Genomic DNA, 56499 nt, shown 5'->3' with positions numbered 1-56499 from the left:
CCTCGGCCATCTCATCCATCGAGACCTGCGCCTGCGACTGGTCTTGCTGCTCTTCCTGCGTCTGTTCAGGAGTGGCGTCGGCGTCCTGCTCGTCCTGTTCGTCCTGGCCGGTGCTGTCGGGGTCGGGCTGCTCCTCGGCCTCTTCCTCGGCCTGGTCCTCCTGGTCTTCGTCCAGTGCGTCCGGGTCTTCGCCCAACTGATCGCCATAACCCAGATCGTCGATCACTTGGCGGGCGAATTTGGCAAAAGCGGTCTGGTCCGACAGGATTTCGTTCAGGTTCTCTAACGTGCCGCCGGCCTGTTCCTCGATAAACCCGCGCCACAGTTCCATGACATTCGCGGCCGCCGGCGGGAGATCGCGCCCCGTGGCCAGGTGCCGGATCAGATAGCCCGCGGCGACGGCCAGCGGAGCCTCGGACGGCTGCTTGCACTGGTCATAGCCCCGCCGCAGCGCCTCGTGGTTGATCTTGACGTCGATATTGCTGGCGGTGCCCGGCATGTCGCGGGCGCCCATGGCTTCGCATCGGGCAGTTTCCATCGCCTCGTACAGATCGCGGGCCATGTCGCCCGGCGGGGCGTAACGGGCATGGGTGGCCTCGTCATGGTACCGGCGCTGCAACGCCAGCGCATCCGCCGTGCCGCGCGCCAGCAAAACCTCTTCGCGCGTCATCCGGCGCGACACTTGAGGCAAGCGCATCGTCTCGCCCGACAAACCCGACGGATCGACGGTGTAGCTGACCGACAGGTCCGGGTCGTCAGCCATCACCTTGGTGGCCTCGGCCAAGGCCTTCTTGAAGGGATCAGCGGGGTTGTCGTTCTTCTGCACCATCTCTCTCAGCCCTCATTCAAGCGCCGCCCGACCGCGACGACCGGCCCCGCCTTCATCTGGCCCAAAATATCCCCGCCGGAGGCATTGCGCCCGGCACGGGCGCAAATCCAGCATTACCCCAAGCTGACGCTTGCGGCGCTTTCCGGCAGTTCCTCATCAAAACACCGCTGATAGAACTCGGCAACCGTCTCGCGCTCCAACTCGTCGCACTTGTTCAGGAACGACAGGCGGAAAGCATAGCCCACGTCGCGGAAGATCTCGGCATTCTGGGCCCAGTTGATCACGGTGCGCGGGCTCATGACTGTGGACAGATCGCCATTCATGAAAGCGGTCCGGGTCAGGTCGGCCACGGTGACCATCTGGCTGACGGTCTTGCGGCCCTTCTCGGTGTTGTAATGCGGCGCCTTGGACAGAACGATCATCACCTCGGCATCGTGACTTAGATAGTTCAGCGTCGCTACCAGCGACCATCGGTCCATCTGCGCCTGGTTGATCTGCTGCACGCCGTGATACAGGCCGGTGGTATCGCCCAAACCCACGGTGTTGGCGGTGGCGAACAGGCGGAAATAGGGGTTCGGTGTGATGATTTCGTTCTGGTCCAGCAAGGTCAGCTTGCCGTCATGCTCCAGAACCCGCTGGATCACGAACATCACGTCGGCGCGGCCGGCGTCGTATTCATCGAACACGATGGCCACCGGGTTGCGCAGCGCCCAGGGTAGGATGCCCTCGTGAAACTCGGTCACCTGTTTGCCGTCGCGCAGCTTGATCGCATCCTTTCCGATTAGGTCGATCCGGCTGATGTGGCTGTCCAGGTTGACGCGAACTGCAGGCCAGTTCAGACGCGCGGCGACCTGTTCGATATGGGTCGATTTGCCGGTCCCATGATAACCCTGGATCATTACCCGCCGGTTGTGCGAGAAACCGGCCAGAATGGCCAGCGTCGTCTCGGGGTCGAACTTGTAGGTCGGATCGATCGCCGGCACACGGTCGCTTTGCTCGGCAAAGCCCTTGACGACCATGTTCGTGTCAATGCCGAACACGTCCCGGACCGAGATCTCTTCGGTCGGTTTTGCGTTTATGTCGATTGATCCGTCAGCCATGCGCTTTGTCCTCATTCCTTGGCCCGTTCACCGGGGTCGAACCCGTGTGTGGTGCAATATATTGCGGGCAAGGGCAAGGGAAAGCCGAGTTTGCCGAAAGAGAACCGGGCGATTGCCTTCGGCGGCCTTCGCGGCTGCATCGCGAACCCGGAAATCTGCACCGTGCAGCGGCGGCGTGGCGCTATTTGTTGACTCGTCAAAAGGAATATCGTGCAGTATGTGCGTTTGTTAGCGAGGTTTCGCCGTGTCATTGGTCATTACTGGCCCGTCGGTCATTAATTTCCCGTCGGGAGCCGATACGTTTGCCGTCGATTACAATGCCTCACGATCTGTTTCCTGGAGCGTCACAGTGCTTGGTGACGGGCCATTGGATCCGTCCGATTATTCCGTTTCCATCGACGCCAACGGTTTGTTGACCATCGACTTGACACCGGGGGTCGACATTCCTCCGGGTACATCGCTGTCGCTTCGGATCGACGCGACCACCGGCCGCCCCGGAAACGGGAACAATGCAAGCCTTGGCGTGACCGTGAACCTCCCTGCTGGGGTCGTGCCCTGTTTCGTTGCCGGAACCCTGATCGAGACCGCGCACGGACCACGCCCAGTCGAAGATCTTGCCGTTGGCGATCTCGTGCGCACCTCACGTGGAGAATTGCTGCCGATCCTCTGGATTGGGCAACGAACATTGTCAGCAAACCAGCTGGAACTGAGCCCGAATTTCAGACCGATCTGCATAGGCAAGGACGCTTTGGGGCCTGGCCGGCCTTCGCGCGACCTCTACGTCTCACCGCAGCATCGCATCGTGCTCGAAGGGTGGATGGCCGAGCTTCTGTTCGGCGAAGCTCGGGTTTTTGCGGCGGCGGTCCATCTGGTCAACGATGGGACCATTCGCCGGACCCTGCCCAAATCGCCGGTCACCTATTACCACATCGCCTGTCCGCGCCACGCCGTTCTGATCTCGAACGGGTTGCCGACCGAAAGCCTTTATCCCGGCGATATGGTGCTTCAGGCGTTTGGGACAGGGGTGGCGGCCGAGCTGCTGGCCTTGTTCCCTGAACTGGCCCACCCAACCCCTACAGCCGCGTTGCGGACCCGGTTGCCCTGCCTCAAAAGGCGCGAAGCGTCGGTGGCGGGAAAAGCGCTGATCCAGTAGGTCGGCCAGACCTGTCCCGACAAAAAAACCAAAATTAATGCCAACGTGCGCGCTTCGCGGTATGCTTGCAGAGGTTTCAGTGCCGCCCGGACAACGAACGGCCGTGGAATCCACTTTGCTTGAACATTTGAATTAAGGGAGTGAGAACTTGAGAACCTTGAATTGGAAGCGGCGCTTTGCCGGCGCAGTTTTGGGGGTCAGTCTGGCGCTGCCGGCTGCGGCCCAGGACAAGCCTATGAATTTTCTCATTATCTGGGGCGATGACATCGGGTATTGGAATGTCAGCGCTTATAACCAAGGCATGATGGGCTATGAAACGCCCAACATCGACCGGATTGCAAACGAAGGCATGTTGTTCACCCATGCCTACGGGGAACAGTCCTGCACGGCAGGGCGGGCCAGCTTCGTGACCGGCCAGTCCGGTTTCCGGACCGGGCTTCTCAAGGTCGGGTTGCCGGGCGCCAAAGAGGGGATCAGCGAAAAGGACCCCACCATTGCCGAATACATGAAGTCCAAGGGCTACATGACGGGTCAATATGGCAAAAACCATCTGGGCGACCTGGATGAACACCTGCCCACCAACCACGGTTTCGATGAATTCTTCGGCAATCTCTACCACCTGAACGCGGAAGAAGAGCCCGAGAATGTCGATTATCCCAAGGATCCCGCCTTCCGCGAGCAATTCGGCCCACGCGGCGTCATCAAGTCCAGCGCCGACGGCAATATCGAGGATACCGGCCCGCTGACACGCAAGCGGATGGAAACCATCGACGAAGAGGTGACCGCCGGTGCGCTCGACTTCATCGACCGGGCGGTTGAACAGGATAAGCCGTTCTTTTTGTGGTACAATACGACGCGCATGCACATTTTCACGCACCTAAAAGAGGAAAGCCAGGGCGTGACCGGGCTGGGGGTCTACCCTGATGGCATGGTTGAGCATGACAAGATGGTCGGCCAGATGCTGGACAGGCTCGACGAGCTAGGCATCGCTGACAACACGGTGGTGATGTATTCCACCGACAACGGCGCCGAGGTCTTCAGCTGGCCCGATGGCGGTACCACTCCGTTCCGGGGTGAAAAGAACGACAACTGGGAAGGCGGCTATCGCGTTCCGCTGCTGTTGAAATGGCCGGGTGTGATCGAACCGGGGCGCAAGTCGAACCAGATCATCAGTCACCTGGACTGGTTCCCGACGTTCATGGCCGCGCTGGGGGATGCCGACATGAAAGAGGTCATGCTGACCGAAGCACCCTTTGGGGAAGGCAACGAGCCGGTGCACCTGGACGGCTACAACTTCCTGCCGTACTTCAAGGGCGAGACCGAAGAAGGCCCGCGCAAGGAGTTTCTCTATTTTTCGGATGGCGGTGACTTGGTGAACCTGCGGTACGGGCCGTGGAAGGTCGTGTTCGCCGAACAGCGGGCACATGGGTTCGATGTTTGGCAGGAACCGCTGACCTTCCTGCGGTTGCCCAAGCTCATAAACCTGTACTCGGACCCGTTCGAACGGGCCGAGCACGAGTCCATCGGCTACTCGCAATGGCGGCTCGAGCGCGCCTTTGCTCTGGTGCCGGCTCAGGCTTTCGTGGCTCAGTTCCTCGAAACCTTCAAGGACTACCCGCCGCGCCAGAAACCTGCCAGCTTCTCGATCGATCAGGTTCTGCAGACGTTGCAAACCAATCAGGGCGGCTGACCCAATTCACAGAAAACATGAAGGGCGCCCAATCGGGCGCCCTTTTTTCATTGAAAGGCTGAGGCTTTACTTGAAATTGCGGCTGTCCTTGATCTGGTCCCAGGCCCAGACCACTTCCTGCAATTGTTCTTCCTGACTGCGGTCGCCGCCGTTCATGTCGGGATGCAGAACCTTGATCAGCTTCTTGTAGGCCTTGCGCACTTCGGCCTTGGTCCAGTTGTCCTTGGCTTCGAGGATCTCGATCGCCCGGCGTTCGGTGGGCGGCAGGCGTCGGCCCGTGGCTTCGCGGCCCCGGTTCTTCGTGGCCTTCTCGCCCAGCACCTGATGCGGGTCCTCGATCCCAAGGCGGGCCCAGGCGCGCGCCTCAGGGTCGCCTATCGGTTTGGTCTCGCGCTCCCACACCTTGTCTTTGGACCGCTGCGCGTTCAGCTCGGCCTCGGTCGTGCCGTCGAAGAAATTCCACTTCTGGTTATACTCGCGCACATGCTGCTGGCAGAACCAGAAATAGTCATCCAGCACGTCGGGCGCCTTGGGCGCGCGGTATTTCCCGGGTTCGTTACAGCCTTCGTGATCGCAGACGCGGGTCGATGTTTCGGATGCGCCCGACATGCCCCGGCGGCCGCGCGGGTTTTTCTTCTTGGCACTGGACACCGAGATGTCGAAACCGAAGGGATCAGGTTTTACCATGTGCTCATCCTCACGAACGCGTCTTTTCGACTCGGAGGCAGCAGTTTAATCTAAGTGACCGAAAGTAGAAGAGGGGCGCGGCAAATTATTTGTCCACGAGCACGAAAATGACCATGACCGAGGAAATTCGCACCCGCCTGCAGGCGGCTTTCGACCCCTATGAGCTTGAGGTCGTGGACGACAGCGAAAGCCATCGCGGCCATGCCGGGTTTCGCGAAGGCGGCGAAAGCCATTTCAACGTCCGCATCCGCGCCGCGGCCTTTGCCGGTCAGTCCCGTGTGGCCCGCCATCGTGCCGTGCACAAAGCGCTAGGAGACGTCGTGCCGCGCATCCACGCGCTGGCGCTGGACATTGGCGACTGATTGCGCCACGGCCGGCGGAAGGTGATCAGAGCGCTGGCAAGCAACTGGCGCATGCCCGAAATCCGTGCATCCAGCCAGGCGGTGTGGCGGTAATGGTTCAGTTGCCCCGGGTATCTTTTTCGGCCTCGTCCGGCTTGGCCTCGGGGGTGTCTTTGTCCGGCTTCGACGTCAGCGGCGGGTCGTCATTATCCTGCGCGATCGGGGCCGGTGCGTCGGGGCCGGGAACCGGACGCGCCAAGGGAGTATCGTCCTGTTCGGGCGGGGTCAGAAAGGCCTCGGCTTCATCGGCCGGCAATTCGGTCTCGACCGCCCGCCGGAACACCAGAACATTGCGCCAGTTCGTGGTGCTGCCGGTCAGTCCGACCCGCTCTTCGCTGGGCAGCAGTTCGGCGCTCTGATATTCCCAACCTTCCGCGCCCATCTCATTCAATAGCTGCTCGATGGTGACGGCAAACCGGCCCTCGGGCGTTTTGACCCCTTTGGCCTTGGTGCCTTTCTTGGGGGCCGGGACGACCTTGTATTCGTAACGCTGCATACTCGACCTCAAAATTGTTGAAGGGGTTATAGCAGCGTGTTCCCCAAACGCCATAGCACCACTTGTATGACAACCGTACCAAATAGGCAGATTTTTCCATTCGGATACACGGTAAAGGTGCATCGATTGACATATTCAGCTGACACGCGTCTATTAATTGACGTTGGGTTAATTAGTTTGGGGGGGTGTTATGGCTCGAGCGATTGCGTATCGCGGCGTTGACATACCGAACACATCTGTATGGTTTGGTTTTGTGCAGGTCGCAAACTCGGGGAGGATCGTTATTTCGGATGGGTTTCGGAAAACGATCTACGAAGGCAGTTTCAGGTATGATGCGGCAGGGCGCGTGTCCGGAACCATGAACAAGATCACCGAGTTTGCGGGTGGTCAGAAACTATACACTGTGACTGGAATTGGCGCGAGTGCCGCAGCGCTGTACAATGCAATCCAGATACAAGCGAACTTTCAAAAAGCGGCAGCAATTGTTCTTGCAAAAAGCGATAGCCTAACCGGTTCGTTGTTTGCTGATAGTATTAAGTCATTTGCAGGAAATGACATCGTCAACGCTCGGGATGGAGACGACACGGTGTGGGCCGGAAGTGGTAACGATGTCGTCCGAGGTGGACTAGGAAACGACACCGTTTTTGGCAACCAAGGCAATGACAGACTAATTGGTCAGGCTGGAGTGGACAAACTCGTCGGACAGTCCGGGAACGATGTCCTTTCCGGCGGCAGTGGCGACGACGTACTGATCGGCGGCGGCGGCAGCGACCGAGTTTATGGCGGTGCCGGCAACGACATTCTGAACGGCGGGAACGCCGCAGATATTTTGAGAGGCGGCGGCGACAATGATACTCTCATTGGTGGATCTGGTAACGACAACCTAGCTGGGGGTTCGGGAGACGACATCCTGCAGGGCGGTGCCGGTCGTGACATCCTTGCCGGAGGTGCCGGTGCGGACCAGTTCGTATTCAAAGCTGTTTCCGAGTCGCGTGTTGGAGGAACGAAACGGGACGTCGTTACAGATTTCGTTCAAGGGGAAGATGTTATTGATGTTTCCGCTATCGATGCAACGTCGCAACCTTTGGATCAGGCTTTTACGTTTATTGGAGAAGCCGCGTTCTCTGGCACTGTGGGTGAATTGCGTTTCGTCAAAAACACGACAAGCGGAATTACAGTCGTGAGCGCGGATATCGATGGGGATGGCTCTGCCGATTTCCAAGTTCAATTGACTGGTATCTTCGATCTGAACCAGACGGATTTTATTCTGTAGGGAAGTTTCCGCAGCAGCCAGCGTCATTCTTGTTGCAGCGAGAATCATAGACCGCCAACAATGACCGCCCTGACCGACGGTTTTCGTCGCCTATCAGCGCCGAAGGCGATGCCACGATCAAGAACCGTGCGGCAACGGGTAGCTTTCGTTCAATCGAGCCGGGCCCGTGTTTGCAAGACTGTTGACTACAAACCGGACAAACCCAGTTGCCCGGCCTGTACAAACCGAAAGACCTTATTGGCCCAGCTTCTGCGCAACCAACTGGTTGACTGCCTTGGGGTTGGCCTTGCCGCCGGTGGCCTTCATCACCTGTCCGACGAACCAACCGGCCAGTTTCGGGTTCACCTTGGCCTTCTCGACCTGGGCCGGGTTGGCGGCGATGATCTCGTCCAGCGCAGCCTCGATGGCACCGGTGTCCGTCACCTGCTTCATGCCGCGCTCTTCGACGATCTGCGCCGGGTCGCCGCCTTCTGTATAAACGATCTCGAACAGCTCCTTGGCGATCTTGCCCGAGATGGCGTCCGAGGCGATCAGGTCGATGATTCCACCCAGCTGTGCGGGCGAAACCGGCGAGTCGGTGATGTCGCGGTCGTCTTTCTTCAGGCGGCCAAACAGCTCGTTGATGACCCAGTTCGCGGCCAGCTTGCCGTTGCGGCCCTTGGCGACCTCTTCGAAGTACACCGCCGCTTCAACCTCGGCGGTCAGCACTGATGCGTCATAGTCGGTCAGGCCAAAATCGTTGATGAAACGGGCCTTTTTCTCGTCCGGCAGCTCGGGCAGCTTGGCGGCGATGTCATCGACCCAGGCCTGCTCGATTTCCAGCGGCAGCAGGTCGGGATCGGGGAAGTAGCGATAGTCATGCGCCTCTTCCTTGGACCGCATCGAGCGCGTCTCGCCCTTGTCGGGATCATACAGGCGGGTTTCCTGCTCGACCTTGCCGCCGGCCTCGACGATGGCGATCTGGCGACGCGCCTCGACCTCGATGGCTTGCTGGATGAAGCGCATCGAGTTCATGTTCTTGATCTCGCAACGCGTGCCCAGGTACGAAAAGTCCTGCGTTTCCATGTATTTCTCATAGTCGCCGGGGCGGCAGATCGACACGTTCACGTCGGCCCGCAGGTTGCCGTTCTGCATGTTGCCGTCGCAGGTGCCCAGATAGCGCATGATCTGGCGAAGCTTGGCGACATAGGCGGCGGCCTCTTCCGGCCCGCGGATGTCGGGGCGGCTGACGATCTCCATCAGGCAGACGCCGGTGCGGTTGAGGTCGACGAAGGACATGTTCGGATCCATGTCGTGGATCGACTTGCCCGCGTCCTGCTCCATGTGGATACGCTCGATCCGCACCTTGCGCGCGGTGCCGTCGCCCATCTCGACCAGCACTTCGCCTTCGCCCACGATCGGGTGATACAGCTGGCTGATCTGGTAGCCCTGCGGCAGGTCGGGGTAGAAATAGTTCTTGCGGTCAAAGGCCGATTTCAGGTTGATCTGCGCCTTCAGGCCCAAGCCGGTGCGCACGGCCTGGGCCACGCAAAATTCGTTGATCACCGGCAGCATGCCCGGCATGGCCGCATCCACGAAGGACACGTTCGAGTTCGGCTCGGCCCCGAATTTGGTCGATGCCCCCGAGAACAGCTTGGCATTGGACGAGACCTGCGCGTGCACCTCCATCCCGATCACCAGTTCCCAGTCGTGCTTGGCACCGGCGATGGTCTTGGGTTTGGGCAGTTCATAGGTCAAGTCGAGCATGGCGCGCCTCATTTCCGCAGAAGTCTAGGCCTGCGTATTAGGCCCGGACCGTCCAAGGGGCAAGGGGCAAAGGCGCGGGGAGCGCGAATCTCAGGGGGTGTTCAACTGCAGGCCCGAGGGTGTGAAGGTCACGACAGTCCCGTCGCGCAGCTCGTCGCTGAACAGGTCGCTGATGGCGTGCAGGGCGGCGCGGTGTCCTCGCGCGGCGTACCGTTCGGGCGATTGCACTCGGACCGAGTTGTTGAACCCGTTCGCCGCGTGCGCCCAGATCAGCGGGTGCAACTCGGTCAGGTGGTCGCGGATCAACCATTGGGCGGCGTCGGCGATGCGGCTGCGCACCAGATCGGCCTGTTCGTTCAGACATTTGCCACTTTGCATGATCAGGGCGCAATAGGACGCCAGCAGGTTGACCGTCTGCTGGTCGGGCCTGCGAGCGACGATGTCGGACAGGCCCTGCAGGAAATAGTCGGTGTCCAGGCGGGCACAGGCGATCTCGTCCACCGCGATGGCGTCGAACTGGACCCAGGCGTATCCGCCTGCGCCCCAGATTGATTGCGTGTTGGCTGCGGCGCGCAGGGCCCGCAACTCCAGTTCCTCGTAGCTGCCGAACCAGCGGGGCAGCAGATGGCAGCCCATCGCGCGCATGTGCCGGGGGTTGTACGGATCCAGCGCGATCAACCGTTCATACCGGTCCGCGACGCGTCGGGTGCCGGCCGGTTGCCCGCCCAGCAGGGCACAGTCGGCCGCAGCCATGATCGGGCTGTCGGCTGTTGCTGGCCGCCATCGCGACAGGATGGCACCGGCGCGATCGAAATGTGCCGCGCAGCGGGCCCGGTTCAACGGCGGAAGCGTCGAAACCTGTGCGGTTCCCCGCCAGGCCCATGCAAGGTCGATATGGGCCAGGGCGACGATCAGCGCGATGATCGGGTCGCCGGGGTGGTCCTGCATCACGCCTTCCAGTTCCGAAATTCCGGCCAGCACATCATACTCGGCAAATGCCTTGCCGTCGGATAACGCATGTTCAACCGCCAGAACCACATCCGAACGTGCGCCGAAGGCCAACAGGTCTGCCACGGGAGCCCCGTCGGGTGCCGTGGCGCGGGTTTGGTCGGCCGTTCGGATTTCGGCGGACAGCTCGGCCCAGCGATCTTGGCGGGCCAGATGGCGGCCCCGATCGATCCGATCCTGTCCGGTTGGCACGTCAGTCTGCGCGACGGGAATGTTCAGCCGGCCGACATGGTGTAGGCAGTCCGCAGCGGGATCGACCTGCGCGACGCGCTGATGCGGCGTAGATTGGAGAAATCCTTTGAGGGGCGCAAGCCCCGCCCTGAAAGACCGGAACATGAGGAACACTCGGACTATTTGAAACTCGTAAAAAACCAAGTCCCAGTCTGCTGGGGAATTGTGCAAAATTCAAGATGTCGGGCGCAGGTGCGCAAAAACGGCGATGGATCAGGTTCAATGGGCCTGGAAACAGCGGTATCGTTTCAGAAAACCGTGAAATGATGCCGGTCGACCCGGAAACCGGCCTGTTGCAGCGCCTGTTCCAGCTGTTTGTGCGGCGGAAGGGCCTCGTCCGGCAGGCGCAACCGCTTGCCGTTGGTCAGCACCATCGAAACGCGCACCGAAAAGTCCCAGCGTGTGTCGAAGCGGAAGAAGTCGATCTCGGTCAGGTCGATCTCGCCCTGCCGTGCGCCCGAATGCCAGCGCAGTTTTGCAGGCTCCAGGTTCAGCCCGGCATCGGTGTCGCGCAGCACGTCCCACAGCGCGGGCAGGGTGCCCAGCGCCAGCAACCCAATCAGCCACCAAGCCGCGTCGAAAACCAGCACAAGTGCCAGCAGCCCCGCATAGACAGCGGCCAGAATGGCGATGCTGCGGGGCGACCGGTTGTGGCGGGCAAAGCGGAACCCGGAGCCTTCGGGCGCCGTCATGCCCCGAGGATGCGCGAGATCATCTCGGTCGTGTCGCGCGACAGGTTCGGGGTTTCGGCGATGCGAGTCAGGTGGGCGCGGATCAGGTCCTGACGGTCGGCGTCATAGCGTTTCCAGGTCTGGAAGGCGGTGCACATGCGCGCAGTGGTCTGCGGGTTGACCGGGTCCAGCCGGATCAGCCAGTCGGCCAGCAAGGCGTAGGACGCGCCGCTGGCATGGTGGAACCCGGCGTGGTTCATTGCCAGTCCACCCATCAGCGCACGGAACCGATTGGGGTTCTTCCAGTTGAAATCGGGATGCTCGGACAGGGCGCGGGCGATCCGCGGCGCATCGTCCGGTGCGGCCAGCGAGGCTTGAAGCCCGAACCATTTGTCCAGAACCAGCCGGTCGTGGTGCCACTGGTCGTAGAATGCCGCCAGTTCCGCCTGACCTTTGCCGGCCCGCAGCAGGCAAGACAGGGCGCTGAGCTGCAGGGTCATGTTGTCGGCCTTGGCATAGACCTCGGCCGCCATGGCGCCGCCGTCCAGCCGGGTGGTCAGCGCCAGCGCGGCGCTGCCCAATGCGCGCTTGCCCGCCTGTTCGGCATCGGGCGAATAGGGGCCGTCCACCAGCGCCTCGGAGTGCAGGCGGGGCAACAGGTCCTGCATATGTTGGGCGGTGGCTTGTCGTAGGGTCTCGACCCCGCGCCAGATCGCCATCGGGTCGGGCGTTTTGCCCTGTTCGTGCAGCGCGGCGGCCAGTTCGGATTGGGTCGGCAGACCCAGCATCAGTGCACGATAGGCCGGGTCCAGATCGGCGTCGCGCAGAACGGCCAGCAAGCCATCCAGATATTCGGCATCGGGGGCCGCGTCCTGTGTGATCATGCGCAGCAAGGTGTCCTGCGCCAGCGTCCGTCCGGCCTCCCACCGGTTGAACGGATCGGTGTCATGGGCCAGCAAAAACGCGCGTTCGGCGTTGGGTCGGTCATGCTCCAGGATCACCGGCGCCGAGAACCCCCGCAGGATCGAGGCGACGGGCCGCGTGGCCAGCCCATCGAAGGTGAAGCTCTGGCGCACTTCGGTCAGTTCCAGCACCTCGGTGCCGCGCACCTCGTTGCCATTGGGACCCAGCAGGCCCACGGCCACGGGGATCACCTGCGGCAGCTTCTCGGGTTGGCCGGGCGTGGGTGGGGTGCTCTGGGACAGGGTCAGGGTATAGGTGCCGTCGGCCCAATCCTCCTCGACCTTCACCCGGGGCGTGCCGGACTGGCTGTACCACCGCTTGAAATGGGTCAGGTCGCGGCCGGTCGTGTCCTCGAACACTTTCAGCCAGTCCTCGATCGTACAGGCCTGCCCGTCGTGGCGTTCAAAATACAGGTCCAGCGCCTTGGAATAGGCCTCGTCCCCCACCAGCGTTTTCAGCATGCCGATCACCTCGGCACCTTTCTCATAGACGGTCGCGGTGTAGAAGTTGTTGATCTCCTGAAAGCTTTCGGGGCGCACGGGGTGCGATAGCGGCCCGTTGTCCTCGGGGAACTGGCGCGCGCGCAGGTCGATCACGTCATGGATGCGCTTGACCGGGGCCGAGCGCATGTCAGAGGTGAACTGCGCGTCGCGGAACACGGTCAGCCCCTCTTTCAGGCACAGCTGGAACCAGTCGCGGCAGGTGATGCGGTTGCCGGTCCAGTTGTGGAAATACTCATGCGCGATGATCGCCTCGATCCGTTCGAAATTGGCATCGGTCGAGGTTTCAGGGCTGGCCAGCACCGCAGACGAGTTGAAGATGTTCAGCCCCTTGTTCTCCATCGCGCCCATGTTGAAGTCATCCACGGCGACGATGTTGAACACGTCCAGATCGTATTCGCGGCCATAGACGTCCTCGTCCCATTTCATTGACCGCTTCAGCGCGTCCATGCCAAAGGCGCATTTGCCCTCATCCCCGGGGCGGACCCAGAGGTTCAGATCCACATGCCGGCCCGAATTGGTGGTGAAGCTGTCGGAATGGGCAACCAGGTCTCCGGCGACCAGAGCGAACAGATAGGCGGGCTTGGGCCAGGGGTCGGTCCATTCGGCCCAGCCTTCGCCCTTGCCCGTCGGGTTGCCGTTGGACAGCAGCACCGGCAGGTCACCGTTGATGCTAACGGTGAAGGTGGACATCACGTCGGGCCGGTCGGGGTAGAAGGTGATCTTGCGGAATCCCTCGGCCTCGCACTGGGTGCAATACATGCCGTTGGACATGTACAGCCCTTCGAGCGCGGTGTTGTTGCCGGGGTCGATCTCGACTTCAGCCTCCCAGACGAAGGGGGCATCGGGGACGCTTGCGGTCAAGCCCTTTTCGGTGACGTCGGGGGTGATCGGGGTGCCGTCGATGCTGGCGCGGATCAGCTTCAGCTCTTCACCGTGCAAAAAGAACGTGCGGTCGGTGGCTTGCGGGTTCGGGCGGAACGCGATGCGTGATGTCACGCGCGTTGCATTCGGCGCCAGATCGAAGATCAGGTGAACGCTGTCGACGATGTAACCGAACGGCGAGTAGTCCTTGAGGTAAATCGTTGTGGGGGCGGCGTCACGCATCGGGGGCCTCTGGTGTATGGATGTTGGGCGCGAAGTTAGGGGGATCATGAATTGGCTGCAAGGCGATCGAAGCCATGGGTGGCCCGGGGATGTCGATTTTTGGTAAAAAAATTTTACCAAAAATTGAACGCAGAAGTTGCCTATCGGAAACGCTCGGCTTATTTGGTGAACTAGACCAATGTTACGACAGGGCGGGAGATTCGATTCATGAGCGGCAGACAAGACCGGCACGGGCTGAACGTAGACACGGTTCTGGCTGAATTCATTGAGCAGCAGGCGCTGCCGGGAACCGGGGTGGCCCCCGATGCGTTCTGGGCGGGCCTCGCGCGGATGGTGGCCGAGTTGGGGCCGCAGAACCGCGAATTGCTGGACAAGCGCGCCGAGATCCAAAGCCGGATCGACGCATGGCACCTGGCCCGCAAGGGGCAACCCATCGACATGGCCGAGTACCAAGCCTTTCTGCGCGAAATCGGCTATCTGCTGGATGAAGGCCCCGATTTCCAGATTGACACGGCGAATGTCGACCCCGAGATCGCCGCGACGCCCGGCCCGCAGCTGGTGGTGCCGATCACCAATGCGCGTTTTGCCCTGAACGCGGCCAACGCCCGCTGGGGCAGCCTGTATGATGCGCTCTATGGCACCGACGCGATGGGCGACCTGCCGCAAGGGGGCGGCTATGACGCGGCCCGCGGTGCGCGGGTCATCGCTTGGGCCAAGGCGTTTCTGGACGAGGCAGCACCGCTTGCCCAAGGCAGCTGGGCCGATGTATCCGGTCTGAAGGTCGAAGGCGGCGCATTGGTTCCGGCGCTGGCCGAGCCCGGGAAATTCGTGGGCTTCGGGGGTGCGGCCAAGGCCTCGGACTTCGTGCTGCTGAAGAACAACGGCCTGCACATCCAGATCATGATCGACCCGTCCAGCACCATTGGGGCCTCGGACCCGGCGGGCATTTCCGATGTGCGCCTGGAGTCGGCCCTGTCCACCATCATGGACTGCGAAGATTCGGTGGCTTGCGTCGATGCCGAGGACAAGGTCGTGGCCTATGGCAACTGGCTGGGCCTGATGAAAGGCGATCTGACCGAAGAGGTCACGAAGGGCGGCCGGACATTTACCCGCAAACTGTCCGAGGACATCGCCTTTACCCGGCCCGACGGATCGGCCGGTAGCCTGAAGGGCCGATCGCTGATGCTGGTGCGTAATGTGGGCCACCTGATGACCAACCCAGCCGTGCTGGACGCCGAGGGCAACGAGATCGGCGAGGGGCTAATGGACGCGCTGTGCACCACGCTGATCGCGATGCACGACCTGCAGCGTGATGGCGGCAACTCGGTCCACGGTTCGGTCTATGTGGTCAAGCCCAAGATGCACGGACCCGAAGAGGTGGCGTTCTCGGTCAAAATTTTCGACATGGTCGAGGACATTCTGGGCCTGCCGCGCAACACCGTGAAACTGGGCATCATGGATGAGGAACGCCGGACTTCGGTAAACCTCAAGGAGTGCATCCGCGCCGCGAAATCGCGGGTGGCCTTCATCAATACCGGATTCCTCGACCGGACGGGGGATGAAATCCATACCTCGATGGAGGCCGGGCCGATGCTGCCCAAGGGCGACATGAAGAATACGCCATGGATCCAGTCCTACGAGGATCGCAATGTCGATATCGGGCTGGCCTGCGGTCTGAAGGGGCGGGCGCAGATCGGCAAGGGCATGTGGGCCATGCCCGACCGGATGGGCGAGATGCTCGAGGCCAAGATCGGCCACCCCATGGCCGGTGCGACCTGCGCCTGGGTGCCGTCGCCCACCGCAGCGACCCTGCACGCGACTCATTACCACAAGGTGGACGTCTTGGCCCGTCAGGACGAGATCGCTGCCGGAGGCCCGCGCGGCACGCTGGACGATCTGCTGACCATCCCGCTGCTTGGCGGCCGCAACCTCAGCGACGACGAGATCACCCGCGAGATCGAGAACAACGCACAGGGCATCCTGGGATACGTCGTACGCTGGGTCGATCAGGGCGTCGGCTGCTCGAAGGTGCCCGATATCAACGACGTGGGTCTGATGGAGGATCGCGCCACCTGCCGGATCTCGAGCCAGGCGCTGGCCAACTGGCTGCATCACGACGTGATCAGCGCCGATCATGTGATGGCCGCGATGAAGAAGATGGCCGCAGTGGTTGACCGTCAGAACGCGGACGACCCGGCCTATCTGCCCATGGCACCGGGTTACGACGGCATCGCCTTCCAGGCCGCCTGCGACCTGGTGTTCAAGGGGCGGGTGCAGCCCTCGGGCTATACCGAGCCGGTCCTGCATGCGCGACGGCTGGAACTGAAGGCCCGTCAGGGCTAGAACCGGGGCAGACCACCGCAGACAGAGGACAAGATCATGTCGGTTTCACTCAGAAAGGCCCGCACCATCATTCGCAAAACCCTTGAGAAAGGGCGCGAGATGGACCTGAAACCCCTGTCGGTGGTGGTGCTGGACGCTGGCGGCCATGTCATCGCCTTCGAGCGCGAGGACGGCGCGGCCCCCGGCCGGTTCGCGATTGCCCATGGCAAGGCCTATGGATCGGTCATGCTGGGCATGGCAGGCACCGCCCAGATGCAGCGGGCCGAGGCGCAGGCCTATTTCATGGCCGCGGTGAATGGGGTCTATGGCGGTCAGGTCGTGCCGGTGCCGGGCGGCGTGCTGTTGCGCGACCGCAAGGGCGCGGTGATCGGGGCCGTCGGCGTCACCGGCGACACCTCGGACAACGACGTGGTTGCAGCCATGGCCGGGATCGATGCCGCTGGGCTGACCGGCGAGACCTGATCGGTTGGTGCTGCCGTCACGCACGCGGCAGATCGTTCGGGAAATCCGTCCAGCGCTCTGCGGAAATCGGAAACGATATGTGCGTATCTGAACACGTCCTTGCGCCATGGTGCAGGGCGTGTTTTCTTGCACGTTGCTGAACTGGCGGATAATTTCCGACCAGTGCATGTAAAGCAGCAAGGTAGCGGAATGTCCCGACCCGTCGTTGGCATCATCGGCAATTCGTATCTGATGAACGACCAGTATCCCACCCATGCCGGTGGAACGATGAATTCGGACGCGGTCGCGAATGTTTCGAACTGTCTGCCGCTGCTGATCCCGGCCGACCCGCGCTATGTCGACGTGGCCGAGCTGCTTGAGGTTTGCGACGGTTTCCTGCTGACCGGTGGCCGCCCTAACGTTCACCCCGAGGAATACGGCGAGCCGGCAACTGACGCGCATGGTGAATTCGACCGGGCGCGTGATGCAATCACCCTGCCGCTGGTGCGGGCTTGCGTGGAACGCGGCCAGCCCTTTCTGGGCATCTGCCGAGGGTTCCAAGAGGTCAACGTGGCCATGGGCGGCACTTTGTACCCGGAAATCCGCGATCTGCCCGGCCGGATGAACCACCGCATGCCGCCCGATGGCACGCTGGAAGAGAAATTCGCCCTGCGCCATGTGGTCAAGCTGACTGAGGGCGGGGTTTTTCACCGCCTGTTCGGCGCCAGTGAGGTGATGACCAATACGCTGCATGGGCAGGGCATCAAGACGGTGGGCAAGGGCGTGGTGATCGACGGCCACGCGCCGGATGGTACGCCCGAGGCGATCTATATCCAAGATGCGCCCGGGTTTACCCTGTCGGTGCAATGGCACCCGGAATGGGATGCCGCCAATGACCCGGTGTCGCGGCCCCTGTTTCAGGCCTTCGGCGACGCCGTTCGGGCCTGGACGCGTGGAAACAGGGCTGCACCCTATCAAATGACGGCCTGATTGCCTTACGGGCTCGTGCCAGGCGACGGTTGTCCGCCAGCTGTTGTTATTTGGGCATGGTGACAGGTGTATTTTGGCAAGCGACCCCATGGGCGTTGCGAATTCCTTGATGCAACAGCAGGCTGTTGCTGACGTCGGCCCTTTTTCGGCGCAGGCGGCGGTTTTGAGGGAATTCACCGATGTCAAACCTCGGACAATTTGCCTTCCCGGTAGGACGCTGGGTGGTGCCGATGTTCACGGCGGCAGTCTTTTCGTCGGAAGCATTTGCGCAACAATGCGGTTCTTTGGGCGATTTGGTTTATATTGGACGAACCCGGGACTCTGCCTCTTCGGTTTGGTTGTCTGCGACGGGGCAGGGAAATTTCCGACTGGAAGCCGCCCAAGGCAATTCGACGGTCGACACGTGGAGCAGTTCGCGGAAGGGTGTTCATCTTTCGCTTTCGCCCTTTGTCTCCAATGGTAGCGGTGGCGTTCACCGGCTTTTCAAGCAAGGTGGTGCGCCAAATGGCAATGACTGCCTGATTGATACGCAAAACCAGAAACGTGATTGGACCTTGCCGGGCGGGGGTGGGGGTAACGGTGGCGGCAACAGCGGCTCGGGTGGCGGCTTTGGCGGTGGCGGCAACGGCGGTTCGGGCGGCGGTTTTGGCGGTGGCGGCAACGGCGGTTCGGGCGGCGGTTTTGGCGGAGGCGGCAACGGCGGCTCGGGCGGCGGTTTTGGCGGTGGCGGCAACGGCGGTTCGGGCGGCGGTTTTGGCGGTGGCGGCAACGGCGGCTCCGGCGGTTTTGGCGGTGGCGGCAACGGCGGCTTTGGCGGAGGCGGCAATGGCGGCTCCGGCGGTGGTGGTGTCGCCACGACAGCGGTGCCGCGCACGAGCAGTGGCAATGGCCGACGTGACTACTACCCAAGGTCTGCATGCGTTCAGGAGGCGTCGGGTAAGCTGGACCCGGCGCTGTGCGACCCGGTCGTGGGTCCACCACTGACGCCGGGACGGGAATGGGCGCCGCCCACCCCCTGGAACGTGTGGTCTGATTTCACCTATACCGAAACCCAAGACACTCGGGGCTTTCGGGACACGGATATATCAGACAGTTATTTCGCAGCGGGTATCGATCGGCTTGTTCGCGAGGACTTGGTGCTTGGCTTTCAGGTCGAATACGAAAACACGAACACGAAAGGCTTCAGCGGTCAGCTTGCGAAGGATGTGAGTGGGGTGTCTGTGGGCCCCTATTTTTCATGGCGCGCCAGCGAAACCTGGGTTTTGACCGGCGTTGCAACATATGGCCGGTTTACAACGGACGTTTCAGTGCTGCAGCTGGATGGCAGCTTTGATCGTTCGCGTTGGCGGGCAAACCTCGAGGCGATCGGCCAGTATGAAGCTGGGGCTTTTGTTTTGCGCCCCTCCCTTGCCTTTGACTACTATGATTATGGCGCCGCGGAATTTGAACTGAGCGGTAGCTTAGCGGGAAGTCCCACGAACATCATGAGCGAAGTCGGCGGCGCGCGGTATGGTGCCCTGACACCCGAGTTGGAGATTAGTCGGCCCTTCGTGACCTCGAGATCCATCATGTCGCCTTACGTTTCAGTCAGCGCATCTTACTGGATAGACCGGGTAAATTATGGTTTTGGAACGGCGGGGACTGAATCGGACGATCTGACCTGGGCCACACGTCTAGGTGTGCGGGCGCAAGCCAGAGATGCCGTGTTTCTCGAAGCCTCGGTTGGATACCTGAGCCTGTTCGAGGCCGATCTCGATTCAACCGAAGCGTCCATCTATCTTTCTGTGAACTTTTAGCCCCTGTGCGGTCACGCTTGAAAAAGACCGGCCAGGGCGTCCGGGTCGGTCTTTTTCGTTTCATACCAGAAGGTTGAACTGTTTATTGAGCGGCAGGGATCGGGCGCGCTGGCCGGTCAGGTCAAACAGCGCGTTGCCCAGCGCCGGCATCGAGGGCGGCGTGCCGGGTTCGCCCGCTCCACCCATGAAGCGATTGGTTTCCAGAACCTGAACCTCGACCTGCGGCGCGGTGTGCATGCGCAGCGCGTCATAGTCGGGGAAGTTCATCTGCTCGACCTCGCCATCGGCAAAAGTGATTTCGCCATAGCAGGCCGCCGACAGGCCGTACATCATGCCGCCGAACATCTGCGCCTTGACGTTTTCGGGGTCCAGTGCCAGCCCCATGTCGCAGGCGATCCAGGCCTTGCTGATACGGATGGTGCCGTCTTCGTCCACCACCTCGATCACCTGCGCGACCGGGGTACCGAAGCTGTAGGTGAAGGCCACGCCGCGTCCCACGCCAACTGGGGTCTTGCCCGTCCAGCCGGACATGTTGCGCACCGCCTCGAGGCACCCGGCCGAGGGCGCGTGTTCGTCGCGCATCAGCTCCAGCCGGAACGCCAGCGGATCGCGTCCGGCGGCATGGGCCATCTCGTCGATGAAGGTCTCGTGGAAGAAGCCGTTGTGGCTGTTGCCGACCGAGCGCCAGAAGCCGACCGGGATCTTCAGATCGGCGATGTGGCCGCTCATGCGATAGTTGGGCACCGCGTAGGGCTGATTGAAGAACCCTTCGACCAGCACCTTGTCCGGGCCAGCGCCGGGCATTCCGGTATAGCGCTCGACGGCTTGCTGCGTGCAGGACTGCGCGGCGACCGCACCGTCGATGAGCACTGCCTTGCCATCCTGAACCGCGCCGCGCATCCGCGCCATCGCACCGGGGCGGTAGTAGTCGTGACGCATATCCTCTTCGCGACTCCAAGTCGTCTGGACCGGAGTGCCGGGCACCGCCATGGCAACCTTGGTTGCGATTTCGCCGAAATCCAATTCTCCACGGCGACCGAACCCGCCACCCAGATAGGTGGTGTGGATTTGGACTGCTTCGGTATCCAGACCCGCGGTGTTGGCAACGCGGAACTGGATCAGCGTGGGGGCTTGGTTCCCGCACCACAATTCCAAGGCGTCGCCGGTAAACAGCGCGGTGGCGTTCATCGGTTCCATCGTGGCGTGGGCCAGGTAGGGGACAGTGTATTCAGCTTCGATCACTGTTGCGCCTTCGGGAACGGTGCTGACATCGCCGTCATCGCGCATGGTCGAGTTGGGATCGGCGTCGAAGGCCTTGGCGATCTCGGAAAAGATGGATTCGGTTTCAGGGGGATAGGGGGCCTCGCCCCAATCGACGTCGATGGCCTCGACCGCCTGGTTTGCCAGCCAGGTGTTGGTGGCAATCACCGCAACGCCATTGCCCAGATCGACGATCTTTTCGACGCCCGGCATCGCGCGGGCGGCGCTGTCGTCGAAGCCGTTCATCTGACCGCCGAGCCTGGGGTTCATCCGCACGCTGGCGAATTTCATGCCCGGAAGGCGCACGTCAACGCCGAACTGGGCCGTGCCGGTGGCCTTTTCCACCATGTCCAGACGCGGCAGGGTCCGGCCCAGATAGCGCCATTCAGACGGGTCGCGCAGGGGCGCCTCAATCGGATCCATCTGCGCCACGTCGGCAGCCAGCTCGGTATAGGCGATTTTGCTGCCATCAGGCGCGATGACGTGGCCCGAGGCGGTTTTCAACTGGTCGCGGTCAATGCCCAGCCGGTCGGCGGCCGCCTGTTTCAACGTTTCGCGGGCCGAGGCGCCGGCCGCGCGCATCCGCTCGAACCCGTCCTTCATCGAGGTCGAGCCGCCGGTGACCTGCAGGCTGAGCGCCTTGCCGATCACGCCCAGGGCCTCTCCCAGGTTGTGCTGGAAGTTCGAGACGTCATAGCTCTTGTTGGGCAGGCTCTCGCCGATCAAGGCCGAGTTGTAATAGGCCGCCGCCGCAGGCCCGTGCAGAACGGTGACCTGATCCAGATCCACGTCCAGTTCTTCGGCGATCAGGGCGGCCCAGGTGGTTTTCACGCCCTGGCCCATCTCGGCGCGGGGCGCAAACAGGGTCACGCCGTTCTGATCGATCAGGATGAAGGGGTTCAGGGCCGCTTCGCCTTCGCCCGGTTTCAGCGGGTTTTTGGCAGGGCGATTGACGTAATAAACGCCGAAGGCCACGCCGCCGACGATGGCGGCAGACCCGATCAGGAAGGTTCGGCGCAGGATTTTTCCGATGCTGGCCATGGATCAGGCCTCCTTCAGCTTGGCGGCGGCGTCGTGGATCGCGGCGCGGATGCGGGGGTAGGTGCCACAGCGGCACAGGTTGCCCTGCATCGCCTCGTCGATCTCGGCATCCGTAGGGGCGGGGTTTTCGGCCAGCAGCGCGGCGGCCTGCATGATCTGCCCCGACTGGCAATAGCCGCATTGCGCGACCTGATGGTCGACCCAGGCCTGCTGGATCGCCGACATCGCCTCGGGCGTTCCGATGCCCTCAATCGTCGTCACTTCGCCCCAGACGTCGGACAGGGGCACTTGGCAGGACCGGACCGCTTCGCCGTCGATGTGAACCGTGCAGGCCCCGCAGGCGGCGACCCCGCAGCCGAACTTGGTGCCGGTCAGGCCGATCTCGTCCCGGAGAACCCACAATAGGGGCACGTCGTCAGGAAGGTCGACCTGATGGGTCTTGCCGTTGATCGTCAGCGTGGTCGCCATGGCGCACCTCTTTTGGCTGTGGCTGGTTTCTGACATAATTTATGAAAAATGTCAGCGCGTCAATTGACAATTTCGCGCGAAACTGTCAGAGGTCAATTCATGGCGGAAAAATTGGATGATACACGGGCAAAGGCGATTCTGACTTCGGCGTTTCAGGCCTTTTCCGCCTATGGGTTCCGCAAGACCTCGATGGATGACATAGCGCGTGGCGCGGGTATGTCCCGTCCGGCGGTCTATCTGCATTACAAGAACAAAGAGGCCATCGTTCGCAGCCTGACGCAGGCGCATTACGCCGAAAAGATCGCGGCGGTGACGCAGGCGCTGCAGGGCGATGGAGCGGTGTCCGACATTCTGGCGCGGGCGATTGACGCGCAAATCGCCGGGATGGCGGCCATCCTGGCGTCGCCGCATGGGCTTGAAATGCTGGATACCAGCAAGTCCACCGCTGCCGACATCGTGGCCGAGGGTGAGGCGGCGCTGGCGGACCTTTACGCCGAATGGCTGAAGCGCGAACTGGCGGCGGGTCGAGTGCGACTGCCAGACGGTCCGGCCGAGACCGCGCGGACCATCACCGCCGCGCTGAAGGGGATCAAGATGACCGCCTCGAACGCCGAGGAGTTCGAGCAGCGCATCGCCCAGCTGACCGCGCTGATTGGCGCGGGGCTTGAGGTCAGGTAACCCGCTGCCGGATCTTGTATTCCGGTTTGTCCCACAAACGGTTTTGCATGATGTCCGCCAGGACCTCTACGGCGCGCGTCACGTCGCCTTCGTCGATATACAGCGGCGTGAAGCCGAACCGCATGATGTCGGGCGCGCGGAAATCCCCGATCACGCCGCGGGCGATCAGGGCCTGCATCGCCGCGTACCCGTCGGCAAAACGGAACGAGACCTGGCTGCCGCGCATTGCGGGGTCGCGGGGGCTGGCCAGTTCCAGATCGGGGCAGGTGGCCTCGACCTGCTGGATAAACTGTTCGGTCAGAGCGATGGACTTCGCGCGCACATCATCCATGTCGGCCATGTCCCAGATATCCATCGCGGCGGCCAGCGCGGTCATCTGGATCACCGGCGGCGTGCCGACGCGCATGCGCTCGATGCCTGCGCCGGGGCGATAGTCCAGGTCGAAGGCAAAGGGGGCCTCGTGTCCCAGCCAGCCGGACAGGGCCGGGCGCGCGGTGTCGGCCCATTTCGGCGCGACATAGATGAAGGCGGGGGCGCCCGGACCACCGTTGAGGTATTTGTAGGTGCACCCCACCGCGAAATCGGCGTTGCACCCGGCCAAGTCCACCGGGATGGCCCCGGCAGAGTGGGCAAGATCCCACACCGTGATGACGCCGCGTGCATGGGCCAGCTCGGTCAGCGCCTTCATGTCATGCATGCGGCCGGTGCGATAGTCGACCTCGGTCAGCATCAGCACGGCGACTTCATCGGTAATGTGCTCGGCCACGGCCTCGGGGTCCACGACCCGCAGCTCGTACTCCTCGCCCAGCGAGCCCAGCAGCCCGTCAGCCATGTAGAGATCGGAGGGAAAGTTGCCATTGTCGGACAGGACCACCTTGCGCCCCGGGTTCAGCTCCAATGCCGAGGCAACCGCCTGATAGACCTTGATCGACAGCGTGTCGCCCACCACGACCGTGCCGGGCGCGGCGCCGATCAAGCGGCCGATCCGATCGCCCAGGTCGGTCGGCATACCCATCCATCCGGCCTTGTTCCACCCGGTGATCAGCATCTGGCCCCATTCCTCGGTCAGCATTTTCTGCACCTTTGCGGCCGCCGCCTTGGGCAGAGGGCCCAGCGAGTTGCCGTCCAGATACAGAACTCCTTCCGGCAGGTTGAACATGGCTTTGGTGGCGGCGAAATCGGTCATGCTGGATCCCTAGGGTTTTTCTTCTTCGATCTGGGGGTATCGGATCGACGCTGGACTGTCCATGATCGGGTGTTCAGGGGTCGATGGCCCGATTTCGGGTTGCGACACCTTGGGGTTTTGCCATCCTGTCATGAAAACGGTAGGACGTAAGTCGGAAGCGACAATCTGCCCGTGATTGTCGCGACAACGAAGGGATGCGAATGCGCCGTATCGACTTACCGCCACTGTGGCTTGTGGGCTTTGCGGCACTGGCTTGGTTGCAGGGCCGCTATCTGTCGTTCGGCCTTTCGCTGGAAGGCTGGTTCACGGATCTGCTGAGCGGGCTGTTGATCGGTGCAGGCATCCTGCTGGCGGTTCTGGCAATTGTCGAATTCCGCCGCCACCGTACGACGGTCATTCCGCATGAAACACCTTCGGCGCTGGTGCAGTCGGGCATTTACAAGCGCAGCCGCAATCCGATCTATCTGGGCGATGTCCTGATCCTTGCCGGGTTGATCCTACGCTTCGATGCCGTGTTGTCGATGGTGTTGGTTCCGGTCTTCGTCTGGGTGCTTGAACGGCGGTTCATCCTGCCCGAGGAAAACCGCCTCCGCCGCATCTTCCGTGCGGATTTCGCGCGCTACGAACGCAAAACCCGGCGCTGGATCTGAGATGCGCCGACCCGTGACACAACGTAATGAATGCTGCGCTTGCGAAATAATGTTGCGCGGGATACATGATTGCTTAACAGGAAATACCGATCAGCCGCTCGGACAGAGTGATAATTAGGGGGACTTGCCGGTGAAAATAGGCACGCCAAAGGAAATACTAAAGGGCGAGAACCGGGTCGCGATGACTCCGGAGTCGGCCGTTCAGTTGCAGAAACTGGGCTATGACTGCGCGATCGAGAAAGGGGCCGGCGCGGCCGCCGGGTTCTCGGACGAGGCTTACGAGGCCGTCGGGGTCGAAATCGTCAAGACCGCGGCTGCGCTGTGGAAAACGGCCGACATCATCGCCAAGGTGCGCGTGCCCACCGAAACCGAACTCAAGCGTCTGACCAAGGGCAAGACGCTGATCTCGTTCTTCAACCCGGCCGGGAACGAAGAAGGGATGGAACTGGCCAAGGAAAAGGGCGCCAACGTCATCGCGATGGAGATGGTGCCCCGCATCAGCCGCGCGCAGAAGATGGATGCGCTGTCGTCGATGGCCAACATCGCCGGCTATCGCGCCGTGATCGAGGCGGGCAACAATTTCGGCCGGTTCTTCACCGGTCAGGTCACCGCCGCGGGCAAGGTGCCGCCGGCCAAGGTTCTGGTCGTGGGCGCCGGCGTGGCCGGTCTGGCCGCGATCGGCACGGCCGTCAGCCTGGGTGCTGTGGTCTATGCGTTCGACGTGCGCCCCGAAGTGGCCGAACAGGTCGAATCCATGGGCGCCGAGTTCGTCTATCTGGATTTCCAGGACGATCAGGACGGCGCGGAAACCGGCGGCTATGCCAAGCCTTCCAGCCCCGAGTTCCGCGAGGCGCAGCTGGCCAAGTTCCGCGAGATGGCGCCCGAAATGGACATCGTCATCACCACGGCGCTGATCCCCAACCGCGAGGCGCCCGAGCTGTGGACCGAGGACATGGTTCAGTCGATGAAACGCGGCTCGGTCATCGTGGACCTCGCGGCCGAGAAGGGCGGCAACTGCAAGCTGACCGTTCCGGACGAAAAGATCGTTACCGACAATGGCGTCACCATCATCGGCTATACCGACTTCCCCAGCCGCATGGCGACGCAGGCCTCGATGCTGTACGCCACCAACATCCGGCACATGATGACCGATCTGACGCCCAACAAGGACGGGCAGATCGTTCACGACATGGAAGACGACGTGATCCGCGGAGCGACCGTGACCCACGAAGGGCAGATCACTTTCCCGCCGCCACCGCCCAAGGTGCAGGCCATCGCGACCAAACCCAAGGCCGAGGTCAAGGAACTGACGCCCGAAGAAAAGCGCGCGCAAGAGATCGCGGCCTTCAAGGCGCAGACGAAACAGCAGGTGACGCTGCTGGGCGTGGGCGGTGCGCTGATGCTGTTGGTGGGGCTGGTGGCTCCGGCCAGCTTCATGCAGCACTTCATCGTTTTCGTGTTGTCGGTCTTCGTAGGCTTCCAGGTAATCTGGAACGTCAGCCACAGCCTGCACACGCCGTTGATGGCGATCACCAACGCGATTTCCTCGATCATCATCGTGGGAGCGTTGATGCAGATCGGGTCGGGGTCTTTCCTCGTCATTCTGCTGGCGGCGCTGTCAATCTTCATGGCCGGGATCAACATCTTCGGCGGTTTCCTCGTAACCCGGCGCATGCTCGCCATGTTCCAGAAATCTTAAGGAGGCCGGGCACATGGAATTTGGCTTCACCACCGCCGCCTATGTCGTTGCGGCTGTTCTGTTCATCCTTTCGCTCGGCGGTCTGTCGAACCAGGAAAGCGCCAAACGCGCGGTCTGGTACGGCATCGTCGGCATGGCGCTGGCGGTGTTCGCCACGCTGGTCGGCCCCGGATCGGGCCTGTGGCCACTGTCGCTGCTGCTGATCATCGGCGGCGGCCTGATCGGTCAATACGTGGCGCAGCGCGTCCAGATGACCGAGATGCCGCAGCTTGTGGCCGCCATGCACTCGCTGGTGGGTCTGGCGGCCGTATTCGTCGGCTACAATGCCCATTTCGAGATCAAGAACGTCGCCGAAGTCTTTGCGATCGTTGACGCGGCCAAGGATGCCGACCTGTCGGATCTGGGGGCCTTCGCGAAACTGATCGCCAAGAAAACCCCGGCCGAGCTGGCCATTCTGCATGTCGAGCTGTTCCTGGGCATCTTCATCGGTGCGATCACTTTTACCGGTTCGGTCGTGGCCTATGGCAAGCTGGCCGGCAAGGTCACCTCGGCGGCAACCAAGCTGCCGGGCGGGCATGCGCTGAACGCGGCGGCGGCCGGCCTCTCGCTGATCTGTCTGATCTGGTACACCGCTTCGGGTGGCTTCTTCCCGCTGTTCCTGATGACGCTGGCGGCGCTGTTCATCGGTTATCACCTGATCATGGGCATCGGCGGTGCCGACATGCCGGTGGTAGTGTCGATGCTGAACAGCTATTCGGGCTGGGCTGCGGCGGCTATCGGTTTCTCGCTGGGGAACGACCTGCTGATCGTGGTCGGTGCGCTGGTTGGCTCGTCGGGTGCGATCCTGTCCTACATCATGTGCAAGGCGATGAACCGCCATTTTGTCAGCGTGATCCTGGGCGGCTTCGGCGGCCCGCAGGGCGAACAGATGGCCGTGGAAGGCGAACAGGTGGCCATCGACGCCGAAGGTGTCGCCGCAGCACTGAACGATGCCGACAGCATCATCATCGTGCCGGGATATGGCATGGCGGTGGCACAGGCGCAGCAGTCGGTCAGTGAACTGGTGCGCAAGCTGCGCGCCAAAGGCAAGAACGTGCGCTTTGCCATCCACCCCGTTGCGGGCCGCCTGCCGGGCCACATGAACGTGCTGCTGGCCGAGGCCAAGGTACCCTATGACATCGTGCTGGAGATGGATGAGATCAACGATGATTTCCCGGACACGGACGCTGTCATTGTCATCGGCTCGAACGACATCGTGAACCCGGCCGCGCAGGAAGACCCGAACTCGCCCATCGCGGGGATGCCGGTGCTCGAAGTGTGGAAGGCCAAGCAGGTGATCGTCTCAAAACGCGGGCAGGGCACCGGGTATTCGGGTATCGAAAACCCGCTGTTCTATAAGGAAAACACCCGCATGTTCTATGGCGACGCCAAGCAGTCGCTGGACAAGCTGCTGCCAATGATCGACTGATCCGCGGCCCATATCCTTGGAAAAGGCGCCCCTCGCGGGCGCCTTTTTCCGTTTCAGGGTATGATGCCACAGCAACCCCCAACGGCATGAGGTGTTCCATGCAGAAGGTAAACGGCATTGGCGGCGTGTTCTTTCGCGCCCGTGATCCGAAGGCTCTGTCGCAATGGTACGAGGCCCATCTGGGCGTCAACCACTATGACCCTGTCCCGTGGAAGCAGCGCGAAGGCTACACCGTTTTTGCCCCTTTCTCGGAAGATACGGACTATTTCGGTGATGCGGCGCAACAATGGATGATCAATTTCCGCGTCGACGATCTGGCGGCCATGGTCGACCAACTGCGCGCGGCTGGAATCGCGGTGGGGACCCGAGACGAATGGAACAGCGAGATCGGAACATTCGCCCGCTTGAACGACCCCGAGGGCAATCCGATCGAGCTCTGGCAGCCAAATCAATGAGATAGCTGGCTTGTATACCGCGGTATCCATGTAAGTGTATGAAATAAAAAGAGAATTGATGAAATCAGCCGGTGTCGTATAGTGCCCGGAACACAAGGAGCCGTTCATGACGCCAATCGAGGATCATCCGCTGCGCTATACGTTAGCCAATGAATTGCACGCGCGGCCGTTCCCCGTTGCGCAGGCCCCGTGCACGGTTGTCTTCCTTGCGATCAAAAAACCGGTCGCCGCGGTGGCGCGCGACCGAGCCGAAGATATGGCCCACCTGATCGACCTGTTGGACCGCCACGGGGCACAGCATCCGCAGCCCGATGCCACCCACTATGCCGGCCAGATCGGGCGGCATTGGTTGAAGTGGGAGCACCACACGGAATTCGTGACCTACACGGCCATCACTCAGAATGTCAGCGAGCGCGCCTTCAACCCCGCCGATTTCGAGGTATTCCCCCCCGACTGGCTGATGGCCAGTCCGGGGCAGCGTGTGACCTCGATCATGCTGCGGGTGGTGCCGCGCCCGGATGACGGGGCCACGCAAGCCGCGCTGGCGGACTGGTTCGAACCCGAAAGCTTGGCTGTGTCACAGGTGCTGGACGACTCGGCGATCTGCGCCAGCGATTTTCGCATCGACCCGGCGGGCCACATGCGGTTTGCCCTGTTCGTGTCCGAGGGCACCGGGCGCAGGCGCACCGGCCGGATCATCCAACGCCTGTGCGAGATCGAGACCTACAAGGCGATGTCCATGTTGGGCTTTGCCCGGGTCAAGGCCCTGATGCCCCAGATCGGCGAGTTGGACCGGCAACTGACCCAGCTGATGGGCGAGATGACCAAGGACAAGACCCATCCTGACGATCTGTTGCCGCAATTGCTGGCCACGTCGACCGAGCTCGAGACGCTGTCGGCGCGTTCGGCTTTTCGCTTTGCCGCGACGGGGGCCTATGAGGCCATCGTGCACCAGAGAATCGAGGCACTGCGCGAGGATCGCTTTCACGGGCGTCAGACATTCGCCGATTTCATGATGCGCCGCTATGACCCGGCCATGCGCACGGTCAAGGCGACCGAACGGCGACTGCAGGCGCTTTCGGACCGGGCCATTCGCGCCGGTGACCTGCTGCGAACGCGCGTCGATGTCGAGCGCAGCGCGCAGAACCAGGCTTTGTTGGAGAGCATGGACCGCCGGGCGGATCTGGCCCTGCGTCTGCAGCACACGGTCGAGGGTCTTTCAGTGGTGGCCATCAGCTATTATGCCGTGTCACTGGTCAGTTACCTGCTGTATCCGTTGACCAAGGCGGGGATCAGCAAGGGGATGTTGACCGCAGGCGTGACGCTGCCTGTTGTGGCGCTTGTCTGGTTGGCCGTGCGCCGTATCCGCCGCAAGCTGGAATAGGGCGGCTTGCCAACCCGCACGGCGCCTGTATTGCTGCAAGGCAGGCAATTCACAGGTGGGGCAGGGCAAATGACCGGATTGGTTTCAGCCTGGCGGGCCGTGGCCGCCATGTTCATCCTGAACGGCGCCCTGTTCGGCATCTGGGCCTCGCGCATTCCGGCCGTCCGTGACCGTCTGGGGCTGAGCCACGAAGAGCTGGGCTATGGCTTGCTGTTCATGGCGGCTGGGGCGGTGTGTTCCTTTCCAGTCACCGGGCGCCTGACCGACAGGTTCGGAGCGGTGACAGTGACGCGGGTGATCGCGGTTTTGTACACAGCATCACTGATCCTTCTTGCGGCCGCCGACAGCTTCGCCATGCTGGCTGCGTTCCTGTTCATCTTCGGGGCCTTCCACGGCTCGATGGATGTGGCCATGAACGCCTGGGCCGCCGAGGTCGAGCAGGCCTACGCCAAACCGGTGATGTCCTCGTTCCACGCGATGTGGAGCCTCGGCGCCGGGTTGGGAGCGCTCAGCGGCTACGGCGCGGTTCAGCTGCAGCTTGCCGTGTTGCCACATTTCCTGCTGGCCGGAGGGGCAACCGTGGCGCTGGCGCTTGCCCTGTCCTGGGTCCGATGGACATCGCGGCGGGTGCAGTCCGACGGCAACGCGATCTTTGCCTTGCCCAGCGGAGTTCTGGTTCTGGTCGGGCTGACCGCGATGTGCGGCGCTTTGGGCGAAGGCGCGGTGGCTGATTGGAGCGCCATCTTTCTGCGGGATGTCACGGGTGTGGCTGAAAGCGTTGCGGCGTTGGGCTATGCCGTCTTTTCGGTGTCCATGGTTGCAGTTCGGCTCCTGGGTGGGCTCGTGATCGCCCGGTTCGGCCCGGTGCCGGTGGCTCGGGTCAGCGGAGCCTGCGCGGCCTTGGGCGTGTTCCTGGTGGTATCGGCCGGGGGGGCGGTCGGGGCGCTGGCTGGATTCGCGATGATGGGCGTGGGCTATGCGGTGATCATGCCGCTGGCCTTCAGCCGAGCCGCGAACGACCCGCATGTCCCGCCGGGGCAGGCCATCGCCAGTGTCGCCACTTTGGGGTACGGAGGTCTTCTGATCGGTCCGCCGCTGATCGGGCTTCTGGCGGGGATCTTATCACTGCGGCTGGCCTTTGGCGTCCTGCTGCCGCTGGCAGTTGTGATCGTTTTGTTGGCCGGCGCGCTTAGGCGCGCCGACTGAATTTTGTTCAGCGTCCGCGGATCCGCGGATCGAGCGCATCGCGCAAGCCGTCGCCCAGATAGTTCACGCTGAGAACGGTAAGCGAGATCGCCAAGCCGGGCCAGAACACACGCTCGGGGTATTGCTGCAGATAATCAACACCATCGAACAGCAGCCGGCCCCAGGTGGGGAAATCAGGCGGGAAGCCCAGGCCCAGGAAGGACAGCGCGCTTTCGGTGATGATCGCCGTGGCGATGCCCAGCGTGGCCGACACCATGATCGGAGACAGTACGTTCGGCAGGATGTGCCGGGTGATGATTTGCGTGTTGCTGGTGCCGATCGAGCGGGCGGCCAGAACGAATTCGCGTTCCTTGATGGCCAGCACGTCGCCGCGCACGATCCGCGCCGTAGGCATCCACGAGGTGATGCCGATGGCGCAGACGATCAGGATGAAGATCCCACGCTCGAGCCCGAACGCAGCGGACAGAGGCTCGCGGAACAGCAACATCATCACCAGCAGCAGCGGCAGCAGCGGCAGGGCCAGGAACAGGTCGGTCAGGCGCATCAGCGGCCCGTCCAACCGTTTGAAGAACCCGGCGACCACGCCGATGAACGACCCAAGAAACAGCGCCAGCAGCATCGCGGTGATGCCGACCGAGACCGAGGTCTGCCCCCCCGACATCATCCGGGCCAAGATGTCCCGGCCCAGCTGATCGGTACCGAACGGATGGGCCCAGCTGGGCCCCTGGTTGCGGGCACGGATATCGATCTGGGTTGGGTCGATGGTCCACAGGAACGGGCCAAGATAGACGGCCGCGACGATAAAGATGAACAGCATCGCGCCGATCATGGCGCCCTTGTGGGTCTTGAACTGGTCCCACACATCGCGCCACTGGCTGCGGGGCGGGGCGGTGAATTCCTCGACCACGTCCGCGGCGGGCAGAGCGGTCGAAGCGGGCGCAAGCCCTTCGTCGGGGACAAAGCGATCCTTGTCAGTCATAGCGGATCCTCGGGTCCAGAATGCCATAGAGAACGTCGGCGATCAGGTTGAACAGGACGATCAGCACGGCAAAGATGAAGGTCAGGGTCTGCACCATCGGCAGGTCGTTGGCCTGGATGGCGCCGATCAGCAGCTGTCCGATGCCGTTCACCTTGAATACCTGCTCGGTAATGATGGCGCCGCCGAAGATCGACGGAATCCCCAGGGCGATCACGGTGACCACCGGGATCATCGAGTTGCGCAGGACATGCACCATGACGACGGTGTACTCGCTCAGGCCCTTGGCGCGGGCGGTACGGACGTAGTCCTGGTTCAAGTTGTCCAGCATCGAGGCGCGCATGAACCGGCTGAGCTGCGCGGTGATCTGCAGCGCCAGCACCATCACCGGCATGATCATCTGTTTCAGCTGAACGACGAAGCTGTCCCAGTCATTGACCACATGCGTCGTGTCATAGATCGACGGGAACCAGCCCAGCTGGACCGAAAAGATCACGATTACCAGCACCCCCGAGAAGAACGGCGGGACCGAGAAGCCGACCATCGACACGAAGGTGCCCATCTGGTCGAACCATGAATACTGGCGATAGGCCGAATAGATGCCGATGGGCAGCGCGATCAGGATGGCGACCACATAGGCGGTGCCGACAACCCACAGGGTCTGCGGGATGCGTTGAACGACGATGTCCATGACGGGCGAGCGGGTCTGCCACGAAATCACCCGCAGGTCACCTTCGGAAAAGGTAGTGCCAAAAATGTGATCGACCAGAACCTGAGGTTCAATCCAGAAGAACTGCACGATCCATTTCCAGAACCGGACATGCATCGGCTGGCCGAGGCCAAGCGCCTCGCGCATCTTCTCTTTGACTTCGGGCGGAACGGTCAGCGGAACCTGCGCCATCGGGTCGCCGGGGGCGAGTTCGAGCAGCAGGAAAATGACGAGACTGATGAACAACAGCGTCGGAACGGCCAGGATCAGTCGTCGAATGGTGAAGTTGAGCATTCAAAGGCGCCTTTGTGCATGCGTCTTTTCGTTGGGGTGGATGCAGGTAACCGCGCCCCGATAGACACCGGGGCGCGGCAGTGCAAGCCTGACGCTTAGGAACCGGTCTTGCGGTACCAGTCAGCGATGTTCCACAGCTCGCTGTCCCACACGTTCAGAACGACGCCACCCAGCGTGTTCGAATGTGCCGACAGGCGGCCACGGTGCACCAGCGGGATCATCGCGCCGCCCATTACGGCCATGTCGTTCAGCTTTTTCGCGATCTCGGCGCGGGCTTCCAGGCCGGCGGTCTGGGCCAGCTGGGCATGCAGCGCGTCATATTCCGGGTCGCACCAGCGCGAGATGTTCTCGCCCTGCCACTGAGTGTCCGGACGCGGAGCCTTGTCGCACAGCATGTTGCCCAGATACGACTGCGGATCTGTGCCGTTGAAGGTGTTGGCGTACATTTCAACGTCGGCATAGAACTTCTGGAACGTGTCGGGCGAGCCCGGATCACCACCGAAGAAGACCGAGGCGTTGATGTTGCGCAGTTCGGTTTCGATGCCAATCTGGCTCCACCATTCCTTGATCAGCGCCTGGAAGTCCTGACGGACGGCGTTGGTCGAGGTCTGGTATACGACTTTGAGCGGAACACCGTCTTTTTCGCGGATGCCGTCGCCGTTGGTATCGACGATCCCGGCATCATCCAGCAGCTTCTTCGCGCCTTCGATGTCCTGCTTGTCGCAGGTCATGGTGGTCGAGTTGAACGCGGCCGGAGCCGGCACCCAGTTGCAGGTAACTTTGCCTGCTTGGCCATAACCGATCTCAACCAGCAGCGGACGGTCGATTGCCAGTGACATGGCGTTGTACACGGCCGGGTCGGTCAGGAACGGGTGCGGGTGCTTGGCCGTCGAACGTTCGCCTTCCGGCAGTTCGGGGGACGGGTTGGTCTGGTTCAGCATGATGCGCTCGACCAGCGGGCCGAAGCCTGCCACCGGAGTGCCCTTGCCGCCTTCTTGCATTTGCGCGATCACTTCGGGCGCCAGCTGCAGGTTCCAGGCATAGTCGAACTCACCGGTTTCCATCACGGCGCGTCCGGCCGCGGTTGCATCGCCGCCGCCCTTGAACGTCACTGTCGCAAAGGCAGGCTTGTTCGGATCACGATAGTTGTCGTTGGCTTTGAAGGTGATCACGTCGTTCGGCTTGAACTCGGTGACGACAAACGGGCCGGTGCCGATCGGATTGAAGTTCTGTTCGGTGCATTCCGGCGCCTTGGCGCCCATGCAGTTTTCGAACTGGGCCTTCTGGATGATCGGGCTTTCCCCGCCAACGAACGGGCCATAGGGGAAGGGGGTCGGCTTGTCGAAGGTGACCTTGACGGTCAGATCGTCGAGCGCCTCGACGCTGGTGACGCCTTCGAACTTGGTCACCTGCGCACATCCGCCCTCCGGGTCCATGCAGTAGTCGGCGGTGAACTTGACGTCCGCCGCGGTGAAGGGCGAGCCGTCCGACCAGGTGATGCCGGGCGCGATCTTCCAGGTGATCGAGGTCAGATCCTCGCTGACACCGCCGTTTTCGACTGTGGGGATTTCGGCCGCCAGGTAGGGCACCATGTTGCCGTCCTGGTCATAGCGGGCCAGCGGTTCGATCACCAGCGAGGCCGCCTCGACATCCTTGGTGCCACCCGACAGGAACGGGTTCAGGATCGAGGGCGCCTGCCAATAGATGATGCTGACATTGCCGTCCGATCCGCGCTCGGCCATGGCCATCGGGGCCATCGCCGTGCTTGCAATCGCACCGAGCAAAAGGGCTTTGATTTTCATCATACACTCCATGTTGGACACATTCGTGTCTCGATTATTCCGCAAGGCCTGCGGACTTGGCGTTGCCGCGCGTGGGGCAAGCTGCTGTAACGAAAAGAAAAAAGGTTTCGCTTATTGCGGCCTGCACAGGTTTTCCGGCGCGGTTACGCGGGGTATCGAAACAGAGTTTTGGAAAATTGCAAGCCTTGCCGCAGCGAAATCGGGCAATGGGTTTGACTTTTCCCACTTCGCCGCCTTAGCGTTTGGCACTCAAATCGAACAAGCCCTCAAGGAGAGCGCGCGCGTGCTGGACCAGCCTATTGCCGATATCAGAAAACTTCGCGTCGAGTTTCAGACCAAGGATGGACCGGTCGTCGGGGTCGAGGATGTTTCGTTCGAGGTCCATCCGGGCGAAACCGTCTGCATCGTGGGCGAATCGGGGTCGGGCAAATCGGTGTCGTCGCTGTCGCTGATGCGGCTGGTGGAATTCGGCGGCGGCAAGATCGCGGGGGGCGAACTGCTGTTCGACCGACGCGACGGGCGCAAGCTGGATCTGGCCAAGTCCGATCAGGACCTGATGAAGCAGATTCGCGGCAACGAGATCGGGATGATCTTCCAGGAACCGATGACCGCTTTGAACCCGGTCTTCACCGTGGGCCGACAGCTGACCGAGGGCCTGCGGATCCACAAAAACATGTCCAAGGCACAGGCCGAGGCGCGCGCGCTGGAGCTACTCAAGCAGGTCCGCATCCCCGAGCCCGAGCGGCGCCTCAAACAGTACCCGCACGAATTGTCAGGCGGGATGCGACAGCGGGTGGTGATCGCCATGGCGATGGCCTGCGAGCCGCGCCTGCTGATCGCCGACGAGCCGACGACGGCACTGGACGTGACCATTCAGGCCGAGATCTTGGCCCTGATGGACCGGCTCAAGCGGGAAACCGGCACGGCGGTGATGTTCATCACCCATGACATGGCCGTGGTCGCCCAGATGGCCGACCGCGTCGTGGTCATGTATCGCGGCAACAAGGTCGAAGAGGGCACCGTCACCGAGATTTTCGAAAACCCCCGACACGACTACACCAAGGCCTTGCTGGCCGCGGTGCCCAAGCTGGGCGAGATGCGCGGCAAATCCGCGCCCGAACCGATGAAGCTGCTGGGAGTCGAGGGCCAGAACATCGCTCCGATTCCCGGAACCGAGGACGTGCTGCTGACGGTCCGCAACCTGACCACGCGCTTCCCCGTCAAGGGCGGGCTGCTGCGCCGCACGATCTCGAACGTGCACGCGGTCGAGGATGTATCGTTCACTCTGAACCGGGGTCAGACGCTGAGTCTGGTCGGTGAATCCGGCTGCGGAAAGTCCTCGGCGGGGCGGTCGATCCTGCGGTTGGTCGAGCCGCTGTCGGGCGAGGTGGACCTCGATGGCGTCGACATCATGAAATTGGACCAGAAGGGCCTGCGCAAGGCCCGGCTGGACATGCAGATGATCTTTCAGGACCCGTTCGCCTCGTTGAACCCGCAGATGCAGCTGGTCGATCAGGTCGCCGAGCCGATGCGCAATTATGGCGTGGCCTCGGGGTCGGAATTGCAGGACCGTGTGGCGCAGCTGTTCGACAAGGTGCACCTGCCGCGCAGCTTCATGCGCCGGTACCCGCACGAGATGTCGGGCGGCCAGCGCCAGCGTATCGCCATCGCGCGCGCCCTTGCGCTGAACCCCAAGCTGATCATCGCCGACGAGGCCGTTTCTGCACTAGACGTATCGGTGCAGGCGCAGGTGCTGAACTTGATGATGGAACTGCAGTCCGAACTGGGGCTCAGCTATCTGTTCATCAGCCACGACATGGCCGTGGTTGAACGCGTCAGCCACCATGTCGGGGTGATGTATCTGGGCCGGATCGTCGAACTGGGCCCGCGGGCGCGGGTGTTCGAGAACCCTCAGCATCCCTATACCCAGGCGCTGATGAAGGCGGTGCCGATCGCGGACCCGAACCAGCGAAAATCGGAAAAAGACCTGAATTTCAAACCGATCCCGTCGCCCATTCATCCGATCGACTATCAGCCTGCGCCGTCTGAGTACCGTGAGGTCGAGCCGGGGCATTTCATTCTGACCACCGACAGCGGGTATTGATCCCGATGGCGCGGCGCCTGACACCGCTCGAGATCATGACGCGGCTGATTGCGTTCCCGACGGTCAGCCGCGACAGCAACCTGCCTCTGATCGACTGGGTCGGGGACTATCTGGCAAGTCATGGCATCGAAGCCCACCGCTGGCCCGATCCCGACCAGCCGCACAAGGCGGCTCTGTTTGCCCATGTCGGGCCTTGGGACGAAGGTGCTATCGTTCTGTCAGGTCATACCGACGTGGTGCCGGTGGACGGGCAGGCCTGGGACAGCGATCCCTTCACGGTCACCGAGCGCGAAGGCAAGTATTTCGGGCGCGGCACCTGCGACATGAAAGGGTTCGACGCGCTGGCGATCTGGGCATTGGTCGAGGCGCATTACGCGGGCGTGGCTCGCCCGTTGCAACTCGCGCTGAGCTTTGACGAAGAGGTCGGCTGTACCGGCGCTCCGCCGATGATCGCGGCGATGCAGAAGGTTCTGCCCAGGGGCTCGGCGGTGATCGTGGGGGAACCGTCGATGATGCAGGCGGTGACCGGGCACAAAGGCAGCTATGGCTATGACACGCATGTGGTGGGCTACGAGGTCCACAGCTCGCGCCTGCACGAAGGGGTGAATGCCATCATGCAGGCGGCCCCCTTGATCGACTGGGCCAATCAGCAGAATGCGAAGAACATGGCCGCGCAACCCGGCGCGCTGGCGGCGGTGTTCGACCCCCCTTGGACGACGTGCCATGTGGGCATGATCCGGGGTGGGACGGCGCATAACATCACGGCCAAGGATTGCTGGTTCATGATGGATTTCCGCGTGGTGCCCGGCGAAAGTGCCGCCGCATGGCGCGACGCCTATTTTGCGCAGGTGCGCGCGGTCGAGGCGCGGATGCAGCAGGTCCGCCCCGAGACGCGGATCGACGTGACGCCCAGCTTTGCTGTTCCCGCGCTGGTCCCCGAACCCGAGGGCGAGGCCGAGGCTCTGGTCCGCTCGCTGACCGGCGACAACGCGACCCATGTCGTCAGCTATGGCACCGAGGCGGGGCAGTTCCAGGAGGCCGGCTATTCGGCCGTGATCTGCGGGCCGGGCGACATCGCCCAGGCGCACAAGCCCGACGAATTCATAACCGTTGCCCAGTTCAATGCCGGGCACCAATTCATGCAGCGGTTGGTTCAGAAACTGGCCGCCTGATTTTTTTGTCCCAGCCCAAGGCTTTAGGCTTGGATGCTGGTAGTGGAGGAAACGTGCATGCCCGTCAGAAACCGTTTTGCCGAATTGCATCCCGAAATCACCGCGTGGCGGCGTGACATTCACCAGAACCCAGAGATCTTGTACGACACCCACCGCACCAGCGCGGTGGTTGCGGAAAAGCTGCAGGAATTCGGCTGCGACGAGGTGGTGACGGGGATTGGCCGCACCGGCGTGGTCGGCGTGATCAAAGGCAAGGTCGACACCAAGGGCCGGGTGATCGGCCTGCGGGCCGACATGGACGCGCTGCCCATGCAGGAGCAGACCGGGCTGGACTATGCCTCGCAAACGCCGGGGGCCATGCATGCCTGCGGCCATGACGGACATACGGCAATGGTTCTAGGGGCGGCGAAATACCTGGCCGAGACACGCAATTTCGACGGCACGGCGGTGGTGATCTTTCAACCGGCCGAAGAAGGCGGGAACGGCGCCGAAGCGATGTGTCGGGACGGGCTGATGGACCGTTTTGGCATCCAGGAGGTCTATGCCATGCACAACGTGCCGGGCCTGCCCACGGGGCAATTCGCCATCCGCTCGGGGCCGTTGCTGGCGGCGGCGGACGAGTTCGACATCCATCTGGAAGGGCGCGGCGGGCATGCGGCCAAGCCGCACGAAACGGTGGACACCACCGTCATGCTGTCGCACCTTGTGGTGGCGCTGCAGACCATCGTGGCGCGCAACGCCGATCCGACTCTGCAGGCGGTGCTGTCAGTCACCTCGGTCGAGACATCTTCGACCGCGTTCAACGTGATCCCGCAATCGGCGCGCGTGCGTGGCACGGTGCGTACCCATTCCAATGAGATGCGCGACCTGATCGAGCGCCGCCTGACCGAGGTGACGCAGAGCGTCGCGGCCGCGATGGGCGGAACTGCGCAGGTAAACTATACCCGTGGCGTGCCGGTGACGATCAACGCCGAAGTGCCCACACAGCACGCCGAGGCAGCAGCCATCGCCGTGGGCGGCAGCTGCCTCGAGGCACCGATGGTAATGGGCGGCGAGGATTTCTCGTTCATGTTGCAGGAACGGCCGGGTGCGTTCATAGTTCTGGGCAATGGTGACAGCGCCGGGCTGCATCACCCTGAATACGATTTCAATGACGAAATCATTCCGATTGGATGCTCATGGTTTGCCGAAATGGTCGAAAGCCGGATGCCGGCGGCCTGAGGCTTTGAAGGAGAGAGAAGACGAAAATGCCAGTCAAGAACCGATTTGCCGAATTGCAGGACGAAATCACCGCATGGCGACGAGATCTGCACGAAAACCCCGAAATCCTGTTCGAAACACACCGCACCAGCGCGGTGGTGGCGGAAAAGCTGAAGGAATTCGGCTGCGACGAAGTGGTCACGGGGATTGGCCGCACCGGGGTGGTCGGCGTGATCAAAGGCAAGGCCGACACCAAGGGCCGGGTGATCGGCCTGCGGGCCGACATGGACGCGCTGCCGATCCACGAGGCGACGGGCCTCGACTATGCTTCGAAAACACCGGGGGCAATGCATGCCTGCGGCCATGACGGACATACCGCCATGCTGCTCGGCGCGGCGAAATACCTGGCCGAGACCCGCAACTTCGATGGCACCGTGGTGGTGATCTTCCAGCCCGCCGAAGAGGGCGGAGGTGGCGGCCGCGAGATGTGCGAGGACGGCCTGATGGACCGCTGGAACATCCAGGAGGTTTACGGGATGCACAATTGGCCGGGCAAGCCGGTCGGCAGCTTTTCGATCCGGCCGGGGGCTTTCTTTGCGGCGACCGACCAGTTCGACATCACTTTCGAGGGGCGGGGCGGGCACGCAGCCAAGCCGCACGAGACGGTGGACACGACCGTAATGGCGGCGCAGGCTGTTCTGGCGTTGCAGACCATCGCGTCGCGCAATGCCGATCCGATCGATCAGGTCGTCGTCTCGGTCACCTCGTTCGAGACCTCGTCCAAGGCGTTCAACGTGATCCCGCAGAAGGTGCAGATCAAGGGCACCGTACGCACCATGAGCAGCGAAATGCGCGACCTGGCCGAAAAGCGGATCAAGGAAATCTGCGCGGGCGTCGCGGCCACGTTCGGCGGCACTGCCGACGTGACCTACATGCGCGGCTATCCCGTCATGGTGAACAGTGACGAACAGACCGATTTTGCGGCCCAAGTGGCCAAGTCGGTCTCGGGCGATTGCGAGGTCGCACCGTTGGTCATGGGCGGCGAGGATTTTGCCTACATGCTGGAAGAGCGCCCCGGAGCCTATATCCTGGTCGGCAATGGCGATACGGCGATGGTTCACCACCCGGAATACAATTTCAACGACGAGGCGATCCCTGCCGGGTGCAGTTGGTGGGCCGAGATCGTCGAACAGCGGATGCCCGCAGCCTGATTCCGTAGCGGGGGCGCAGGCCCCCGCTGCCGTTTGCGGTCAGGGGCCTGCGTCCTCCAGGTCCAGTTTGTCGCATAGCGTATCAACAACCGCATCTAGCGCCGATTTCTGGGTATTCACGCAGGACTGCGCCGCCGCTTGCGCTGCTGCCAGAGCCGATCTGTCCGACAGCCAAAGCGCGACTGCCCCGCTCAGGTCCGAGGCCGAGAACACTTCGACCGCGCCACCGCTGTCCACCAGCGGGGCAAATGTCTCAGCGAAATTGAAATAGCCCGACCCAGTGATCACCGCGGCTCCGGCCTGCGCGGGTTCGAACGGGTTGTGGCCGCCGATCTCTTTCAGCGACCCGCCCAGGAACACGATCGGGCACAGCGCGTACCACGTTCCGGTTTCGCCCAGCGTATCGGCCACATAGACCTGTGTGTCGCGGGTGATCGGCTGCCCGGCGCTGCGCAGAGCATGGCTTTGACCCGCCGCATCAACAAGGGCGCAGACCTCGCCCCGCCGTTCAGGGTGACGGGGGATCAGCAGCAGCAGCAGGTCGGGCCAGCGGTTCAGCAATTCGGCATGGGCGGCCAGAACGGTCTCTTCCTCGCCTGCATGGGTCGAGCTGGCGATCCAGACCGGCCGCGCGCCGATCTGGGCGCGGATCTGCGTCAGCATGTCTTGATCCACCGGCAGCGGATCGGACATGGCCTTGAGGTTGGTTCCGGGTTGCACCCGATCGACGGGCGCCCCCATGGCGATCAGGTTTGCGGCCGTGCGGTCGTTTTGCGTCAGGAACAGGCGGAACTGGCTCAGGACATAGCGGGCGGTGTCGGGGCGCTTCTTCCACCCGGCCACCGATTTCTCGGACAGGCGTGCGTTCAGCAGGGCCAGGGGCGTCCCGCGCCGGGCGGTCTCGACGATCAGTCGTGGCCAGATCTCGCTTTCGACAAAGACGCCGGCATCGGGCCGCCAGTGATCCAGAAACCGCGCCACCGGGCCGGCGCTGTCCAGCGGGGGGTATTGGTGGCGGGTGCGCGGCGGCAGACGTTTTTCCACCAGCGCAGCCGAGGTCGGGGTGCCAGAGGTGATCAGGAACTGCGCATCGTCGATCCGTTCGCTCATGCGCTTGATCAGGCTCAGAACCGACAGGCTCTCACCCACGCTGGCCGCATGAAACCAGATCAGCCGACCGTCGGGGCGGGGTTGGCTCGCATGGCCCAGCCGCTCGCGCTGACGGATTTCAGAAACACCCGCCGACTGCAGCTTGGCGCGAACGGTGCGCCAGGCCAGCGGCATTGCGAGGGATGTCAGCGCGCAGTACACGCGGTACAGCGCCGTGGGTCGCCCCGACAAGTCTGACATGTCAGCCGCCCGTGTGGCTCATGTGACGGCTCATCTGGCCATCGATCTTTTGGCGGGAATAGTCGAAATCATGGCCCTTGGGCTTGAGGGTGATCGCCGCCCGGATCGCCTGTTCCAACGGCTCTTCGCTGTCGGGGTGGTCGCGCAGGGGCGCGCGCAGGTCGGCCATGTCCTCTTGCCCCAGGCACATGTACAACTCGCCCGTACAGGTCAGGCGTACCCGGTTGCAGCTTTCGCAGAAATTATGGCTAAGCGGTGTGATGAAGCCGATCTTCTGCCCGGTTTCCTCCAACCGGACATAGCGCGCCGGGCCGCCCGTGCGCTCGGCCAGATCGGTAACAGTATAGTGGTTTTCGTACTCGGCCCGCACGTCTTTCAGCGACCAGTATTGATCCAGCCGATCCTCGTTGCCGATGTCACCCATGGGCATGACCTCGATCCAGGTCAGGTCCATGTCGCGCTCGGCGCACCATCGTGTGATCTTGGGCAGTTCTTCCTCGTTGAACCCTTTCAGGGCCACCGCGTTGATCTTCACGCGCAACCCGGCTTTCTGCGCGGCATCGATTCCGCCCAAGACCTGTTTCAAGCGACCCCAGCGGGTGATCTGGGCGAACTTGTCTTCGTCCAGCGTGTCGAGCGAGACATTCACCCGCCGCACCCCGGCGGCATACAGGTCGTCGGCGAACCGGGCCAATTGCGAACCATTGGTGGTCAGCGTCAGCTCTTTCAGCGCGCCGCTGTCCAGATGCCGGGTCATCGAGTCGAAGAAACTCATGATCCCACGGCGCACAAGCGGTTCGCCCCCGGTGATCCGCAGTTTTTCCACGCCCAGCCGGATGAAGGTCGAGCACATCCGGTCCAGTTCCTCCAGCGTCAGCAGCTCTTTCTTGGGCAGAAAGGTCATGTTTTCCGACATGCAATAGACACAGCGGAAATCGCAGCGGTCCGTGACGGAGACGCGGAGATAGGTGATTGCGCGGGCAAACGGATCGATCAGCGGAGCAGTCATGCTCAATAGGTAAAGCGGGTAATGCGATACGGCAAGTCGCAACTGCGCTCGAGGGGTGGAACACGGGCGCGGGCAGGGGTAGGTTGGTTGCATGCGATACCTGTTTATCCTCCTTCCTGCGTTTCTGACCGGCTGCGATGCGGTGCGGCAGACCTTGGACCGGTCGCCAGAAACGCCGACCGTTAAACCGGATGCGGTGGTCACGGAAACCGAGGTCGTCGCGGCACAGCCCGTTGCGGCGGCGCAACCCGGTTGGAGCGGTGCGAAACGCACGATCGCGGGGCTAGGCGATCCGAACAAACCGGGGCGCTGGCTGGAAACGCCATTGGTGCAGGCCGAGCGGAATGGCAGGGTCGTGGTGACGAAGACCGGGGCGCAGGCCTATGTGACGCTGGTTCCCGCGTCGGGCCCCGAGGGCGGCGGCGGGCGGCTCTCGCTCGAGGCGATGCGCGCTCTGCTGGTACCGTTTGACGAGCTGGTCGAGCTGGACGTCTATTCCGATTGACTTTTCAGGTACTTGCTGGCCTCTTTGCGGGCAAAGGGCTTCATCGCGTCACCGTGCGCGGCCAGAAAGGCCCGGACCCGGTCGGGGTCATGTTTCGACAGGTCGCGCAGCCACCAGGCCACCGCCTTCTGGATGAACCAGTCGCGATCGGGGACATAGCCGGCGGCCCAACTCAGAATACGGTCGCGGCGCTGCAGATCTTCGGGCTTGGGGTGGTTCTGCTTGGTCCAGGGCAGGGTGGCGACCAGTGCCGCGCGTCGGGTCCACATGTGATCCGAGGTGGTCCAGCTTTCGACCTGATCCAGCCGCGAAGGGTCAGCCCACAGGCGCTTTTGCATGGCCATGCTGGCATGATCGGCGACCGCCCAGGCGTCGAAATCGGGCAGCCAGATTTGCAGCAGGTCCCAAACCGCCTGATCGGGGCGGATGCGCGCCTGCGTCAGCAGCTTGGCGGCGGCCAGCCGCGCCTCGTGGATGTTGGTCTGCCACAGCTGATCGGCCAGCGCGACACGGGCGTCTACGTCCATCTGCTGCCGCCAGCTTTTGGTCAGATCATTCAGCACAGGGTTCGGTACGCCAAGATAGGGGCGATCGACCTTGTGATAGGCCGCCATCTGGGTGGCCCGGTCCGGGTCGGCATGCGCCTTGATCTGGTCCAGAGGGCTTTCCGGCATGACGGCTTACTCGACCGTGACGGATTTCGCCAGGTTACGCGGCTGGTCCACATCGGTGCCCTTGGCGACGGCCGTGTGATAGGCCAGCAGCTGCGCGGGCACCGAATACAGGATCGGCGCGACCGAGGCGTGGGCATGCGGCATACGGATCGTGCTCCAGACCCCGTCTTTGGCATCGGCGATCCCGTCGTCGTCCGAGACCAGAATGACCTTGCCCTTGCGCGCCATGACCTCTTGCATGTTCGACACGGTCTTGTCGAACACCGCATCGCGCGGGGCCATCACCACCACCGGCATGTGCTTGTCGATCAGGGCGATGGGGCCATGCTTCAGCTCGCCCGAGGCATAGCCTTCGGCGTGGATATAGCTGATTTCCTTGAGTTTCAGCGCGCCTTCGAGGGCCAGCGGGTACATCAGGCCGCGTCCCAGGAACAGAACGTCGCGCGCCTCGGACAGGCGCTGCGCGGATTTCCGGATCGCCTCCTCCTGGTCCAGCGCGGCGTTCAGCAGCGTCGGCAGGCCGCGCAGCGCGGCGGCGTGATCGGCCAGCGCATCGTCGTCCAGCGTGCCCCGGTCGGCCGCGGCCTTGAGCGCCAGCATCAGCAGAACGCTCAGCTGGCAGGTGAAGGCCTTGGTCGAGGCAACGCCAATCTCGACCCCGGCATGGATGGGCAGCGCCACGTCGCTTTCCCGCGCGATCGAGCTTTCGGGGACATTGACCACCGACACGATCTTGTCGGCCTTGCCCTCGCAATAGCGCAGCGCGGCCAGGGTGTCGGCGGTTTCGCCCGACTGGCTGACGAACAGCGCCAGCGTGCGGTCGGTGATCGGCGGTTCGCGATAGCGGAACTCGCTGGCGATATCGACCTCGACCGGCATCCGGGCCAGTTGCTCGAACCAGTATTTGGCGGTCAGGCAGGCATAGAAGGCCGTGCCGCAGGCCACCATGGTCAGGCGGTCCAGCTTGGAGAAATCAAGATCCGCATCCGGCAGAACCACCCGGTCGCTGCCGGTGGGCAGGTACGAGCGGATCGCCTCGGCCACCACCACCGGCTGTTCGGCGATTTCCTTGGCCATGAAATGCTTGTGTCCGCCCTTGTCGGTTCGGGTCTGATCCAGCTGGATCTTGCGGATCTCGCGATTTGCGATTTCGCCCGCCTCGTTGCGGATCTCGATCGAATTGCGGGTGACCACGGCGCGGTCGCCTTCCTCCAGATAGGTGATCCGGTCGGTCAGCGGCGCCAGCGCGATGGCGTCCGAGCCGACGAACATCTCGCCATCTCCGTGCCCGATGGCCAGCGGCGAGCCCTTGCGGGCGGCGACGATCAGGTCATCCTCGCCGTCGAACAGGAAGGCCAGCGCGAAGGCGCCTTGCAGCCGGTCGATGGTCTTGAAGGCGGCCTCGACCGGGCCCAGCCCCGATTTCATGTAGAATTCGGTCATCAACGCGACGGTTTCTGTGTCGGTCTCGGTCTGGAAATCGATTCCGTTCTCGGCCAGTTCGGCCCGCAGCTCGCGATAGTTTTCGACAATGCCGTTGTGGACCACGGCAACCGGTCCGGCCTGATGCGGGTGCGCGTTGCTGACCGAGGGTGCGCCATGGGTCGCCCACCGCGTGTGCCCGATGCCCGACTTGCCAGGCAGGGGGTCATGCACCAGCAGGTCGCTGAGATTGACCAGCTTGCCCACCGCGCGCCGACGGCCCAGCTTGCCGCCGTTTATGGTTGCGATGCCCGCACTGTCATAGCCGCGGTATTCCAGCCGTTTCAGTGCTTCGACCAGAATGGGCGCCGCTTCGTGCTTGCCCAATACGCCAACAATTCCACACATTTACTCAGGCTCCCTTGTCCCGGCGTGCCTTTTTCGCCTTCAGCATCTCGAACAGCTTGCGGGCATAGCCCGGCTTGTTTTCCTGTTTGGCGCGACCCACCGCCAGGGCGTCGGGTTCGACGTCGCGGGTCACGATGGTGCCGGTGGCCGTCATCGCGCCGCTGCCCACGGTGACCGGGGCCACCAGCATAGTGTTCGAACCGACAAAGACGTTCTCGCCGATCGTCGTGCGGTGCTTCATCACGCCGTCATAGTTGCAGGTGATGGTGCCCGCGCCGATATTCGTACCCGCGCCCACCGACGCATCGCCGACATAGCTGAGGTGATTGACCTTGGCGCCCTCGTCGATCTGGGCATTCTTGATCTCGACGAAATTGCCGATACGCGTGTTCTCGGCCAGTTCCGCCCCAGGGCGCAACCGGGCATAGGGGCCGACTATGGCGCCGCGGCTGACATGGCAGCCTTCCAGGTGCGAAAACGCCCGGATCGTCGCGCCGCTTTCGACGGTGACACCGGGGCCGAAGACCACGTTTGGTTCGATCACCGTGTCGCGGCCGATCACCGTATCGGCGGCCAGATAGACCGTCTCGGGGGCCATCAGGGTGACGCCCAGATCCAGCAACTCGGCCCGGGCGCGGGCCTGGAACACGGCGTCGGCGGCGGCCAGATCAGCGCGCGAGTTCACGCCCAGCGTCTGCGCCTCGTCGCACGAAACGGCGGTGACCTTCAGGCCGCGGTCGCGCGCGATCTCGACCACGTCGGTCAGATAGTATTCGCCCGAGGCGTTGTCGTTTCCGACCGCGTCGATCAGGTCGAACAGGGTGCCCGCGTCACAGGCCAGAAGGCCTGAGTTGCAGAAGGTTATGGCGCGTTCTTCATCTGAAGCATCCTTGAACTCGACGATCCGCTCCAAGGCGTCGCCGTTCATCACCAAACGGCCGTACCGGGCCGGGTCGGCGGCCTCGAAGCCAAGGATCACCAGATCGTTGTCAGCCCGCGCGGCGATCATGCGCTCCAGCGTGTCGGGCTGCAGAAACGGGGTGTCACCGTACAGAACGACCACGTCGCCGATGAACCCGTCCAGCGCCTCGCGCGCTTGGGCGACGGCATGGGCGGTGCCCAACTGTTGGTCCTGCACGACGATGCGCGCGTCTTCATCCTCGGCCTGCGCGACCTTGGCCACCGCCTGCGAGCCGTGGCCGGTGACGATGACCGTGCGTTCGGGTGCCAGGACCGAACCGGCGCGCATGGCGTGCACCAGCATCGGAACCTGGGCGATCGGGTGCAAAACCTTTGGGATGTCCGAATTCATCCGGGTGCCTTTTCCGGCGGCAAGGATGACAAGGGCAGTGCTCATGAATGCGTTTTCTCTTTTGTTTTGTCGCGGTCCGTTTTATCCGCTGGGGGCAGGGGCGCAAGCCGTTCGGCCATCAAACAAGATTGCCGTTTGCAACACGACATGGCGGAAAACTGCCGAACAAGGAGACAGAATGCGCACGGTCATCTTCGATCTGGACGGGACTTTGGCCGATACGTCGGGCGATCTGCTGGCGGCGGCGAACCATTGTTTCCGGCAGATGGGGCATGGTGATGTGCTGGTGCACGGGCAGGATGCTGCGGTGGCTTTGCGCGGCGGGCGGATGATGCTGACCCACGGGCTGAAACGCGTGGGCGCCTATAACGAAGAGACCGTGAACGCCTATTACCCGGTCCTGCTCGAGGCCTATGGACAGGCTATCGACACCCACACCACCTTCTATCCCGGCGCGCTGCAGGCGGTCGAAGCGCTGAAAGCCGCCGGATACGGTGTCGGCATCTGCACCAACAAGCCCGAGGCGCTGGCCGAGCTGCTGATGACGCGGCTGGGCGCGCGGGCGCTGTTCGGCTCGCTGGTGGGGGCGGATACGCTGCCGGTGCGCAAGCCCGACCCCGCGCCGCTGCGTGAAGCCGCGCGCCGGGCCGGGGGACATCCCGACCACTGCATCCTAGTGGGCGACTCGGATACCGACAGGAACACGGCCCGTGCCGCCGGGGTGCCGTCGATCCTTGTGACCTTCGGCCCGTCAGGCGATGACATGGCCGCGCTGCAGCCCGAGGCGCTGCTGCACCATTTCGACGATCTGCCCGCAATCGTTGCCGAGCTTGTGGGCGCGGCGGCCTAATCTCTTGACCCGCGCTGCGACTGGCCCCACAAACAACGCCATGACCGAGCGATTTTCTGGCAGTTTCACCCAGCAGGAGCCAATCCCCGACGCGGCGATCGAGGCGGCGCTGGCCGTTCTGCGCCACGGGCGGCTTCACCGCTACAACGTGGCCCCCGGAGAGGTGAGCGAAACCGCCCTTCTGGAACAGGAATTTGCCTTGCAGATGGGGGCGAAATACTGTCTGGCCGTGTCGTCGGGCGGTTATGCGCTGGCCACGGCCCTGCGTGCCGTGGGTGTCCAGCCGGGGGACGCGGTTCTGACCAACGCCTTCACGCTGGCCCCGGTGCCGGGGGCGATTGCTTCGGTCAATGCGCGCCCGGTTTTTGTGGGCGTGACCGAGGGGCTGACCATCGATCTGGACGATCTGGCGGCCAAGCTGGACCGCGCCAAGGTTTTGATGCTCAGCCACATGCGCGGGCATCTGTGTGACATGGACCGATTGATGCAGATGTGCGACGCAGCCGGGGTGACGGTGATCGAAGATTGCGCCCACACGATGGGCGCCGCCTGGCGTGGGCAGTTGTCCGGCCGGCAGGGAGCGATCGGCTGCTATTCCTGCCAGACCTACAAACATGTGAACTCGGGCGAGGGTGGTCTGTTGATCACCGATGACGAGATGCTGGCGGCCAAGGCCACGATGCTGTCGGGCTCGTACATGCTGTATGAACGCCACCTTGCGGCACCGGGCCCCGAGGTGTTCGAGCGGATCAAGTACACCACGCCAAACGTGTCGGGGCGGATGGACAATCTGCGCGCCGCGATCCTGCGCCCCCAGTTGCGCAATCTGGACCAGCAGGTACGGCGCTGGAACGAACGCTATGCCGAGATCGAGGCGGGCCTGCGCGGCACGCCCGGCCTGACCATCATCGAGCGGCCTGCGGAGGAAAGATATGTAGGCTCGTCGATCCAGTTCCTTCTGCTGGATTGGGTGCCTGAACAGATTGCCGAGGTTCTGCGACGCTGCGCCGATCGCGGGGTCGAGCTGAAGTGGTTCGGTGGGGCCGAGCCAACCGGGTTCACTTCGCGCTATGACAGCTGGCGTTATGCCGAGTCGGAACGGATGCCCGAGACCGACCGAATTTTGCGCGGGATCATCGACATGCGCGTTCCGCTCACCTTCTCGCTGGACGATTGCCGCCTGATTGCCGGCATCATCCGCGCCGAGGTCGGCGCCGTTTTCCAGCAATAATTCAATCGAGTGCGCCATGCGGCGCACGCCCGAACCCTGCAAAAGCCGCCCGAGGGGCGGCTTTTTCATTTGGGTCACGCGATGATTGACCGCGAGGGGAAAGGTCTGTATCAGTTTATTGAACACCTGTTCATTAACGCGAGAGAGGAGAGCGCGGATGTTCACGGCGACAATGCAATTCGATCTGGGTGAAGATGTGAACGCGCTGCGCGAGATGGTGCACCGCTGGGCGCAGGAGCGGGTCAAGCCGATGGCGGCCGAGATCGACAAGACCAACGCCTTTCCCAACGAACTGTGGAAGGAAATGGGTGACTTGGGGCTGCTGGGCATCACCGTGCCCGAGGAATACGGCGGGGCGGGCATGTCTTACTTGGCCCATGTCGTGGCTGTCGAGGAGATCGCGCGGGCCTCGGCCTCGGTTTCGTTGTCCTACGGGGCGCATTCCAACCTGTGCGTCAACCAGATCAAGCTGAACGGCAACGAAGAGCAGAAGAAGAAATACCTGCCGCGCTTGGTTTCGGGCGACCATGTGGGCGCGCTGGCCATGTCCGAGGCCGGTGCCGGGTCGGACGTGGTCTCGATGAAGCTGCGCGCCGAAAAGCGCAATGACCATTACCGCCTGAACGGCAACAAATACTGGATCACAAACGGCCCGGATGCCGATACGCTGGTCGTCTATGCCAAGACCGACCCGGACGCCGGGTCCAAGGGCATCACGGCCTTCCTGATCGAGAAAGAGATGAAAGGGTTCTCGACCTCGCCCCATTTCGACAAGCTGGGGATGCGCGGGTCGAACACGGCCGAGCTGATCTTCGAAGATGTCGAAGTGCCCTTCGAGAACGTTTTGGGCGAAGAGGGCAAGGGCGTTGCCGTGCTGATGTCAGGCCTCGACTATGAACGGGTGGTTCTGGCCGGGATCGGTACCGGAATCATGGCAGCCTGTCTGGACGAGATCATGCCTTATATGGCCGAGCGCAAGCAGTTCGGCAAACCGATCGGAACCTTCCAGCTGATGCAGGGCAAGATCGCCGACATGTACACGGCGATGAACTCGGCGCGGGCCTACATCTATGAGGTGGCCAAGGCCTGTGACCGGGGCGACGTGACCCGTCAGGATGCGGCGGCGTGCTGCCTCTATGCGTCCGAGCAGGCGATGATTCAGGCCCATCAGGCGGTGCAGGCGATGGGTGGGGCCGGATTCCTGTCGGATGCGGCGGTCAGCCGGATCTTCCGCGATGCAAAGCTGATGGAGATCGGCGCGGGCACCAGCGAAATCCGCCGGATGCTGATCGGCCGCGAGTTGATGAACGAGATGCTATGAAGAAAAACGCCTCGCCGACGAGGTCACGGCGAGGCGTATCCGATCGAAGGATCAGAAGCGATGGACGTAGGACACGCCAACCAGCCACGGATCGACCTCGGCCTTGCCGATGTTCGCGCCGTTCAGCGTGACGTCCGAGTCGATGTCGAACCAGCGGACGTTCAGGCGAACCGCGCCCTTGTCCGTGACCATGTAGTCCAGACCGGCCTGCAGCGACACGCCGAACGAGTCGTCGACCTTGAGATCGCCCAGCGGCGATTCCTCGTCGAAGAAGATGGTGTAGTTCAGACCGGCACCGACATAGGGCTTCCAGGCACTGTTGGTCGGGAAGTGATAGTTCAGCGACAGGGTGGGCGGCAGGTGCTTGACGCTGCCGGCATCGACGCTTCCGCCCAGCGTGACGTCATGCTTGAACGGGGTTGCGGCCAGCAACTCGATGCCCAAGTTGTCGCGGATGAAATACTCGGCGGTGAAGATCGGGCGGGTGTCCGAGTCGATGTCGGTGCTAAATCCGGCCAGCGTACCGTTGTCGGATTTCGGGTCCAGATACCCGACGCCGATACCCAGGGTCCAGTCGCCCTCCGACTGGGCGAAGGCGGGGGCCGACAGGGCGGCGACGGCGGTGGAAAGCGCGAGGATGGCGAGTTTCTTGTTCATTTTCATGCCTTTGGGTTAGTTGACGCGCCCAGTGTTTCAGGTCGGTCGGGTCGGGACACTGATCTGAGTCAAAATCTGCCTTTTGTTTCGTTTGAGAAAATGCGTTCAAGGCATAAGAAATTAAGGGGTAAATCCATTGCATCCCACTAGACGCATACCAGGTTTGCACCGGGGTGGGGGCTGGGTGATTCCGCCCGGGTTGAACATGGCGCGTCAGTGCCTCTCGCAGCCAGCCGAGCAGGTGGCTATCCTTGATCTATCTTCTGTGGTTACGACCGAGATCACCTATGGTGAACTTGAACAAATGACCGATAGGCTGGCGCGCGGGTTGCTCCGCAGAGTGCAACCCGGCGACCGGGTCGGCGTGCTGCTCAGTCAGTCACCGTGGTGCGCGGCCGCGCATCTGGCCATCTGGAAGATCGGGGCAATCTCGGTGCCGTTGTTCAAGCTGTTCAAGCGCGATGCCCTAGCCTCGCGCATCGGCGATGCGGGGGCCGGGTATGTGCTGACCGACGGCGAGGGCGCCGATATGTTGGGCGATCTGGCGCAGCCGCTGATCGTGTCAGAACTGGGGGCGGACGGGCCCGCCGTGGATTTTGCTGACACCGGTCCCGAGGACCCGGCGGTGCTGATCTATACCTCGGGCACGACGGGCAAGCCCAAGGGGGCGCTGCATGGGCACCGAGTGCTGACTGGGCATCTGCCGGGCGTGTCCATCAGCCACAACCACCTGCGTGCGGGCGACTGCCTGTGGACACCGGCCGACTGGGCCTGGATCGGCGGGTTGTTCGACGTCCTGATGCCGGGGCTGGCGCTGGGCATTCCGGTCGTCGCTGCGCGGCTCGACAAGTTCACCCCCGAGGCCTGCGCGGAGGTGATCAAGCGCGGCGGCGTGCGCAACGTGTTCTTTCCTCCCACGGCGCTGCGGATACTCAAGGCTGCGGATATAGAGATCCCCAGCCTGCGGTCCGTGGCCTCGGGTGGCGAGCCACTCGGCGCGGAAATGTTGGCGTGGGGGCAGCGGGCCTTTGGCCTGACGATCAACGAATTCTACGGCCAGACCGAATGCAATATGGTCGTCTCGTCCTGTGCCGAGGATTTCCCCGCGCGCCCGGGCTGTATCGGCAAGCCAGTGCCGGGCCACGAGGTCGCGGTGATCGACGCCGCAGGCAAGCCGACCGACGCCGAGGGTGATGTGGCCATCCGGCGTGGCTCGGCCTCGATGCTGCTGGAATACTGGAACAACCCGCAGGCCACGGCCGAGAAGTTTCGCGGCGATTGGCTGGTCACCGGTGACCGCGGCGTGTGGGAGGGCGACTATCTGCGCTTTGTCGGCCGCGAGGATGACGTGATCACCTCGGCGGGATACCGCATCGGCCCGGCCGAGATCGAGGATTGCCTGCTGACCCATCCGGCGGTGGCCACCGTGGGCGTGGTCGGCAAACCCGACCCGCTGCGGACCGAGATCGTGAAGGCCTATGTGGTGCTGAAACCGGGGTCTGAGGCCTCGGAACAAGAGCTACAGGATTGGGTCAAGGACCGTCTGGCACATTATTCCTACCCGCGAGAGGTGGCTTTTGTGCAAGACTTGCCTTTGACCGTGACGGGGAAAGTCATTCGCAAGGAATTGAAACGTCGCGCGTCCGAGGAGATGTGCCATGGCAGATAAATCCAGCGTCCGGACCGGAGTCGAGTTCAGCGCGACCGTCATCGCGGTTATCGGGGCCTTTTGGGCCGGAAAGACCTATTTCGAAACCTGGATGCGCGACACGATCGACAAGGCGGTCGAAGAAAAGGTTGCCGTCATCGAAAAACTGCAAGTGGCTGATCTGCTGATTTTTTACGGCTACCCGGACGAGGCCATATCGGAATTGCGCAAGATCGCCGGTCGGGTCGCCAGGCTGGATGCCGAAGATAAACGCAGGATCGCGTTTTATGACAACTATCTGGATGCGGTGGCCGACTCGGAGGGCACACTGAAATACGAACCGGAAATCCGGATGCTGCACGACGTCTTCAGCAACGAGATGCAGACCGATGGCTGGCATGACGAGAAGCTGGCCTATGTCGCGATGTTCCTACCCGAGGCGCAGGCGGATGACGGGTATTTCGATCGTCAGGTCGTTGGGCGGCTCAAACTCGCGGTCAACCAATACGAGGCAGACGACGACTATGAGAGCCTTGGGAGCGCCTATCGCAACCTGTCGCTGGCCTATCTGTGCCGCGGAGAACAGGACAAGGCCGTCGAGGCGATGGAAATGGCGGCCGAGATGCAGCCGTTCGAATATTATTTCATGGTTCCGATGTGGGATCTTGAGGATTTCCTCGAAGAGCCGGAAATCAAGAAGCTGGACACCGTCTGCTCCAGCAACGTGTCGCAGGGCTATGCGCGCATCATGCAGAGCTTTGGCGTCAGCGAAAACCCCGTTCGCGAATTTCTGAGAGAGTATACCAGATGAAGCTGCGATCTTCCGCTTTGCCCTCGTCCGATGGCTTCAAGCAAAACCGTGCCGCGCACCTTGAGGCGTTGGCGCAGATCTCTGACGCCGCCGAGGCCGCGCGCATGGGCGGGGGCGAGAAATCGCGCGAACGCCATGTGTCGCGGGGCAAAATGCTGCCCCGGCGGCGGGTGGCGAACCTGCTGGACCCGGGCTCTCCGTTTCTCGAAATCGGCGCGACGGCGGCGCATGGCATGTATGACGGTGCGGCCCCTTGTGCCGGTGTCATCGCGGGCATCGGCCGGGTGCAGGGGCAAGAGGTCATGGTGGTCTGCAACGACGCCACCGTGAAAGGCGGCACCTATTATCCGATGACGGTCAAAAAGCACCTGCGCGCGCAGGAGATCGCCGAGGAAAACCATCTGCCCTGCATCTATCTGGTCGACAGCGGCGGCGCGAACCTGCCCAACCAGGATGAGGTCTTTCCCGACCGCGACCATTTCGGCCGCATCTTCTACAACCAGGCACGGATGAGCGCCAAGGGCATCCCGCAGATTGCTGTGGTGATGGGCTCGTGTACCGCGGGCGGCGCCTATGTGCCGGCCATGTCCGACGTCACGATCATCGTCAAGGAACAGGGCACGATCTTTCTGGCCGGCCCGCCGCTGGTCAAGGCGGCGACGGGCGAGGTCGTCAGCGCCGAGGACCTGGGCGGCGGCGACGTGCACACGCGCCTTTCGGGTGTGGCCGATTATCTGGCTGAGGATGATGCCCACGCGCTGGCTCTGGCCCGCCGGGCCGTTGGCTCGTTGAACCGGAACAAGCCGCAGACGGTGGATTGGGCCAGCACCGAAGACCCGGCCTATGACCCCGAGGAAATCCTGGGCGTTGTCCCGGCCGATCTGCGCACGCCGTATGACATACGCGAGGTGATCGCGCGCTTGGTCGATGGCTCGCGTTTTGACGAGTTCAAGCCTCGGTTCGGCGAGACGCTGGTGACCGGCTTCGCCCATGTCAAAGGCTGCCCCGTCGGGATCATCGCCAACAACGGCGTGCTGTTTTCCGAGGCCGCGCAGAAAGGCGCGCATTTCGTGGAACTGTGCAGCCAGCGCAAGATCCCGCTGGTTTTCCTGCAAAACATCACCGGGTTCATGGTGGGCCGCAAGTACGAGAATGAAGGCATCGCGCGCCATGGCGCCAAGATGGTGACCGCCGTGGCCACCACAAGCGTGCCCAAGATCACCATGCTGGTGGGCGGCTCTTTCGGGGCCGGGAACTATGGCATGGCGGGGCGCGCCTATCAGCCCCGTTTCCTGTGGACGTGGCCGAATAGCCGTATCTCGGTCATGGGTGGCGAGCAGGCCGCCGGTGTTCTGGCAACGGTCAAACGCGACGGGATCGAACGGCAGGGCGGCACATGGTCGGCCGAGGAAGAGGCCGAATTCAAACGCCCAACGCTCGAGATGTTCGAAGAGCAGTCGCACCCGCTCTATGCTTCTGCCCGGCTGTGGGATGACGGCATCATTGACCCGCGCAAAAGCCGCGACGTGCTGGCCCTGTCGCTGAGCGCCGCGTTGAACGCACCCATCGAGGACACGCGCTTTGGCGTGTTCCGGATGTAGAAGGGGCGGTTCGATGCTGGAAAGTTTGAAAGAAAGATATCCGGGGGCCGAGACCTTTCAGTTCGGCGACAGCCGGGCATTGTGCGACGACTTGCTGGCTCTGGTCCGCTCGGGGCGCAAGACCGCGACATGTGGCGCATTGCGTAACTTTGCGGCGGGTGGCGAGGCAATGCCGCAGGTTGGCCGCCGCGACATCGCTTTGGACTGGGACGGACGGCCCGCGCTGGTCATCGAAACGGTCGATGTGACGGTCCGGCGCTATTGCGATGTGGACGAGGCGTTTGCCCTGGCCGAGGGCGAAAACGACAGCCTGAAAGGCTGGCGCGAGGATCATCGCAGATTTTTCGAAAGAAACGGCGGCTTCGACCCAAAGATGGAGTTGGTCTGCGAACGGTTTCGCCTTGTGGAAGATCTGGCAGGGAAAGGGTAACGGCCATGTTTGACAAGATCCTGATCGCCAACCGGGGCGAGATTGCCTGCCGGGTAATCGAAACCGCGCACAAGATGGGCGTGGCCTGCGTTGCCGTGTATTCAGATGCGGACGCGGCCGCCAAGCATGTGCAGATGGCGGATGAGGCCGTGCATATCGGCGGAGCGGCTCCGGCCGACAGCTATCTGAAAGGCGACGTGATCATTCAGGCCGCGCTGGACACCGGCGCGCAGGCGATCCACCCAGGGTACGGGTTTCTGTCCGAGAACCCCGATTTCGTAGATGCAGTTCAGGCGGCGGGCCTGATCTTCATCGGCCCCTCGGCGGATGCAATCCGCAAAATGGGTCTGAAGGATGCCGCCAAGGCGTTGATGGAGCAGGCTGGCGTCCCGGTCGTGCCCGGCTATCACGGCGATAACCAGGACCCCGAGCATCTGGCCGGTGCGGCCGACACGATCGGCTATCCGGTTCTGATCAAGGCGGTGGCCGGCGGTGGTGGCAAGGGGATGCGGCTGGTCGAGAAACCCGCGGATTTCGCGGCCGCCCTGGACAGTGCCCGGGGCGAGGCCAAGACCGCCTTTGGCAATGATGCCGTTCTGGTCGAGAAATTCGTGGCCAAGCCCCGCCACATCGAGGTGCAGGTCTTTGGCGACGGCACCCATGCCGTGCATCTGTTCGAGCGTGACTGCTCGCTGCAGCGCCGCCACCAGAAGGTGATCGAGGAAGCACCGGCCCCCGGAATGACGCCCGAGATGCGCGAAGCGATGGGCCAGGCTGGCGTGCGCGCGGCCGAGGCCATCGGCTACAAGGGCGCAGGCACCGTGGAGTTCATCGTCGATGCCTCGGACGGTCTGCGCCCCGACCGCTTCTGGTTTATGGAGA

50 protein-coding genes (2 of these 50 cut by a window edge) are annotated in these 56499 nt (G+C 62.7%); 29 read left to right on the top strand and 21 right to left on the bottom strand.

Features of this window, described 5'->3' with window-relative positions; all coding sequences use genetic code 11:
• Nucleotides 1-829, bottom strand: partial view of a cobaltochelatase subunit CobT gene (gene cobT, locus AC2FNS_RS07365; protein ID WP_496711484.1) — the 5' portion only. Its footprint begins 1049 nt before the window's first position; the window shows 829 of its 1878 coding nt (coding positions 1-829); the start codon lies at nucleotides 827-829; the stop codon falls past the left edge of the window.
• A gap of 113 nt (nucleotides 830-942) precedes the next feature.
• On the bottom strand, nucleotides 943-1929 hold the full coding sequence (cobS, locus tag AC2FNS_RS07360) for a cobaltochelatase subunit CobS (protein ID WP_496678859.1): 987 nt from the start codon (nucleotides 1927-1929) through the stop codon (nucleotides 943-945).
• A gap of 51 nt (nucleotides 1930-1980) precedes the next feature.
• On the opposite strand from cobS, the gene AC2FNS_RS07355 reads away from it, so the two are divergent.
• The 3 genes from AC2FNS_RS07355 to AC2FNS_RS07345 all read left to right on the top strand — a co-directional run bounded on the left by AC2FNS_RS07355 (nucleotide 1981) and on the right by AC2FNS_RS07345 (nucleotide 4772).
• Nucleotides 1981-2121 carry a hypothetical protein gene (locus tag AC2FNS_RS07355; protein WP_496711483.1) on the top strand — a complete coding sequence of 47 codons (141 nt, stop codon included), beginning with the start codon at nucleotides 1981-1983 and terminating at the stop codon, nucleotides 2119-2121.
• A gap of 175 nt (nucleotides 2122-2296) precedes the next feature.
• The gene (locus tag AC2FNS_RS07350) at nucleotides 2297-3082 is read left to right on the top strand and encodes a Hint domain-containing protein (protein WP_496711482.1); all 786 of its coding nucleotides are present in this window, start codon (nucleotides 2297-2299) and stop codon (nucleotides 3080-3082) included.
• A gap of 235 nt (nucleotides 3083-3317) precedes the next feature.
• Nucleotides 3318-4772, top strand: coding sequence for an arylsulfatase (locus tag AC2FNS_RS07345; protein ID WP_496686032.1), 1455 nt, complete (start codon nucleotides 3318-3320; stop codon nucleotides 4770-4772).
• A gap of 66 nt (nucleotides 4773-4838) precedes the next feature.
• Here AC2FNS_RS07345 and AC2FNS_RS07340 read toward each other — a convergent pair whose 3' ends face one another.
• The gene (locus AC2FNS_RS07340) at nucleotides 4839-5459 is read right to left on the bottom strand and encodes a J domain-containing protein (protein ID WP_496803808.1); all 621 of its coding nucleotides are present in this window, start codon (nucleotides 5457-5459) and stop codon (nucleotides 4839-4841) included.
• A 107-nt stretch (nucleotides 5460-5566) separates the two neighbouring features.
• Between AC2FNS_RS07340 and AC2FNS_RS07335 the strand changes: the two genes are divergently transcribed.
• Nucleotides 5567-5821, top strand: a complete 255-nt coding sequence (locus AC2FNS_RS07335; RefSeq protein WP_490360767.1) for a BolA family protein — start codon at nucleotides 5567-5569, stop codon at nucleotides 5819-5821.
• A 97-nt stretch (nucleotides 5822-5918) separates the two neighbouring features.
• Here the strand turns inward: AC2FNS_RS07335 and AC2FNS_RS07330 are convergent, their stop codons facing one another.
• Entirely contained in the window at nucleotides 5919-6356 is a 438-nt protein-coding gene (locus AC2FNS_RS07330; RefSeq protein WP_496711480.1) for a DUF4177 domain-containing protein, read from the bottom strand.
• A 358-nt stretch (nucleotides 6357-6714) separates the two neighbouring features.
• Here AC2FNS_RS07330 and AC2FNS_RS07325 point away from each other — a divergent pair, with 358 nt between their 5' ends.
• Nucleotides 6715-7629, top strand: coding sequence for a calcium-binding protein (locus AC2FNS_RS07325; protein ID WP_496711479.1), 915 nt, complete (start codon nucleotides 6715-6717; stop codon nucleotides 7627-7629).
• 234 nt (nucleotides 7630-7863) lie between these two features.
• Here AC2FNS_RS07325 and gatB read toward each other — a convergent pair whose 3' ends face one another.
• The 4 genes from gatB to pepN form a co-directional block, all read right to left on the bottom strand.
• Nucleotides 7864-9375: an Asp-tRNA(Asn)/Glu-tRNA(Gln) amidotransferase subunit GatB gene (gene gatB / locus AC2FNS_RS07320; RefSeq protein WP_496727574.1), complete on the bottom strand. Its 1512-nt coding sequence runs from the start codon at nucleotides 9373-9375 to the stop codon at nucleotides 7864-7866.
• 90 nt (nucleotides 9376-9465) lie between these two features.
• Complete coding sequence (locus tag AC2FNS_RS07315) at nucleotides 9466-10719, bottom strand: hypothetical protein (RefSeq protein ID WP_496803807.1); 1254 nt, start codon at nucleotides 10717-10719, stop codon at nucleotides 9466-9468.
• A gap of 143 nt (nucleotides 10720-10862) precedes the next feature.
• Nucleotides 10863-11306, bottom strand: coding sequence for a hypothetical protein (locus AC2FNS_RS07310; protein ID WP_496713674.1), 444 nt, complete (start codon nucleotides 11304-11306; stop codon nucleotides 10863-10865).
• Nucleotides 11303-13855, bottom strand: a complete 2553-nt coding sequence (gene pepN, locus AC2FNS_RS07305) for an aminopeptidase N (protein WP_496803806.1) — start codon at nucleotides 13853-13855, stop codon at nucleotides 11303-11305. Before pepN ends, AC2FNS_RS07310 begins: the two co-directional genes overlap by 4 nt.
• A gap of 207 nt (nucleotides 13856-14062) precedes the next feature.
• Here pepN and AC2FNS_RS07300 point away from each other — a divergent pair, with 207 nt between their 5' ends.
• The 4 genes from AC2FNS_RS07300 to AC2FNS_RS07285 all read left to right on the top strand — a co-directional run bounded on the left by AC2FNS_RS07300 (nucleotide 14063) and on the right by AC2FNS_RS07285 (nucleotide 19425).
• On the top strand, nucleotides 14063-16198 hold the full coding sequence (locus tag AC2FNS_RS07300; protein WP_496797398.1) for a malate synthase G: 2136 nt from the start codon (nucleotides 14063-14065) through the stop codon (nucleotides 16196-16198).
• 36 nt (nucleotides 16199-16234) lie between these two features.
• Complete coding sequence (locus AC2FNS_RS07295) at nucleotides 16235-16660, top strand: GlcG/HbpS family heme-binding protein (protein WP_496678876.1); 426 nt, start codon at nucleotides 16235-16237, stop codon at nucleotides 16658-16660.
• 189 nt (nucleotides 16661-16849) lie between these two features.
• On the top strand, nucleotides 16850-17629 hold the full coding sequence (locus tag AC2FNS_RS07290; protein ID WP_496713610.1) for a gamma-glutamyl-gamma-aminobutyrate hydrolase family protein: 780 nt from the start codon (nucleotides 16850-16852) through the stop codon (nucleotides 17627-17629).
• A gap of 179 nt (nucleotides 17630-17808) precedes the next feature.
• Entirely contained in the window at nucleotides 17809-19425 is a 1617-nt protein-coding gene (locus tag AC2FNS_RS07285; protein ID WP_496713612.1) for an autotransporter outer membrane beta-barrel domain-containing protein, read from the top strand.
• Between the two features lie 60 nt (nucleotides 19426-19485).
• Here AC2FNS_RS07285 and AC2FNS_RS07280 read toward each other — a convergent pair whose 3' ends face one another.
• A complete protein-coding gene (locus AC2FNS_RS07280; protein ID WP_496797396.1) occupies nucleotides 19486-21726 on the bottom strand; it encodes a xanthine dehydrogenase family protein molybdopterin-binding subunit in 2241 nt (746 codons plus the stop codon).
• Nucleotides 21727-21729: 3 nt separating this feature from the next.
• Nucleotides 21730-22194, bottom strand: coding sequence for a (2Fe-2S)-binding protein (locus AC2FNS_RS07275; RefSeq protein ID WP_496713616.1), 465 nt, complete (start codon nucleotides 22192-22194; stop codon nucleotides 21730-21732).
• 99 nt (nucleotides 22195-22293) lie between these two features.
• Between AC2FNS_RS07275 and AC2FNS_RS07270 the strand changes: the two genes are divergently transcribed.
• Nucleotides 22294-22872, top strand: a complete 579-nt coding sequence (locus tag AC2FNS_RS07270; protein ID WP_496686055.1) for a TetR/AcrR family transcriptional regulator — start codon at nucleotides 22294-22296, stop codon at nucleotides 22870-22872.
• Here AC2FNS_RS07270 and kynU read toward each other — a convergent pair.
• Nucleotides 22865-24058 (bottom strand): kynureninase, encoded by a 1194-nt coding sequence (gene kynU, locus AC2FNS_RS07265; protein ID WP_496713618.1) that lies wholly within the window; start codon nucleotides 24056-24058, stop codon nucleotides 22865-22867. The genes AC2FNS_RS07270 and kynU overlap by 8 nt on opposite strands.
• Nucleotides 24059-24067: 9 nt before the next feature.
• Nucleotides 24068-24190: a hypothetical protein gene (locus AC2FNS_RS07260; protein ID WP_496713620.1), complete on the bottom strand. Its 123-nt coding sequence runs from the start codon at nucleotides 24188-24190 to the stop codon at nucleotides 24068-24070.
• Nucleotides 24191-24258: 68 nt separating this feature from the next.
• Here AC2FNS_RS07260 and AC2FNS_RS07255 point away from each other — a divergent pair, with 68 nt between their 5' ends.
• The 6 genes from AC2FNS_RS07255 (at nucleotide 24259) to AC2FNS_RS07230 (ending at nucleotide 30920) form a co-directional block, all read left to right on the top strand.
• Nucleotides 24259-24708 carry a methyltransferase family protein gene (locus tag AC2FNS_RS07255; RefSeq protein WP_496686059.1) on the top strand — a complete coding sequence of 150 codons (450 nt, stop codon included), beginning with the start codon at nucleotides 24259-24261 and terminating at the stop codon, nucleotides 24706-24708.
• A 130-nt stretch (nucleotides 24709-24838) separates the two neighbouring features.
• The gene (locus AC2FNS_RS07250) at nucleotides 24839-26407 is read left to right on the top strand and encodes a Re/Si-specific NAD(P)(+) transhydrogenase subunit alpha (RefSeq protein WP_496678890.1); all 1569 of its coding nucleotides are present in this window, start codon (nucleotides 24839-24841) and stop codon (nucleotides 26405-26407) included.
• 13 nt (nucleotides 26408-26420) lie between these two features.
• Entirely contained in the window at nucleotides 26421-27875 is a 1455-nt protein-coding gene (locus AC2FNS_RS07245; protein WP_496678892.1) for an NAD(P)(+) transhydrogenase (Re/Si-specific) subunit beta, read from the top strand.
• Nucleotides 27876-27973: 98 nt separating this feature from the next.
• Nucleotides 27974-28330, top strand: coding sequence for a VOC family protein (locus AC2FNS_RS07240; RefSeq protein WP_496712965.1), 357 nt, complete (start codon nucleotides 27974-27976; stop codon nucleotides 28328-28330).
• Nucleotides 28331-28436: 106 nt separating this feature from the next.
• Complete coding sequence (locus AC2FNS_RS07235) at nucleotides 28437-29714, top strand: DUF3422 family protein (protein ID WP_496712967.1); 1278 nt, start codon at nucleotides 28437-28439, stop codon at nucleotides 29712-29714.
• A gap of 69 nt (nucleotides 29715-29783) precedes the next feature.
• Nucleotides 29784-30920, top strand: coding sequence for an MFS transporter (locus tag AC2FNS_RS07230; protein ID WP_496712969.1), 1137 nt, complete (start codon nucleotides 29784-29786; stop codon nucleotides 30918-30920).
• A gap of 7 nt (nucleotides 30921-30927) precedes the next feature.
• On the opposite strand, the gene AC2FNS_RS07225 is transcribed toward AC2FNS_RS07230, so the two are convergent.
• From AC2FNS_RS07225 to AC2FNS_RS07215, 3 genes are all read right to left on the bottom strand, one after another.
• Nucleotides 30928-31899, bottom strand: a complete 972-nt coding sequence (locus tag AC2FNS_RS07225) for an ABC transporter permease (RefSeq protein WP_496678899.1) — start codon at nucleotides 31897-31899, stop codon at nucleotides 30928-30930.
• A complete protein-coding gene (locus tag AC2FNS_RS07220; protein WP_496678900.1) occupies nucleotides 31892-32899 on the bottom strand; it encodes an ABC transporter permease in 1008 nt (335 codons plus the stop codon). Before AC2FNS_RS07220 ends, AC2FNS_RS07225 begins: the two co-directional genes overlap by 8 nt.
• Before the next feature lie 95 nt (nucleotides 32900-32994).
• A complete protein-coding gene (locus tag AC2FNS_RS07215; RefSeq protein WP_496686066.1) occupies nucleotides 32995-34701 on the bottom strand; it encodes a peptide ABC transporter substrate-binding protein in 1707 nt (568 codons plus the stop codon).
• Nucleotides 34702-34984: 283 nt separating this feature from the next.
• Between AC2FNS_RS07215 and AC2FNS_RS07210 the strand changes: the two genes are divergently transcribed.
• From AC2FNS_RS07210 to AC2FNS_RS07195, 4 genes are read left to right on the top strand one after another with little or no spacing between them, the layout of a single operon-like run.
• Nucleotides 34985-36805 (top strand): ABC transporter ATP-binding protein, encoded by a 1821-nt coding sequence (locus AC2FNS_RS07210; protein ID WP_496678903.1) that lies wholly within the window; start codon nucleotides 34985-34987, stop codon nucleotides 36803-36805.
• Nucleotides 36806-36810: 5 nt separating this feature from the next.
• Entirely contained in the window at nucleotides 36811-37977 is a 1167-nt protein-coding gene (gene argE, locus AC2FNS_RS07205; protein WP_496712971.1) for an acetylornithine deacetylase, read from the top strand.
• Between the two features lie 57 nt (nucleotides 37978-38034).
• Nucleotides 38035-39198 (top strand): M20 aminoacylase family protein, encoded by a 1164-nt coding sequence (locus AC2FNS_RS07200; protein WP_496797501.1) that lies wholly within the window; start codon nucleotides 38035-38037, stop codon nucleotides 39196-39198.
• Between the two features lie 26 nt (nucleotides 39199-39224).
• On the top strand, nucleotides 39225-40388 hold the full coding sequence (locus tag AC2FNS_RS07195) for a M20 aminoacylase family protein (RefSeq protein WP_496686073.1): 1164 nt from the start codon (nucleotides 39225-39227) through the stop codon (nucleotides 40386-40388).
• Nucleotides 40389-40427: 39 nt separating this feature from the next.
• Here AC2FNS_RS07195 and AC2FNS_RS07190 read toward each other — a convergent pair whose 3' ends face one another.
• Nucleotides 40428-41738, bottom strand: a complete 1311-nt coding sequence (locus AC2FNS_RS07190; protein WP_496712975.1) for a 3-deoxy-D-manno-octulosonic acid transferase — start codon at nucleotides 41736-41738, stop codon at nucleotides 40428-40430.
• A gap of 1 nt (nucleotide 41739) precedes the next feature.
• Nucleotides 41740-42747 carry a GTP 3',8-cyclase MoaA gene (moaA, locus tag AC2FNS_RS07185; protein WP_496686078.1) on the bottom strand — a complete coding sequence of 336 codons (1008 nt, stop codon included), beginning with the start codon at nucleotides 42745-42747 and terminating at the stop codon, nucleotides 41740-41742.
• A 91-nt stretch (nucleotides 42748-42838) separates the two neighbouring features.
• Here moaA and AC2FNS_RS07180 point away from each other — a divergent pair, with 91 nt between their 5' ends.
• Nucleotides 42839-43252: a hypothetical protein gene (locus AC2FNS_RS07180; protein WP_496712978.1), complete on the top strand. Its 414-nt coding sequence runs from the start codon at nucleotides 42839-42841 to the stop codon at nucleotides 43250-43252.
• On the opposite strand, the gene AC2FNS_RS07175 is transcribed toward AC2FNS_RS07180, so the two are convergent.
• The 3 genes from AC2FNS_RS07175 to glmU are packed head-to-tail and all read right to left on the bottom strand — an operon-like array spanning nucleotide 43240 to nucleotide 47113.
• Nucleotides 43240-43926: a DNA alkylation repair protein gene (locus tag AC2FNS_RS07175; RefSeq protein ID WP_496712980.1), complete on the bottom strand. Its 687-nt coding sequence runs from the start codon at nucleotides 43924-43926 to the stop codon at nucleotides 43240-43242. The two genes, AC2FNS_RS07180 and AC2FNS_RS07175, sit on opposite strands and share 13 nt — an antisense overlap.
• Nucleotides 43927-43932: 6 nt before the next feature.
• On the bottom strand, nucleotides 43933-45756 hold the full coding sequence (glmS, locus tag AC2FNS_RS07170; protein WP_496678917.1) for a glutamine--fructose-6-phosphate transaminase (isomerizing): 1824 nt from the start codon (nucleotides 45754-45756) through the stop codon (nucleotides 43933-43935).
• 4 nt (nucleotides 45757-45760) lie between these two features.
• A complete protein-coding gene (gene glmU / locus AC2FNS_RS07165) occupies nucleotides 45761-47113 on the bottom strand; it encodes a bifunctional UDP-N-acetylglucosamine diphosphorylase/glucosamine-1-phosphate N-acetyltransferase GlmU (RefSeq protein WP_496678918.1) in 1353 nt (450 codons plus the stop codon).
• Nucleotides 47114-47246: 133 nt separating this feature from the next.
• Between glmU and AC2FNS_RS07160 the strand changes: the two genes are divergently transcribed.
• The 3 genes from AC2FNS_RS07160 to AC2FNS_RS07150 all read left to right on the top strand — a co-directional run bounded on the left by AC2FNS_RS07160 (nucleotide 47247) and on the right by AC2FNS_RS07150 (nucleotide 50470).
• Nucleotides 47247-47918: an HAD-IA family hydrolase gene (locus AC2FNS_RS07160; RefSeq protein WP_496712982.1), complete on the top strand. Its 672-nt coding sequence runs from the start codon at nucleotides 47247-47249 to the stop codon at nucleotides 47916-47918.
• Between the two features lie 40 nt (nucleotides 47919-47958).
• A complete protein-coding gene (locus AC2FNS_RS07155) occupies nucleotides 47959-49149 on the top strand; it encodes a DegT/DnrJ/EryC1/StrS family aminotransferase (protein WP_496712984.1) in 1191 nt (396 codons plus the stop codon).
• Between the two features lie 157 nt (nucleotides 49150-49306).
• Nucleotides 49307-50470 (top strand): isovaleryl-CoA dehydrogenase, encoded by a 1164-nt coding sequence (locus tag AC2FNS_RS07150; RefSeq protein ID WP_496712986.1) that lies wholly within the window; start codon nucleotides 49307-49309, stop codon nucleotides 50468-50470.
• Nucleotides 50471-50521: 51 nt separating this feature from the next.
• On the opposite strand, the gene AC2FNS_RS07145 is transcribed toward AC2FNS_RS07150, so the two are convergent.
• A complete protein-coding gene (locus tag AC2FNS_RS07145; protein ID WP_496686097.1) occupies nucleotides 50522-51127 on the bottom strand; it encodes an OmpW/AlkL family protein in 606 nt (201 codons plus the stop codon).
• A gap of 136 nt (nucleotides 51128-51263) precedes the next feature.
• Between AC2FNS_RS07145 and AC2FNS_RS07140 the strand changes: the two genes are divergently transcribed.
• The 5 genes in view from AC2FNS_RS07140 to AC2FNS_RS07120 are tightly spaced (at most 13 nt apart) and all read left to right on the top strand, a layout consistent with a single transcriptional unit that may run on beyond the window.
• Nucleotides 51264-52796, top strand: a complete 1533-nt coding sequence (locus AC2FNS_RS07140; RefSeq protein WP_496712988.1) for an AMP-binding protein — start codon at nucleotides 51264-51266, stop codon at nucleotides 52794-52796.
• Nucleotides 52786-53586 (top strand): hypothetical protein, encoded by an 801-nt coding sequence (locus AC2FNS_RS07135; RefSeq protein ID WP_496712990.1) that lies wholly within the window; start codon nucleotides 52786-52788, stop codon nucleotides 53584-53586. The genes AC2FNS_RS07140 and AC2FNS_RS07135 overlap by 11 nt, the downstream gene beginning before the upstream one ends.
• A complete protein-coding gene (locus AC2FNS_RS07130; protein WP_496712992.1) occupies nucleotides 53583-55187 on the top strand; it encodes a carboxyl transferase domain-containing protein in 1605 nt (534 codons plus the stop codon). Before AC2FNS_RS07135 ends, AC2FNS_RS07130 begins: the two co-directional genes overlap by 4 nt.
• Before the next feature lie 13 nt (nucleotides 55188-55200).
• The gene (locus tag AC2FNS_RS07125) at nucleotides 55201-55617 is read left to right on the top strand and encodes an ASCH domain-containing protein (protein WP_496712994.1); all 417 of its coding nucleotides are present in this window, start codon (nucleotides 55201-55203) and stop codon (nucleotides 55615-55617) included.
• A gap of 5 nt (nucleotides 55618-55622) precedes the next feature.
• Nucleotides 55623-56499: the start of an acetyl/propionyl/methylcrotonyl-CoA carboxylase subunit alpha gene (locus AC2FNS_RS07120; protein WP_496712995.1), read on the top strand. Its footprint extends 1055 nt past the window's final position; 877 of the gene's 1932 nt are visible here — the first part of the coding sequence; it begins with the start codon at nucleotides 55623-55625; the stop codon falls past the right edge of the window.

This window comes from Ruegeria sp. BHSA191, from assembly GCF_059613325.1.
The sequence above is the reverse complement of the archived record's forward strand: the minus strand, read 5'-3'. Positions and strand labels throughout refer to the sequence as shown.

What these genes read in the sequence shown, in the direction of transcription:
- AC2FNS_RS07325 (WP_496711479.1), top strand. Translation starts at nt 6,715, where the DNA reads ATGAACAAGATCACCGAGTTTGCGGGTGGTCAGAAACTATACACTGTG.
- AC2FNS_RS07225 (WP_496678899.1), bottom strand. Translation starts at nt 31,899, where the DNA reads ATGACTGACAAGGATCGCTTTGTCCCCGACGAAGGGCTTGCGCCCGCT.
- AC2FNS_RS07285 (WP_496713612.1), top strand. Translation starts at nt 17,809, where the DNA reads ATGTCAAACCTCGGACAATTTGCCTTCCCGGTAGGACGCTGGGTGGTG.
- argE (WP_496712971.1), top strand. Translation starts at nt 36,811, where the DNA reads ATGGCGCGGCGCCTGACACCGCTCGAGATCATGACGCGGCTGATTGCG.
- AC2FNS_RS07270 (WP_496686055.1), top strand. Translation starts at nt 22,294, where the DNA reads ATGGCGGAAAAATTGGATGATACACGGGCAAAGGCGATTCTGACTTCG.
- kynU (WP_496713618.1), bottom strand. Translation starts at nt 24,058, where the DNA reads ATGACCGATTTCGCCGCCACCAAAGCCATGTTCAACCTGCCGGAAGGA.
- AC2FNS_RS07235 (WP_496712967.1), top strand. Translation starts at nt 28,437, where the DNA reads ATGACGCCAATCGAGGATCATCCGCTGCGCTATACGTTAGCCAATGAA.
- AC2FNS_RS07280 (WP_496797396.1), bottom strand. Translation starts at nt 21,726, where the DNA reads ATGGCCAGCATCGGAAAAATCCTGCGCCGAACCTTCCTGATCGGGTCT.
- AC2FNS_RS07245 (WP_496678892.1), top strand. Translation starts at nt 26,421, where the DNA reads ATGGAATTTGGCTTCACCACCGCCGCCTATGTCGTTGCGGCTGTTCTG.
- AC2FNS_RS07275 (WP_496713616.1), bottom strand. Translation starts at nt 22,194, where the DNA reads ATGGCGACCACGCTGACGATCAACGGCAAGACCCATCAGGTCGACCTT.
- AC2FNS_RS07125 (WP_496712994.1), top strand. Translation starts at nt 55,201, where the DNA reads ATGCTGGAAAGTTTGAAAGAAAGATATCCGGGGGCCGAGACCTTTCAG.
- AC2FNS_RS07310 (WP_496713674.1), bottom strand. Translation starts at nt 11,306, where the DNA reads ATGACGGCGCCCGAAGGCTCCGGGTTCCGCTTTGCCCGCCACAACCGG.
- AC2FNS_RS07255 (WP_496686059.1), top strand. Translation starts at nt 24,259, where the DNA reads ATGCGCCGTATCGACTTACCGCCACTGTGGCTTGTGGGCTTTGCGGCA.
- AC2FNS_RS07240 (WP_496712965.1), top strand. Translation starts at nt 27,974, where the DNA reads ATGCAGAAGGTAAACGGCATTGGCGGCGTGTTCTTTCGCGCCCGTGAT.
- AC2FNS_RS07160 (WP_496712982.1), top strand. Translation starts at nt 47,247, where the DNA reads ATGCGCACGGTCATCTTCGATCTGGACGGGACTTTGGCCGATACGTCG.
- AC2FNS_RS07330 (WP_496711480.1), bottom strand. Translation starts at nt 6,356, where the DNA reads ATGCAGCGTTACGAATACAAGGTCGTCCCGGCCCCCAAGAAAGGCACC.
- AC2FNS_RS07300 (WP_496797398.1), top strand. Translation starts at nt 14,063, where the DNA reads ATGAGCGGCAGACAAGACCGGCACGGGCTGAACGTAGACACGGTTCTG.
- AC2FNS_RS07195 (WP_496686073.1), top strand. Translation starts at nt 39,225, where the DNA reads ATGCCAGTCAAGAACCGATTTGCCGAATTGCAGGACGAAATCACCGCA.
- AC2FNS_RS07145 (WP_496686097.1), bottom strand. Translation starts at nt 51,127, where the DNA reads ATGAACAAGAAACTCGCCATCCTCGCGCTTTCCACCGCCGTCGCCGCC.
- AC2FNS_RS07190 (WP_496712975.1), bottom strand. Translation starts at nt 41,738, where the DNA reads ATGTCAGACTTGTCGGGGCGACCCACGGCGCTGTACCGCGTGTACTGC.
- AC2FNS_RS07130 (WP_496712992.1), top strand. Translation starts at nt 53,583, where the DNA reads ATGAAGCTGCGATCTTCCGCTTTGCCCTCGTCCGATGGCTTCAAGCAA.
- AC2FNS_RS07340 (WP_496803808.1), bottom strand. Translation starts at nt 5,459, where the DNA reads ATGGTAAAACCTGATCCCTTCGGTTTCGACATCTCGGTGTCCAGTGCC.
- AC2FNS_RS07335 (WP_490360767.1), top strand. Translation starts at nt 5,567, where the DNA reads ATGACCATGACCGAGGAAATTCGCACCCGCCTGCAGGCGGCTTTCGAC.
- AC2FNS_RS07230 (WP_496712969.1), top strand. Translation starts at nt 29,784, where the DNA reads ATGACCGGATTGGTTTCAGCCTGGCGGGCCGTGGCCGCCATGTTCATC.
- AC2FNS_RS07295 (WP_496678876.1), top strand. Translation starts at nt 16,235, where the DNA reads ATGTCGGTTTCACTCAGAAAGGCCCGCACCATCATTCGCAAAACCCTT.
- cobS (WP_496678859.1), bottom strand. Translation starts at nt 1,929, where the DNA reads ATGGCTGACGGATCAATCGACATAAACGCAAAACCGACCGAAGAGATC.
- AC2FNS_RS07155 (WP_496712984.1), top strand. Translation starts at nt 47,959, where the DNA reads ATGACCGAGCGATTTTCTGGCAGTTTCACCCAGCAGGAGCCAATCCCC.
- moaA (WP_496686078.1), bottom strand. Translation starts at nt 42,747, where the DNA reads ATGACTGCTCCGCTGATCGATCCGTTTGCCCGCGCAATCACCTATCTC.
- AC2FNS_RS07315 (WP_496803807.1), bottom strand. Translation starts at nt 10,719, where the DNA reads ATGTTCCGGTCTTTCAGGGCGGGGCTTGCGCCCCTCAAAGGATTTCTC.
- pepN (WP_496803806.1), bottom strand. Translation starts at nt 13,855, where the DNA reads ATGCGTGACGCCGCCCCCACAACGATTTACCTCAAGGACTACTCGCCG.
- AC2FNS_RS07260 (WP_496713620.1), bottom strand. Translation starts at nt 24,190, where the DNA reads ATGACAGGATGGCAAAACCCCAAGGTGTCGCAACCCGAAATCGGGCCA.
- AC2FNS_RS07215 (WP_496686066.1), bottom strand. Translation starts at nt 34,701, where the DNA reads ATGAAAATCAAAGCCCTTTTGCTCGGTGCGATTGCAAGCACGGCGATG.
- AC2FNS_RS07150 (WP_496712986.1), top strand. Translation starts at nt 49,307, where the DNA reads ATGTTCACGGCGACAATGCAATTCGATCTGGGTGAAGATGTGAACGCG.
- gatB (WP_496727574.1), bottom strand. Translation starts at nt 9,375, where the DNA reads ATGCTCGACTTGACCTATGAACTGCCCAAACCCAAGACCATCGCCGGT.
- AC2FNS_RS07200 (WP_496797501.1), top strand. Translation starts at nt 38,035, where the DNA reads ATGCCCGTCAGAAACCGTTTTGCCGAATTGCATCCCGAAATCACCGCG.
- AC2FNS_RS07135 (WP_496712990.1), top strand. Translation starts at nt 52,786, where the DNA reads ATGGCAGATAAATCCAGCGTCCGGACCGGAGTCGAGTTCAGCGCGACC.
- glmS (WP_496678917.1), bottom strand. Translation starts at nt 45,756, where the DNA reads ATGTGTGGAATTGTTGGCGTATTGGGCAAGCACGAAGCGGCGCCCATT.
- glmU (WP_496678918.1), bottom strand. Translation starts at nt 47,113, where the DNA reads ATGAGCACTGCCCTTGTCATCCTTGCCGCCGGAAAAGGCACCCGGATG.
- AC2FNS_RS07175 (WP_496712980.1), bottom strand. Translation starts at nt 43,926, where the DNA reads ATGCCGGAAAGCCCTCTGGACCAGATCAAGGCGCATGCCGACCCGGAC.
- AC2FNS_RS07290 (WP_496713610.1), top strand. Translation starts at nt 16,850, where the DNA reads ATGTCCCGACCCGTCGTTGGCATCATCGGCAATTCGTATCTGATGAAC.
- AC2FNS_RS07180 (WP_496712978.1), top strand. Translation starts at nt 42,839, where the DNA reads ATGCGATACCTGTTTATCCTCCTTCCTGCGTTTCTGACCGGCTGCGAT.
- AC2FNS_RS07345 (WP_496686032.1), top strand. Translation starts at nt 3,318, where the DNA reads ATGAATTTTCTCATTATCTGGGGCGATGACATCGGGTATTGGAATGTC.
- AC2FNS_RS07220 (WP_496678900.1), bottom strand. Translation starts at nt 32,899, where the DNA reads ATGCTCAACTTCACCATTCGACGACTGATCCTGGCCGTTCCGACGCTG.